Origin of the sequence: Sphingobacterium spiritivorum, assembly GCF_016725325.1 — a bacterium.
Lineage (GTDB): Bacteria > Bacteroidota > Bacteroidia > Sphingobacteriales > Sphingobacteriaceae > Sphingobacterium.
In genome coordinates this window covers 1,844,755-1,902,425 of record NZ_CP068083.1, presented here as the reverse complement: position 1 = coordinate 1,902,425, position 57,671 = coordinate 1,844,755, and the positions used below count along the sequence as shown (strand labels likewise).

At 39.8% G+C, this 57,671-nt stretch carries 47 protein-coding genes (2 of these 47 only partly in view); 24 read left to right on the top strand and 23 right to left on the bottom strand.

The window, feature by feature from the left end; all coding sequences use genetic code 11:
• Together I6J02_RS07785 and I6J02_RS07780 are read left to right on the top strand one after the other, a co-directional pair.
• A protein-coding gene (locus I6J02_RS07785) for a glycosyltransferase family 4 protein (protein ID WP_201681170.1) crosses the window boundary here: on the top strand, positions 1 to 141 show its 3' end. It extends 1,068 nt beyond the left edge of the window; only the last 141 of its 1,209 coding nucleotides appear in the window; its start codon lies off the left edge, out of view; it ends in the stop codon at positions 139 to 141.
• A 14-nt stretch (positions 142 to 155) separates the two neighbouring features.
• Positions 156 to 1,268 (top strand): hypothetical protein, encoded by a 1,113-nt coding sequence (locus I6J02_RS07780; RefSeq protein ID WP_201681169.1) that lies wholly within the window; start codon positions 156 to 158, stop codon positions 1,266 to 1,268.
• A 9-nt stretch (positions 1,269 to 1,277) separates the two neighbouring features.
• Here I6J02_RS07780 and I6J02_RS07775 read toward each other — a convergent pair whose 3' ends face one another.
• Positions 1,278 to 2,738 (bottom strand): glycoside hydrolase family 130 protein, encoded by a 1,461-nt coding sequence (locus tag I6J02_RS07775; RefSeq protein WP_201681680.1) that lies wholly within the window; start codon positions 2,736 to 2,738, stop codon positions 1,278 to 1,280.
• Between the two features lie 160 nt (positions 2,739 to 2,898).
• On the opposite strand from I6J02_RS07775, the gene I6J02_RS07770 reads away from it, so the two are divergent.
• The gene (locus tag I6J02_RS07770) at positions 2,899 to 5,094 is read left to right on the top strand and encodes an ATP-binding protein (RefSeq protein WP_201681168.1); all 2,196 of its coding nucleotides are present in this window, start codon (positions 2,899 to 2,901) and stop codon (positions 5,092 to 5,094) included.
• A 22-nt stretch (positions 5,095 to 5,116) separates the two neighbouring features.
• On the opposite strand, the gene I6J02_RS07765 is transcribed toward I6J02_RS07770, so the two are convergent.
• Complete coding sequence (locus I6J02_RS07765) at positions 5,117 to 6,079, bottom strand: YihY/virulence factor BrkB family protein (protein ID WP_201681167.1); 963 nt, start codon at positions 6,077 to 6,079, stop codon at positions 5,117 to 5,119.
• A 218-nt stretch (positions 6,080 to 6,297) separates the two neighbouring features.
• Here I6J02_RS07765 and I6J02_RS07760 point away from each other — a divergent pair, with 218 nt between their 5' ends.
• Positions 6,298 to 6,879 carry a ferritin-like domain-containing protein gene (locus tag I6J02_RS07760; RefSeq protein ID WP_201681166.1) on the top strand — a complete coding sequence of 194 codons (582 nt, stop codon included), beginning with the start codon at positions 6,298 to 6,300 and terminating at the stop codon, positions 6,877 to 6,879.
• A gap of 67 nt (positions 6,880 to 6,946) precedes the next feature.
• Here the strand turns inward: I6J02_RS07760 and I6J02_RS07755 are convergent, their stop codons facing one another.
• Together I6J02_RS07755 and I6J02_RS07750 are read right to left on the bottom strand one after the other, a co-directional pair.
• Positions 6,947 to 7,456 carry a DUF1905 domain-containing protein gene (locus I6J02_RS07755; protein ID WP_201681165.1) on the bottom strand — a complete coding sequence of 170 codons (510 nt, stop codon included), beginning with the start codon at positions 7,454 to 7,456 and terminating at the stop codon, positions 6,947 to 6,949.
• 71 nt (positions 7,457 to 7,527) lie between these two features.
• Complete coding sequence (locus I6J02_RS07750; protein WP_201681164.1) at positions 7,528 to 9,060, bottom strand: SulP family inorganic anion transporter; 1,533 nt, start codon at positions 9,058 to 9,060, stop codon at positions 7,528 to 7,530.
• A 162-nt stretch (positions 9,061 to 9,222) separates the two neighbouring features.
• On the opposite strand from I6J02_RS07750, the gene I6J02_RS07745 reads away from it, so the two are divergent.
• From I6J02_RS07745 to I6J02_RS07735, 3 genes are all read left to right on the top strand, one after another.
• A complete protein-coding gene (locus I6J02_RS07745; RefSeq protein WP_201681163.1) occupies positions 9,223 to 9,768 on the top strand; it encodes a lipocalin family protein in 546 nt (181 codons plus the stop codon).
• A gap of 102 nt (positions 9,769 to 9,870) precedes the next feature.
• Positions 9,871 to 10,119 carry a Rho termination factor gene (locus tag I6J02_RS07740; protein ID WP_201681162.1) on the top strand — a complete coding sequence of 83 codons (249 nt, stop codon included), beginning with the start codon at positions 9,871 to 9,873 and terminating at the stop codon, positions 10,117 to 10,119.
• An 89-nt stretch (positions 10,120 to 10,208) separates the two neighbouring features.
• Entirely contained in the window at positions 10,209 to 11,258 is a 1,050-nt protein-coding gene (locus I6J02_RS07735) for a DNA topoisomerase IB (protein ID WP_201681161.1), read from the top strand.
• A gap of 118 nt (positions 11,259 to 11,376) precedes the next feature.
• Here the strand turns inward: I6J02_RS07735 and I6J02_RS07730 are convergent, their stop codons facing one another.
• The gene (locus I6J02_RS07730; RefSeq protein WP_236582350.1) at positions 11,377 to 11,880 is read right to left on the bottom strand and encodes an RNA polymerase sigma factor; all 504 of its coding nucleotides are present in this window, start codon (positions 11,878 to 11,880) and stop codon (positions 11,377 to 11,379) included.
• A gap of 399 nt (positions 11,881 to 12,279) precedes the next feature.
• On the opposite strand from I6J02_RS07730, the gene I6J02_RS07725 reads away from it, so the two are divergent.
• A complete protein-coding gene (locus I6J02_RS07725; protein ID WP_201681159.1) occupies positions 12,280 to 13,035 on the top strand; it encodes a Ku protein in 756 nt (251 codons plus the stop codon).
• Here I6J02_RS07725 and ligD read toward each other — a convergent pair.
• The 4 genes from ligD to I6J02_RS07705 form a co-directional block, all read right to left on the bottom strand.
• Positions 13,032 to 15,512, bottom strand: coding sequence for a DNA ligase D (gene ligD / locus I6J02_RS07720; RefSeq protein ID WP_201681158.1), 2,481 nt, complete (start codon positions 15,510 to 15,512; stop codon positions 13,032 to 13,034). The two genes, I6J02_RS07725 and ligD, sit on opposite strands and share 4 nt — an antisense overlap.
• A 43-nt stretch (positions 15,513 to 15,555) precedes the next feature.
• Entirely contained in the window at positions 15,556 to 16,143 is a 588-nt protein-coding gene (locus I6J02_RS07715; protein WP_201681157.1) for a DUF4142 domain-containing protein, read from the bottom strand.
• 116 nt (positions 16,144 to 16,259) lie between these two features.
• Positions 16,260 to 16,643, bottom strand: a complete 384-nt coding sequence (locus tag I6J02_RS07710; protein ID WP_201681156.1) for a nuclear transport factor 2 family protein — start codon at positions 16,641 to 16,643, stop codon at positions 16,260 to 16,262.
• Positions 16,643 to 17,116: a DUF4293 domain-containing protein gene (locus I6J02_RS07705; RefSeq protein WP_201681155.1), complete on the bottom strand. Its 474-nt coding sequence runs from the start codon at positions 17,114 to 17,116 to the stop codon at positions 16,643 to 16,645. The genes I6J02_RS07710 and I6J02_RS07705 overlap by 1 nt, the downstream gene beginning before the upstream one ends.
• Positions 17,117 to 17,368: 252 nt before the next feature.
• On the opposite strand from I6J02_RS07705, the gene truA reads away from it, so the two are divergent.
• Together truA and I6J02_RS07695 are read left to right on the top strand one after the other, a co-directional pair.
• Entirely contained in the window at positions 17,369 to 18,142 is a 774-nt protein-coding gene (gene truA, locus I6J02_RS07700) for a tRNA pseudouridine(38-40) synthase TruA (RefSeq protein WP_201681154.1), read from the top strand.
• Positions 18,143 to 18,150: 8 nt separating this feature from the next.
• Positions 18,151 to 19,914 carry an ABC transporter ATP-binding protein gene (locus I6J02_RS07695; protein ID WP_201681153.1) on the top strand — a complete coding sequence of 588 codons (1,764 nt, stop codon included), beginning with the start codon at positions 18,151 to 18,153 and terminating at the stop codon, positions 19,912 to 19,914.
• 87 nt (positions 19,915 to 20,001) lie between these two features.
• On the opposite strand, the gene I6J02_RS07690 is transcribed toward I6J02_RS07695, so the two are convergent.
• Positions 20,002 to 22,140 (bottom strand): M3 family metallopeptidase, encoded by a 2,139-nt coding sequence (locus I6J02_RS07690; protein WP_236582349.1) that lies wholly within the window; start codon positions 22,138 to 22,140, stop codon positions 20,002 to 20,004.
• Positions 22,141 to 22,302: 162 nt separating this feature from the next.
• Between I6J02_RS07690 and I6J02_RS07685 the strand changes: the two genes are divergently transcribed.
• The 5 genes from I6J02_RS07685 to I6J02_RS07665 all read left to right on the top strand — a co-directional run bounded on the left by I6J02_RS07685 (position 22,303) and on the right by I6J02_RS07665 (position 27,193).
• Positions 22,303 to 23,409 (top strand): DUF4407 domain-containing protein, encoded by a 1,107-nt coding sequence (locus tag I6J02_RS07685; RefSeq protein WP_201681152.1) that lies wholly within the window; start codon positions 22,303 to 22,305, stop codon positions 23,407 to 23,409.
• Between the two features lie 192 nt (positions 23,410 to 23,601).
• The gene (locus I6J02_RS07680) at positions 23,602 to 24,345 is read left to right on the top strand and encodes an aspartate/glutamate racemase family protein (protein ID WP_201681151.1); all 744 of its coding nucleotides are present in this window, start codon (positions 23,602 to 23,604) and stop codon (positions 24,343 to 24,345) included.
• 110 nt (positions 24,346 to 24,455) lie between these two features.
• Positions 24,456 to 24,791 carry a TM2 domain-containing protein gene (locus I6J02_RS07675; protein ID WP_201681150.1) on the top strand — a complete coding sequence of 112 codons (336 nt, stop codon included), beginning with the start codon at positions 24,456 to 24,458 and terminating at the stop codon, positions 24,789 to 24,791.
• 162 nt (positions 24,792 to 24,953) lie between these two features.
• Positions 24,954 to 25,667, top strand: a complete 714-nt coding sequence (locus I6J02_RS07670) for a pirin family protein (protein WP_201681149.1) — start codon at positions 24,954 to 24,956, stop codon at positions 25,665 to 25,667.
• Between the two features lie 104 nt (positions 25,668 to 25,771).
• Positions 25,772 to 27,193: an aldehyde dehydrogenase family protein gene (locus tag I6J02_RS07665; RefSeq protein ID WP_201681148.1), complete on the top strand. Its 1,422-nt coding sequence runs from the start codon at positions 25,772 to 25,774 to the stop codon at positions 27,191 to 27,193.
• Between the two features lie 58 nt (positions 27,194 to 27,251).
• Here the strand turns inward: I6J02_RS07665 and typA are convergent, their stop codons facing one another.
• From typA to I6J02_RS07645, 4 genes are all read right to left on the bottom strand, one after another.
• Complete coding sequence (typA, locus tag I6J02_RS07660) at positions 27,252 to 29,057, bottom strand: translational GTPase TypA (RefSeq protein WP_115170240.1); 1,806 nt, start codon at positions 29,055 to 29,057, stop codon at positions 27,252 to 27,254.
• 79 nt (positions 29,058 to 29,136) lie between these two features.
• A complete protein-coding gene (kbl, locus tag I6J02_RS07655) occupies positions 29,137 to 30,327 on the bottom strand; it encodes a glycine C-acetyltransferase (RefSeq protein WP_201681147.1) in 1,191 nt (396 codons plus the stop codon).
• Between the two features lie 128 nt (positions 30,328 to 30,455).
• The gene (locus I6J02_RS07650) at positions 30,456 to 31,703 is read right to left on the bottom strand and encodes an ABC transporter permease (protein WP_201681146.1); all 1,248 of its coding nucleotides are present in this window, start codon (positions 31,701 to 31,703) and stop codon (positions 30,456 to 30,458) included.
• Positions 31,704 to 31,839: 136 nt separating this feature from the next.
• Positions 31,840 to 32,268, bottom strand: coding sequence for a DUF2147 domain-containing protein (locus I6J02_RS07645; RefSeq protein WP_201681145.1), 429 nt, complete (start codon positions 32,266 to 32,268; stop codon positions 31,840 to 31,842).
• Positions 32,269 to 32,487: 219 nt separating this feature from the next.
• On the opposite strand from I6J02_RS07645, the gene I6J02_RS07640 reads away from it, so the two are divergent.
• On the top strand, positions 32,488 to 32,841 hold the full coding sequence (locus I6J02_RS07640; protein ID WP_201681144.1) for a phage holin family protein: 354 nt from the start codon (positions 32,488 to 32,490) through the stop codon (positions 32,839 to 32,841).
• 191 nt (positions 32,842 to 33,032) lie between these two features.
• Positions 33,033 to 34,937, top strand: a complete 1,905-nt coding sequence (locus I6J02_RS07635) for a heavy metal translocating P-type ATPase (protein ID WP_201681143.1) — start codon at positions 33,033 to 33,035, stop codon at positions 34,935 to 34,937.
• An 88-nt stretch (positions 34,938 to 35,025) separates the two neighbouring features.
• Here I6J02_RS07635 and I6J02_RS07630 read toward each other — a convergent pair whose 3' ends face one another.
• The 3 genes from I6J02_RS07630 to I6J02_RS07620 all read right to left on the bottom strand — a co-directional run bounded on the left by I6J02_RS07630 (position 35,026) and on the right by I6J02_RS07620 (position 41,127).
• Positions 35,026 to 36,429 carry a PepSY-associated TM helix domain-containing protein gene (locus tag I6J02_RS07630; protein WP_201681142.1) on the bottom strand — a complete coding sequence of 468 codons (1,404 nt, stop codon included), beginning with the start codon at positions 36,427 to 36,429 and terminating at the stop codon, positions 35,026 to 35,028.
• A 122-nt stretch (positions 36,430 to 36,551) separates the two neighbouring features.
• Positions 36,552 to 38,063, bottom strand: a complete 1,512-nt coding sequence (locus I6J02_RS07625) for a SusD/RagB family nutrient-binding outer membrane lipoprotein (RefSeq protein WP_201681141.1) — start codon at positions 38,061 to 38,063, stop codon at positions 36,552 to 36,554.
• A 10-nt stretch (positions 38,064 to 38,073) separates the two neighbouring features.
• Entirely contained in the window at positions 38,074 to 41,127 is a 3,054-nt protein-coding gene (locus I6J02_RS07620) for a SusC/RagA family TonB-linked outer membrane protein (RefSeq protein WP_201681140.1), read from the bottom strand.
• 150 nt (positions 41,128 to 41,277) lie between these two features.
• Between I6J02_RS07620 and I6J02_RS07615 the strand changes: the two genes are divergently transcribed.
• The gene (locus I6J02_RS07615; RefSeq protein WP_201681139.1) at positions 41,278 to 42,171 is read left to right on the top strand and encodes a helix-turn-helix domain-containing protein; all 894 of its coding nucleotides are present in this window, start codon (positions 41,278 to 41,280) and stop codon (positions 42,169 to 42,171) included.
• A gap of 56 nt (positions 42,172 to 42,227) precedes the next feature.
• Here the strand turns inward: I6J02_RS07615 and nagB are convergent, their stop codons facing one another.
• From nagB to I6J02_RS07600, 3 genes are all read right to left on the bottom strand, one after another.
• Entirely contained in the window at positions 42,228 to 44,150 is a 1,923-nt protein-coding gene (gene nagB / locus I6J02_RS07610) for a glucosamine-6-phosphate deaminase (RefSeq protein WP_201681138.1), read from the bottom strand.
• A gap of 151 nt (positions 44,151 to 44,301) precedes the next feature.
• Positions 44,302 to 45,453 carry a methionine aminotransferase gene (locus I6J02_RS07605; RefSeq protein WP_201681137.1) on the bottom strand — a complete coding sequence of 384 codons (1,152 nt, stop codon included), beginning with the start codon at positions 45,451 to 45,453 and terminating at the stop codon, positions 44,302 to 44,304.
• Positions 45,454 to 45,527: 74 nt separating this feature from the next.
• Positions 45,528 to 48,017, bottom strand: a complete 2,490-nt coding sequence (locus I6J02_RS07600) for a DUF5686 and carboxypeptidase regulatory-like domain-containing protein (protein ID WP_201681136.1) — start codon at positions 48,015 to 48,017, stop codon at positions 45,528 to 45,530.
• A 197-nt stretch (positions 48,018 to 48,214) separates the two neighbouring features.
• Between I6J02_RS07600 and I6J02_RS07595 the strand changes: the two genes are divergently transcribed.
• Positions 48,215 to 48,907 (top strand): TlpA family protein disulfide reductase, encoded by a 693-nt coding sequence (locus tag I6J02_RS07595; RefSeq protein ID WP_201681135.1) that lies wholly within the window; start codon positions 48,215 to 48,217, stop codon positions 48,905 to 48,907.
• 116 nt (positions 48,908 to 49,023) lie between these two features.
• Here I6J02_RS07595 and radA read toward each other — a convergent pair whose 3' ends face one another.
• Together radA and I6J02_RS07585 are read right to left on the bottom strand one after the other, a co-directional pair.
• On the bottom strand, positions 49,024 to 50,409 hold the full coding sequence (gene radA / locus I6J02_RS07590) for a DNA repair protein RadA (protein WP_201681134.1): 1,386 nt from the start codon (positions 50,407 to 50,409) through the stop codon (positions 49,024 to 49,026).
• 155 nt (positions 50,410 to 50,564) lie between these two features.
• Positions 50,565 to 50,855, bottom strand: a complete 291-nt coding sequence (locus I6J02_RS07585; protein ID WP_002998253.1) for a helix-turn-helix domain-containing protein — start codon at positions 50,853 to 50,855, stop codon at positions 50,565 to 50,567.
• A gap of 171 nt (positions 50,856 to 51,026) precedes the next feature.
• Here I6J02_RS07585 and I6J02_RS07580 point away from each other — a divergent pair, with 171 nt between their 5' ends.
• Positions 51,027 to 51,176 carry a molybdenum ABC transporter substrate-binding protein gene (locus I6J02_RS07580; RefSeq protein WP_201681133.1) on the top strand — a complete coding sequence of 50 codons (150 nt, stop codon included), beginning with the start codon at positions 51,027 to 51,029 and terminating at the stop codon, positions 51,174 to 51,176.
• A gap of 6 nt (positions 51,177 to 51,182) precedes the next feature.
• Here I6J02_RS07580 and I6J02_RS07575 read toward each other — a convergent pair whose 3' ends face one another.
• Positions 51,183 to 51,845, bottom strand: a complete 663-nt coding sequence (locus I6J02_RS07575; protein ID WP_201681132.1) for a rhomboid family intramembrane serine protease — start codon at positions 51,843 to 51,845, stop codon at positions 51,183 to 51,185.
• A gap of 164 nt (positions 51,846 to 52,009) precedes the next feature.
• Between I6J02_RS07575 and I6J02_RS07570 the strand changes: the two genes are divergently transcribed.
• From I6J02_RS07570 to I6J02_RS07555, 4 genes are all read left to right on the top strand, one after another.
• A complete protein-coding gene (locus I6J02_RS07570; RefSeq protein ID WP_201681131.1) occupies positions 52,010 to 52,198 on the top strand; it encodes a hypothetical protein in 189 nt (62 codons plus the stop codon).
• Between the two features lie 56 nt (positions 52,199 to 52,254).
• Complete coding sequence (locus tag I6J02_RS07565; protein WP_201681130.1) at positions 52,255 to 54,411, top strand: peptidase domain-containing ABC transporter; 2,157 nt, start codon at positions 52,255 to 52,257, stop codon at positions 54,409 to 54,411.
• A 161-nt stretch (positions 54,412 to 54,572) separates the two neighbouring features.
• Positions 54,573 to 55,442 carry an AraC family transcriptional regulator gene (locus I6J02_RS07560; RefSeq protein ID WP_201681129.1) on the top strand — a complete coding sequence of 290 codons (870 nt, stop codon included), beginning with the start codon at positions 54,573 to 54,575 and terminating at the stop codon, positions 55,440 to 55,442.
• Positions 55,443 to 55,872: 430 nt separating this feature from the next.
• Positions 55,873 to 57,671: the 5' portion of a SusC/RagA family TonB-linked outer membrane protein gene (locus I6J02_RS07555; RefSeq protein ID WP_201681128.1), read on the top strand. Its footprint extends 1,219 nt past the window's final position; the window shows 1,799 of its 3,018 coding nt (coding positions 1-1,799); it begins with the start codon at positions 55,873 to 55,875; the stop codon falls past the right edge of the window.

Genomic DNA, 57,671 nt, shown 5'->3' with positions numbered 1-57,671 from the left:
AATATTGGGAAGCGACATTTGGCTTTATTGCAAAGCCTTAAAAAGACAGATGCCAAGCCAACTATTTCATTCAACAGCCGGACGCTGAAAAAGAATATAGCGGCTCTGTTTCCCACGGGCAATAGCAGACTCTCTTCGTAAACCCCATAAATGAAATGAACAAGCCGTATTTAAAGGTAATGGATGAAAATCCGGCAGCCGCTGCCCTTGATGTAGATCTGATTACTGAATTAGCAGAAAAAGTACCTTCTTTTGACCTCAGTCATATAAAAAGGTTAACCAACCATGTGGGAATACTGCAACATGCCACATACATAACGCCAAACTATCATCACGGATACTGTATTGACGATAATGCAAGGGCACTTATACTGGCTTTGATGGCTTTTGAAAAAGACCCGTCTGAAGACCACCATCAATTGATATCTACATATCTGGCCTATATAAATTACATGCAGCTAGAAAACGGAAAATTCAGAAATTTCCTTTCTTTTTCACATGTTTTTTTAGATGATGAAGGCACTGAAGATGCCATGGGCCGTACTATATGGTCATTAGGCTATTTGCTGAAAAGCAATGTAAATACCAGTTTTCACAGATTAGGAAGAGAAATATTCGACCGTGCGGTACGCCATCTTGATGGGTTAAGATCGCCCCGGGCTGTAGGCTATAGTCTTTTGGGATTGGTACATCTTTCCGAAAAATCTCCTGAAGATGCCGGAATGAAAGAACTGATCAATCGTCTCGCTCAATATCTTGCCGAGGAATACCGGCAAAATTCAACAGCCGAATGGTCCTGGTATGAAAAGGTAATATCGTATGACAATGCAATACTACCTTTAAGTTTGTTGAGAGCTTCTGTAGTACTGGAGAATGAGTCTCTGAAACTTACGGCAATGGAGAGTTTTCATTTTCTGGACAATATATTATTTAAAGAATCTTATCTCTCCATCATCGGTAATGCGTCCTGGTATAGTGAGGGTGGAAGTCCCTGTATATACGGGCAACAACCCATTGAAGTCACATCTCTTGTATTACTTTATGAAGAGATGTATAGCATTACGCTTGAAAAAATATACAAACAGCGCATGTTGACTTCTTTTTTGTGGTTTTTTGGAAAAAATAAACTGGGTCTTCAGCTCTATGATCCATCCTCCGGAGGTTGCTGCGATGGTCTTGACAGTCATGGTGTCAATCTGAATCAGGGAGCAGAAAGTACAATATGTTTTTGGTTGGCATATCTAAACATCAACCGTCTGCTGTCCTGAAGCATCTTACTATGTCAATGCGTCCAGTAGCTCTTTCAGATCTACGGATGCATATGTAGAAGCATAATCTGACATAGCATAAGGAATGATAAGATGTCCGTTGTGAATAATCTGTCCACAGGAGTATACTACATTCGGCACATACCCTTCTCTCTCATCTGCATTAGGATATAGCAAAGGTTCATTCAACTTTCCGATTATCTTCGTAGGATCTTCGAGGTCCAGTAAAATTGCTCCTAACGTATATTCCCGCATAGGCCCTACACCATGTGTCAGCACAAGCCACCCTTTTTCGGTTTCTATAGGTGATCCGCAATTGCCCAATTGTACCAGTTCCCAGGGATATTCCGGTTCTTTCAGTAAAGTGATATCCTGTTGCCAGGTATTGATATCTTCTGAAAATGCAATGTAATTATTTTCACCATCTACCCGGCATAACATGGCATATTTGCCTTTTATTTTCCTTGGGAAAAGAGCTGCTCCCTTATTAGCAATCTTACCGTTAATGGGCTGTACTTTAAAATGAATAAAATCTTTGGTAGACATCAGTTTGGGCAGAATCGTGAACCCATCATAAGCAGTATAGGTCGCATAATAAGTCTGCTGATTTTTCTCTCCTCTGAAGCGTACAAATCTGGCGTCCTCGATTCCATTTTTCTCCGTATCTGAAATTGGAAAGATAACCCTTTCTGAAATAGAAGTATCCAGCGAATAAGTCATCTCATAATGAGAAGAAGCCAGCCACATAATCTGTGACATCAGTGTCTGACTATCCTGAGTCAACTCATTTTCCTGCTGCATCTCTTTGACAAATCTCCGGAGTTCTTCATATGTAAAGGAATCTGTTAGTTTGGCTCTGATAACAGCAAGCACATCCTCTTCGGGATCATGCATCTGTAACAGTTTATCTATAAAATCTTCTTTCTGATACCGGTGACTTTTAAATTGTTTTGGTTTTTCCAATAGGGTACCCACTTCGTCCAGATAGATATTGAGGTCTTTGTCAATAATAGCTGAGCGGAATACGATAGAGGATACATGTCCTTCACCAGTGGCTCTAAAACTCAGGATAATCCGCTTTTCCCCATCCTTTAATTGGGTCTGATCAGGCGATTCTACTACCGAAGGATTAAAAAATGCGGCAGCTTCAATAGAATATTCCATTGTAAAATAGGCTCCTATGAGGAGCTTTTCCTTATAACTAACATCCTCATCCTTAATATTCATTTCCCTCAGGATGGTTTCTGTTCTTTTATAATTTTTTTCTAAAATAGACACCACACTACGATGTCTCTTCGAGAAATTACGCAGCACCTGATTAAGTGTATCTGCTTTTTCCTGTTTGCTCATTTTCAGCACCCGCTGAACTATTTTGATAGATCGTTCTACACTGAGGTTAAAATAACGGGCAAGTACACGTCTGGAATCGGGCTTAAAAAAGATGCTTTTTCTGACTACATTCAGGGTCATAGGATTTATATTTATTTTAGAACGGTCTTCTATCCCAAATTGTTTGTCCATTTGAAAAAATTATAACCCGGAAACTGTAGGAGTTAAAACCTCTACCTCTTCTACTGTAGTCATGGGAAATGTCGATTTTAAAGTTTAACTTTATAAAAAATCGCTATCTATGATCCCCAATCAGATTCTGTGTGAGAATGAGCCTATTCATTTATGTGGCCGTGTGCAACATTTCGGCCTTTTATTGATATTGGATCAGAAACTCATTATCTCCGGTATCAGTGAAAATTGGGGAAACTACCTGCAAGAAGAGCCTGATCTTTATCTTGAACAGGACGCCGTTAAGTTTCTTTCTTTTCATTTCGCTGATCATGCAGAAGAAATTAAAGAGCGGCTCGATCACTTCTCTCATTCCATAGAAGGTCGTTCTGTTATTGAACTAAAGCTCGGACAATCCAGTTATTACCTGAGCATCTATAGGGTCAATGAGTATATCTATCTTGAGTTTGAAGCCACTTCCAATACACCCCCGTCGTGGCTGAACTTATACTCGTATTCAAAAAAGATAGATCGTTCTAATCAGAAGGTATGGGAACAACTTTGCGAAAGTGTGCATGACGTCATCCGATTTGACAGAGTTATGATCTATCAGTTTCTGGAGGACGGAAGCGGCAAAGTCATCGCTGAACGTGTAGCTGAAGATTGTGAGCCTCATTTGGGGCTACGATATCCGGAATTTGATATTCCTAAGCAGGCTCGCGCACTTTATCTCATACACCCGACGAGATTGACATCAGACATCTCTGCTCCGACTTATGCGATCAGAAGTCAACGACAATTAGATTTCGACCTTACCTACACCACAATACGGGCACTTTCACCAGTTCATTTACAATATCTGGAAAATGCAGGCGCTCAATCGAGCATAAGCTTTTCTATTATTGTACATGACAAGTTGTGGGGACTTGTCACTTGTCAGCACAGGACAGCAAAAGCCGTAGATCTTGCTCAAAGGCATCTGGCTGTATTGCTGACACAATATGCTGTCACCAAATATCTCAGTAATGTTAAGGAAAAAGATATTCAATTACTTAGGGAAATCAATACGTTTGAACTTGAACTTAAGGAGAAGCTCCTCATAAAGAATGATATTCTCTCCGCTTTATCTTCATCTATTCAGTCGCTTGGCGATCTTATCCACGCAGATGGAGTAGCTATACGTTATTCTGACCGTATCATTACACATGGAGCTGCCCCTTCTCCAAAAGAGATTGAAAGCATACATCAATATATCAATGGTTTCACGGACAAGCTGTTATTTAAGGATCATAATTTTCTTCTGAACCATAGCAGCAACTTCCGCTTTTGCCCGTGCTTTGCGGGCGTCGGAAAAGTAGATATTGACAGTAGCCGTACTTTTAGCATTTATTGGTTTCGAAAAGAATATGTGTATGAAGAAAAATGGGCAGGAAAACCGGAGAAAGTATTAAAATATGATTCTCAAAAAGATCAGTACTACCCTTCTCCGCGTACGTCTTTTGAAATATGGAAAGATGCTGTAGAAGGCACAGCTATGAAATGGAACAAAAACGATATCTATTTTATGCGACGTGTCAGGCAATTGATCAGAGAAAGCATGCTTCGCAAATCTGTCGAAATAAAAAGCCTCAATAAAGAACTTATTCTGTTGAACAATACACTCGACACCTATTCCAGCACGGTAACACATGATTTGAAAAATCCGCTTTCGACAATAAAACTATCTGCTCAATTGATGAAGATGCGAAAGGAAACAGATCCTGCATTTCTCAATAAAGTCTCTACCAATATTCTCGATGCGGTATCCTTAATGGAAAATATGATGTCTAAGATTCTGGAATTCTCTCGCGCCCGGGTCTACAACTTCAAACCGGAGCGTATAGAAGTGTCCTCGACTATCGAGCAGATTGCACAGCAATGTCTGGAAATTTACAATATGCCTCTTTCCAGTATTCAGACAGGAACACTTCGTCCGGTATGGGGTGAAAAAACATTGCTCTACCAGTTGTTTATGAATATCATCAACAATGCAGTGAAATATTCCAGCAAAGTAGAAGAGCCACTGATTACTATAAACAGTACGTTGGAAGGAGACTGGATCCGGTACGAAATAAAGGATAACGGAATTGGGATTGCTCCTGATGAACTTAAGACAGTGTATGAAATCTTCAAAAGGTTACCGAATGCATCGTCCTATGAAGGGACGGGAATAGGACTTGCTATTGTAAAACGCATTGTCGAAAGACTCAACGGCAAAATCGATATCCTCAGCGAATTAGGCAAAGGTACTACTGTGGTTGTCAGGCTTCAGGAAATAGAAGATTAGCTCTTTAACGTTCCTTATGATATTATGTTTTGTCATGATCCGGAGGAGGCAGGACTTTGACTTCCTTTTCAACCTCTTTCTCCTCCACATGCACAGCAAAATCAGAAGGCTGTATCGGAATACCTTTTATAGCGGCATATTCTCGTGTATAAATAGCTCCAAAATAGAGTATGGCCGCTGTATAATATACCCACAGCAAAACTAATATAATGGATCCTGCAGCTCCATAAGTAGATTCTGTGCCCGAAGTCTGGAGGTACAACCCGATAACAAATCGTCCGATAACAAATAATATGGCGGTAAAAAAAGCTCCTGAACGTACAGTTCGCCACGCAATCTTAACATCTGGCAGCGCCCTGAATATTATTCCAAACAGAATAAATATAACAGCAAAACTTATTGAGAAATTGATCGCATCCAGCAGAACTACCGTAATATCCGGAAAGTAACGTTGCAAACGATCTGTAAATGCAAGTATTACCCCATTCACCACCAAAGTAACCATCAGCAGAAACCCCAGACTTATCACAAGAGAAGAAGATAATAAACGGTCTTTGATGACCTTTACCCATCCCTTTTTAGGTTTGGCACGTACATGCCATATTCTGTTTATCGAATTCTGAATATCTCCGAATACCGATGTTGCTCCGATCAGTAACGTAATAATACTTACGACAAGAGCGAGATTTGATTTACCGGATAATTTGAGATTCATGATCACTTCCTGTATTTGCCTGGCAGCACTTGGTCCTACAAGACCTTTCATCTCCGTAAACACTTTGCCTTCGATAGCATCCTGACCAAAAAATACACCAGCCAAAGAGATAATTAAAACTAAAATAGGTCCTATTGAAAAAATAGTATAATAGGCCAGTGAAGCACTATACTTGAGACAATCCTCATTTATAAATCCCATAGCAGATGTCTTTATAATGGAAAAGAAGTCTTTAACAAAGTTGCTGCCTTTCGAATTTGTCCTACTCATCTTTTTCTTTTTTAATTAAACCAGAGTTTCATCTCTTATATAACAAGAGACTATAAGCAAAGTTTACCTAATGGGCAGAGTCGGGCATTAATACGCTCGCCTTAGTAGAAGTACGCATTATTAAAAACTTAACCGCAACAGCAGAACTATCTGATTACTAATCCGTTCTTCTATTAACAAATGAATTAAACCTTTGAAAACATAAAAATCATATAATTATGGCAACTACAACAGCTAAAAGCAGCAGTGCATCAAAAACTATACCTGCGAAATCCTCAAATAAAGAAGATTCCAAAATTAAAGCTAAATCCGGAGCGGCTAAAGATCTGGCAGATTTATTTGAAGACGGATTGAAAGATATCTATTGGGCAGAAAAAGAGCTGACCAAAGCATTGCCCAAGATGGATAAAAATGCAACTTCTCCGCAGCTTAAAAAAGCTATTCAGAAGCACCTCAAAGAAACGGAAGAACATATCGCCCGTTTAGAAAAATGCTTCGAATCAATTGGTAAAAAAGCTAAAGCTGAGAAATGCGATGCCATGGCCGGGCTCATTGAAGAAGGCAAAAGTATAATGGAAGAAACAGAAGTCGGCAACGTAAGAGATGCAGGTATCATTGCGGCAGCACAGAAAGTAGAGCACTATGAAATCGCTACTTACGGAACCTTAGCTGCATTTGCAAAAGTATTGGGTAATAAAGAAAGCTTAAAGCTCTTATTAATGACACTCGAAGAGGAAAAAAGCTGTGACGAAACTTTAACGGGCATCGCCGATACAAACTTAAATTCGAAAGCAGAATAATGATATTCTGTATTTAGTTGTGATTAAAGCGGGTTTTAATATTAAAATCCGCTTTTCTATGGTCAATCTATAGCAGGCTGTCAGCATCCTTTTTCATATTAATGGGCTCCCGACCTATAAATCTTTCTTTTCCTAACAAAAAGTTTATCGCTTTTCCGACATTTCGTACAATACTATCTTCCTGTTTTAAATGAGATATATAACGGATAATCTCCAACTGCAGGGATGGAGTTAAAGTCCGAAAAACAGCCTCTGCTTCTGAATTTTGTGTTAAAGCTTTTGCCAGAAGTGGATGTATCTGGATTTCAGGTTTATCAGCATTAAATGCTAACGTAAAGTCAGCCGTATCTCCAACAGTTTTTCCTGTAGCTTTGAGCATAGGGCCATTGATGTACAGGCGCCATTCGCCTGCATACTTAACTAATGTCTGGGTAAAAGCAATCCCATCAATGGTTAACGATACAGGAATTTTCCCTTTATGCTGACCGGCTGCTGTTATCAGTTCCCGCAAAACAAGTTCAGGAACAAACACAAAGGGATTAATACCTATTTTATCAATGACCGCAATAAAGCCCATTGTCTTACCTGTTTTAGAATTTCAATTCTTAAAGATAAATAAACGAATAAGGGGATCAAAAATAAATACGTCTATTCGGGCATCACTTTATATGTAGGATCATCTTCTACATTCACCTCAATGAGACCAGCCGCATCCGCAAGCAGTTTACGGGAATCTGCACTCAGGTGCCGTAATATGACACGTTTCCCATTCTCCGCGTATTTCGATGTCAGTTTATGTACTGCGTCAATAGCAGTCATGTCGACCAACCGGCTTTCCTTAAAATCGATTATAATCTGATCCGGATCTTCAGATACATCAAATTTTTCTGTAAAATGAGCGGCTGATCCAAAGAAAAGCGGACCATTTATTTCATAAATCTTATTACCTTCCGCATCTATACTCTTGCGGGCGCGAATCCTTTTGGCATTGTCCCAGGCAAACACCAGAGCCGATATTACCACGCCCACCAAAACGGCCAAAGCCAGATTGTGGAGCAGCACGGTTATAGCTGCTACCAGTACGCCCACAAAAATATCCGATTTAGGCATTTTATTCACAAGCCGTACCGAAACCCACTGAAAGGTACCTATAGAAACCATTATCATCACGCCTACCAAAGCGGCCATGGGAATACGTTCAATAACAGGACTGCCAATCAGAATAATAAGCAATATAGTCAATGCGCCTATTATGGCTGAAAGCCTGGCTCTGGAACCGGCATTCAGATTTACCAAAGTCTGAGCGACCATGGCACAACCGCCCATCCCTCCAAAGAAACCATTCACTACATTCGCAGTACCCTGTGCCATCGCTTCCCGGTTTGAGTTTCCTTTTGTATTGGTGATTTCATCCACCATTGAAAGCGTCAGCAAGGATTCAATCAGTCCTACTCCTGCCATAACCAGTGCATAGGGAAATACGAGCTGTAAGGTATCCCATGTCATCGGAACAGTTGGTATATGAAAAACAGGAAGGGATCCGCTCACGGATGCGATATCAGATACAGTCTTTGTCTCTATACCTCCGGCAAGCACAATCACGAAGATGACCATAATTGCGACCAATGAAGCAGGGATCGTACGGGTCACTTTGGGAAAGAAATACACGATCAACATCGTCAGTACTGTCAGTCCGACCATAATATAAAGAGCAGATCCGGACAACCAGTGACTAACCCCATTCTCCACCACCTTAAACTGATGTATTTGTGCCATAAATATAATGATAGCCAGACCATTCAGAAAACCATACATTACTGGTTGTGGAATAAGTCTTACAAACTTACCCCAGCGGAATAGCCCTACTAAAAATTGAAGTACACCCGCCAGAATGATCGCAGCAAACAAATATTCCACACCATGTGTTGCCGCCAAAGCAATCAGCACCACCACTGTTGCTCCCGCTCCACCGGAAACCATTCCGGGGCGCCCTCCTAGCACAGCTGTAATCAGTCCCATCAGAAATGCAGCATATAAGCCTGTAAGCGGACTCAATCCAGCCAGAATAGCAAAGGATAAAGATTCCGGAATCATAGTCATAGCGACAGTAAGACCTGCAAGGATCTCAATCCTATAGTTGACCTTTTGCTTAAAATCGAAGAAGGGGAGAAAAGAATTCATATATGAGTGCAAATATAAGGCTTATACTCCGAAACCTCCATCGTGTATTATGGCAGTAAATAAGAAGGATTCCTTAAATTGCACAAGCTACAGGAATTACTGTTTTTCAGGAAAACCAGTTTACATTATCAGTTGTTATCTTATAAAACACTTACCATACATATGAAAAATAAATACTCTTATAATTGCCTGTTAATCATCTGCGCCCTTATTTCCTTTTTGTTCATCCAATGCCAGACCATTCCAGAAAATGTGAAAGCTGTAGAAAATTTTGATCAAAGCCGTTATCTTGGTAAATGGTACGAAATAGCTAGGTTTGATTTTAAATTCGAGAAAAATCTTAAAAATACAACGGCCACTTATTCTCTCCATAAAGATGGGTCTATAAAAGTCGTGAATACAGGTTTTGATACTGTGGAACGTAAACAAAAGGAAGCTATTGGAAAAGCTAAGTTTGTAGACGAACCTACTAATGGAATGCTAAAAGTCTCTTTTTTTGGTCCGTTTTATTCGGGATACAATGTCATAGCTCTTGATTCCGCATATCGATATGCGCTGATAGCCGGCAAAAATCTTGACTACCTGTGGATCCTCTCACGGACCCCCACTCTTCCGGATCAGATTAAAAGAGAATATCTGATTAAAGCCAAGGAAGCAGGCTATGACCTGAACAAATTGATCTGGGTACAGCAAGATTCTGCGAAGTAAAAATACGTGAAAACACAAGAATAATACCTGTTCGTTATTATCTCCTAAACAAACATCGGGGCTTGCCGTTATAGATTTATAGTTTTCTTTAATGTATCAATCATGAGCAAAGATCACGGAAATCAAATCAAGGATGATGAAAAATACGAAGCTCTGCGCCATAAAGGCATGAGTAAAGAAAAAGCAGCACGTATTGCCAATACGCCTGATGCCAGCCGGAAGGGTGGAAAAAGTAGTGATCTTGATGACCGCAAAAAATCTGAGCTTTTGGCTGAAGCCAAAAAAATTGGAATAAAAGGAAGACATAGCATGAATAAAAGCAAACTTATTGATGCTATAAGAAATCATTGAAATCGATCAATTACAATAACACAACAGTAACCTTGACCCTGCATTTTTAAAAGATGTGGGGTCTTATTTTTCAAAGCTGTAATTTATTTATGAAGACCTCAGCCCCCTTGCCACATGCGGCACTAGATATCAAGCTTAGATATGTATCCGATAAGCAGCCCGGATATACCCGAAAAGAGAAAAACGGAAAATTCGTTTACTTTTCAGATAAAGGTAAAATAGCTGACAAGAAGGTATTAGACCGTATCCGGGCATTAGTACTGCCTCCTGCATGGCAAAAGGTTTGGATCTGCACTCAGGCAAACGGACACATACAGGCCACGGGTATAGATGCTCACGGCCGTAAGCAATATCGCTATCACAATGACTGGTCTGCCTTCAGAAATCTGAAAAAATTTGATCGCCTGGAAGGGTTTGCAAGAAAACTGAAACTTTTGAGAGTTCAGTTAAAGAAAGATCTGAGACGCAAGAAACTCACAAAAGAGAAAGTATGTGCCATAGCTGTAAACATCATGAGTCACACTTACATCAGAGCAGGCAATAAAGCTTACGAGCAGGAATATGGATCATTTGGGTTGACAACACTGAAAAACAAACATATTAAAATCGAAAGCAACAAAGTTTTTTTCAAATTCAAAGGAAAGAAAGGTGTCGTCCAACAAGTGTATCTCAAAGAACCTAAACTGGTAAAAATGTTGAAAAACATTAAAGATATACCCGGTCAGGAACTCTTTCAATATTATAACAAGAATGGTGAAATTGTACGGTTAGACTCGGGCGATATCAACTCCTATCTGAAGGAATCCATGAAGGACGATTATACGTGCAAAGATTTCAGAACATGGGCGGGATGTACGCTCGCATTAATGGTCATGGCCGGGATACCAGTTGCTGAAACTGAAACAGAACGAAAAAAGAATTTGGTTCATATTATAGACGAGGTCGCTTCAAAATTAGGAAATACACGAACTGTCACGCGGAACTATTATATTCATCCTGAATTACAAAATCAATATCTGGATCAGCGTCTGACACCTGTACTCAATCGTATAGTAAAGAAAAACACAGACAAGTTCACGCTCACAGAAATTGCAGAAAAATCCTTTTTAAAGTTTCTTTTATCTCTTCCTTCAGCATAGATTTTACGAAGACATATCATTTGTGATCTGGAGGATAGATCAGGAAAAAAATCCCTCAAGCTAAAGACTGTAAACAGCCAGTGCCTGAGGGAAAAGAAAAATGGTATAATTATATATATTATTGATAAACGGCTAAAACATTCTTCAATTTTTTTCTTGCCATATGAATCCGCGTTTTGACCGTCCCCACAGGCAAATTCAGATGCTCTGCAATCTCGTAGTATTTATATCCTTCAAAATACATAGTGAAAGGTACATAACAGCCTTTATCCAGTTCGGAAAGAGCTTGTTGGATATCGTCCATTACAAATTTATTTTCTCCCCAGTTATGAACAGCTGAAAAATACATCTGTGAAGAACTCACCTCTTCCTCGGTTGTAATGAATGACTGTGTTTTAGAAACTCTGCGATAACCATTTATGAAGGTATTCTTCATAATAGTGTATAACCAACCTTTAAGATTAGTTCCCTCTTTAAAATTTTGAAAGTAGGTCACAGCTTTGAGAAACGTCTCCTGAAGAAGATCGTTGATTTCTTCATTATCTTTTGTAAAGCGTTTTGCAAAGCTCCGGAGTTCATTTGTTTGCTCCATAACCTGAGTATTAAATTCGTTTCTAGTCATAATAGTAGATTTTTTATTTCCGCTTTGAAGCATATTACCGTTAACTCTATTTTGTTGAATCATCGCAAGACATTATTCAAAGGCCATGCTAAAACAAGTGGTTTTTTTCTTTCAAAAAGCGTATAAATACCTATAAACTTTTGGTTAAACAAACGCCCTTCCCCATGGAGTTTAAAAAGCCCAATTATCAGCAAGGCAGATACGTATTTATACGCGTATTTAACCCCGATGAAATTGAAAATTTTGGCAACTAAAACATAGAGAAGAATTTGGTACAGGCGTATACAGCTCTAAATGTCTATTTAATAATACAAAACAGTCTTTTAGACTTCTCTTCAAAACATTAAAAATCAACCGCATACACTGAAACCTTCTATCCATTACATTGTTTATATGAGTATGAGAGCAATTTGGACAGGAGCAATAGGCTTTGGACTAGTAAATATTCCGGTTAAGATATACAGTGCCACGCAAAGCAGTTCACTGGATCTGGATATGTTAGATCGGAAAGACAAGTCAAACATTAAGTACAAAAGGGTGAATGAGAAGACTGGAAAAGAAGTCGCCTGGGAAAATATTGTCAAAGGATATATGCTGAAAGACAAATATATAGTTCTTGAAGAGGCTGACTTTGAGGATGCAAGTCCTGAAAAAAATAAAATGATCAATCTCCAGTCCTTTGTTAAACTGGAAGAAATAGATAGTATCTATTTTGATACTCCCTATTATTTAGAGCCGCAGAAGGGGGGAGATAAAACCTATCAATTGCTCTTGAAAGGATTAGAAAAAAGCAAAACTGCTGGTTTAGGATCCTTTGTTATGCGTAATATTGAGAATCTGGTCATTATAAAACCCTACCAAAATATGCTGTTGCTCAATAAACTTCGATTTGAAGAAGAAATCCGCTCCCCTGAAGAATTAAAAATTCCGGGAACTTCCAGAATCAAAAAAGAAGAAATGGATATGGCCTTACAACTTATCAAACAACATAGCCATAGCTTTGATATCTCCGGATATAAAAATGAATATACGCGAGATTTGCTTAAAATCATCAAACAGAAAGACAAAGGCAAAAGGGCAACTATCCGAAAGATGACTGTAGAAAATACAAAAGCAGCAGATCTGTTGGCTCAGCTGAAAGCAAGTTTAGCTTAAAATTTCTCTAATGCCTTTTTGATATCAGCAGGATGCTCAAAAATATCCTTCCATGGATCTTCTTTTTTTTCAAGACGACCAGCAATAGAAGTTATATTAAATTGTTTTATATCCAGACCTTCCTTTACTTCTTTCCAATGTAAAGGCGTACTGATAGTAGCTCCTGGCTTGGGGCGCACAGAGTAAGGCGATGCAATAGTCTGTCCCCTCCGGTTTTGCAGATAATCCAGATATATGAGACCCTTTCTTTTCTGTGGATCCCTGATCAGACTCGTTGTGTCCGGATGTTCTTCATGGATCATCTCTGCGATAAACTGTATAAAATCACGAACTACATCATAGGTATATTTTCTGTTTACATACATGTATATATGCAATCCTGTAGATCCGGAAGTCTTAATATAATCTGTCACACCTGCCTGTTTAAAGAGACGATGAGCCGTTCTGGCGACATCAATCAAGACCTCAAAATCAGCGCCGTTGGGATCCAGATCCAACACGGCAAAGTCCGGGTATTCTTTCTTTTGATAGGTAGACAGCCAGGGATTAATTTCGATAGATCCTAAATTCGCAATGTAAAGCAGCGTTGCCTTATTATTACAGATCAGATAATCGATATCCTTATCTGTACTTTCAGAATACATGGAAACAGTGCGCAACCAGTCCGGAATCTGCTTTACGTCCACATCCTTTTGAAAAAAACTCTTTTCTTCTATCCCATTTGGAAAACGGTGCATGGAGATCGGTTTATCTTTGAGATAGGGTAACAGAAGATCTCCGTATTTCTCATAATATGCTAACAATTTTCCCTTAGTAAATCCATCTGATGGCCAATATACCTTGTCCAGATTAGTAAGCTTTACCTGATGGCGATCAACTGTAATCACCTTATCTTTCACCAGCTCTTCTTCAGGGCGCTCTACCTGTACATCCTTCACATTCTTATCCATACGCAACACTTTAAAAACAGGATGACGAAGATGCTTGTCAGCTGTCCATTCGGAATAATAGACTTCGCATACCAAAGCAGGCTTCACCCAGGTCACTTCCTTTTCTTTTGCTACAATGACTTTCGGGTCAAAAGGTTTTCCTGATTTCCTGTTATCCTTTAGTTTATCAAAAATATCTTTTAAAAGATCCTCTGTAAATCCTGTTCCACAGTTTCCAAGGTAAATCCATTGCTCCTTTTCATAATATCCTAACACTAAAGCACCAAAAAAGGAACGGCTTCCCTGAGGCTTTGTATATCCGCAGATTACTGCTTCCTGAGTTTTCCGGAACTTTACTTTAAGCCACTGGCTACTTCGTTTACCGGCATGGTACAAACTCTCTGTATCTTTTGCTACGACTCCTTCCCAACCCTGCTTTTCAGCCTGTTTCCGGATTTTTGAAACCGTTCCTGTCAAAGCTTCAACAGGCGTTAGTACAGATTTTTTCACTCCTTTTAATAGCAATTGAAGCAGATCCTTTCGCTCCTTCAATGGATATTGACTCAGATCATTTTCATCCAGACTTAGCAGATCAAAAATATAATACCGAATTACGAGAGAAGGAGGCAAAGGCTCTCCACTCTGCAAAAGCTGGAACTGAGCTTTCCCATTTTTATCTTCTATGACAACTTCTCCGTCCAGCCAGACATCACGTTCAAGAGCCGACACCGCTTTGACGATACTCGGGAATAGCTTATTCATCTGTTTTCCATTACGGGAATATAAAACAACGTTTTCAGAGGTCTTAACTGCGATTATCCGGAAGCCATCGTATTTTTTTTCATACAACCAGCCCTCTTCATCTGGTAAATCTGTAGTGAGTCGGGTTAACATGGGAAGAGGTTCCAGCAGTTCCACCTTTGCATTTTTAGCAGGTGAAGCAGACAATTTTGATTTCTCTTTTGATGTCTTTGCAGGCTTCTTTTTATACTGTTCTCCTTGATCCTTAATCTTCTTACTGACATATTCTTCAGCATTGTACGGTTTATCTACGGCGAACTTATCTTTGTGTTTGATCAACAGCCACGATTTACCATCTCCATCTTTTATACGTACTAGGGCAAACTCTCCTTTTAGTATTTTTCCATGAAGAATAAATTTAACTGAACCTTGCTCTATATCATCCAACAGACTTTTCTCGTTGCCATTCTCCAAAGGCTGAAAATAGCCTTCGTCAAATATAGAAACAGTCCCGGTGCCGTAGTTTCCTTTAGGAATCTCTCCTTCAAAGCTGGCATAATCGACAGGATGATCTTCCACCTGCACCGCAAGTCTCTTATCCTGCGGAAAAAGAGAAGGACCTTTCGGCACTGCCCAGCTTTTGAGCACTCCCCCCAACTCCAGACGAAAGTCATAATGAAGACGACTTGCATGATGACGCTGCACCACAAATCGTAGTTTAGCCGGTTTATCCAAACTTGTGGCTCCTTTTGGTTCCGACGTTTCCTTGAAATTGCGCTTCTTATGGTATTGCCCTAATTTATCCATAATCCTATACTTTCTATATAAACATCAGGATATTAACAAAGGTTTACAGCTTACTTATCAGTCTGTCTCTGAAGTAGACGCGCTCTATAATTCTCGCTTTGGATAGCTGAGCATATAAGTTAGGAAGAACGGAAGACGCCACATTCCTTATTTCGGAATTATTGGCATCCGATACAGCCTGTTCAAAAAGAGGAATACTACGTTCATAATCTTCAATGACCATTTTTATAAATCTATAATCAAAATCCGTATTCTTTTCTTCTTTCAGATCGGAGACTTGCTGTGCATCGATAGCATTCATGACTGCCGGAATAGCGACATTTAAATTGTCTCCTAAAGCTATAATCTGTGCCACATCTTTCGTATGGCATTCTTTTAAAGCCAATGCAAGATTGCGGATAGAATCTGAACTGGCCATCTGCAAGGCTTGTTCTGAAGCATTTTTTAGTTTAAGACCGCTTTCCACGGTTTTTATAAAAAAGCGTTCGGCATCAAAATAAATATTGTAATCCAATATCGAAGCTGATACTACGGAATCTGTGAGTGGCGCATTTTTAATAGATGTAGGTTTCTGGCAACTGCTTAAGTTCCATGTGACTGCAGCCAGAAGAATATATAGGTAAGCTTTCATGATCCTGTGTTGTATAATTACTATAATTACACACAGGAGCCACAAGTGTTGAGGGGAAAAACACCTTAAAAAAAAGAATAATACCTGTTGAATAAGATTAAATGCGCAATTGGGAATTAGCTTATATCTGTAAGGCTGATAATCTTATCTGTTCCGAACCGGAATACTGAACGGCCCTTCATGCTGATTACTTGTCCGCGTTCATAACCATTAGGCAGATCTACAGCTAATTTAGCTGAATAATCGATTTCAATTTCGGTCTCTTCGGGAGAATGACGAACAGCCAAAATTTCCTGTTTGCGTTCCGAAAACAACTCTGCCGCCTGTACGGCCTGATCCCAGAATGCACGGCGACCTAATAAAGATAAGTTGATCTCACCATCAGTAATATTGACAAAACGTATTTCATCATCCAGATCCGTAAGCATACCTGCTATATCAAGCTGATTATAGGCTTCAACATAATTGCGGATCAGTTTTTCTCGCTGGGTATAGTCCATTAACGTAATCTTTCTGCTGATTTTATCAGGCGTTCATCTTTACGTATACCACCGAAAGCGAGAGATAGAAACACAATAGCTACAGGGAATAAGAAAAACCCGACGCCAATATTACTTGCTGAAAGATATTGGGATGTTTTAGACAAAATATCTCCGGAAAAAGAATAAAGCCAGAAAAAGAATAGAACAAGCAAAACAATCTGTAATAAAATCAGTTTGATCTGCATCTTACGATCTTTAAATTTAAAGATGATATATACCGGGATCAACCCTAAAACGACTGTAGCTATACTCTGCAGAATAAAAGACTCTTCTTTTACAGATTCACCATTAACAGCCGTATAAGATCCTGACACTAATAATTTTCTACCTATTCCCGCTACATCAATATATTGCAGATAGGGAAACAGAAACAATGCGAAAATAGTCACTCCCGCTAATAATAACCAAACCGTTTGAATACGCTGTATCATAAGATTATTTTATTGTAACAAAACAAACTTAGATAAATTTGCTTTTATATGCAATATTATTGACTGTATATAAAACTAATTTATCGGTTTCTCCTTTGCCGTTAAGCCGTAATTTTTAAGAGAAAATATACTGTCAACTCCACAAGTGAATGTATGACAGTTACTATGTTTTATTAACAATGCTAATGTCAAATTGTTGCGTCAAAAAATGAAGTTGAATTATAAAATCATCCAAATCACTACATTTGCAAAGTGGAACTAAAAACGAAACGTTTCTTTCTGGAGATAGCCTATCAGGGCACCGCATATCATGGTTGGCAAATCCAGCATAACGCTGTTTCTGTACAGGAAAAGTTAAATGATGTACTTAAAACCTTACTTCGTAAGGACATTGAAACAATAGGTGCAGGCCGGACAGATACAGGAGTACACGCGAGGCAGTTATTTGTTCACTTTGATGCCCTGGCAGAAGGTCTGCTATTACAGCCCGATAAATTTGTGCATTCTCTCAATGCTCTTTTACCTCATGATATAGCAGTATACAGCCTTTTACCAGTAGATGACGAAGCTCATGCCCGTTTTGATGCAACTTCCAGATCTTATGAATACCATCTGCATTTCAAAAAAGATCCGTTCCTGTTACATGCCTCCTGGTTGACAAGAGATATTCCGGATGTAGCAAAGATGAATGAGGCCTGTCAGTATCTTCTGGGGAGACAGGATTTCGAGTGTTTCAGTAAATCCAACACACAGGTTTTTACCAATTTTTGTGATATATCAAGAGCTGAATGGTTATGGAAGACCGATGACCATCTTGTTTTTCATATTTCTGCAGACCGGTTCCTAAGAAATATGGTCAGGGCAATTGTCGGAACCTTATTAGAAATCGGACTGAAAGGAAAAGAACCGGTCTATATAAAGGAAGTCATAGCAAGCAAGAGCCGTTCAAAGGCAGGAACATCTGTCCCAGCGCACGGATTATATTTAACGGAAGTGGTTTATCCTTATATTAGTAAACGTAAATAGAATAAGCAGTGAGTGATCAAAAGATAACAGGAAAAACATACGACAGTAAGCTATTAAAGCGCATGATCAAATACATGCGCCCCTATCAGACAGTATTCTGGATTTCGGTCGTATTGACTATTTTGCTTGCTGCTGTAGCGCCCGCACTTCCCTTGCTGATCGAGCATACATTAGACAAATATATCCTCACAGATGATGCCTCAGGTCTTAATAATATGCTGATCGCCATGTTGGGACTTCTCGTTCTGCAAACTATCATAAGGTATTTTCATACCTTAATGACGAATACACTTGGACAATCTGTCATCAGAGATATACGTATTGAAGTATTTAATCACATCACTAATCTCAGACTCAAATACTTTGATAATACACCTATCGGAAGACTTATCACGCGTACAATATCCGATCTGGAAACGATATCCAATATCTTTTCCGAAGGACTTATACAAATTATAGGTGACTTGCTGCAACTACTGGTGATACTCATAGTCATGTTCTATACCGACTGGAAGCTGACGCTTATTGTTCTCATCCCGATGCCTCTGATGGTAGCAGCGACCTACATTTTTAAAGAAGCAATGAAATCTGCTTTTCAGGATGTACGGAAGTGGGTGGCTAATCTCAATACATTTTTGCAGGAGCATATCTCCGGAATGGGTATTATTCAATACTTTGCCCGGGAAAAACAAGAATTACATAAGTTTAAAGACATCAACTCCCACCACCGGAATGCGCATATACGTGCCAACTGGTACTTTTCTATATTTTTCCCGGTATTAGAACTAATCATGGCCATAGCACTCGGTCTTCTGGTCTGGTTCGGATCCAAACAGATTATCGCAGATGTAATATCGCCCGGAGTAGTGGTGGCATTTATCATGTACATAAATATGATATTCAGACCGATACGAGAGCTTATAGATAAATTCAACACCTTACAAATGGGGATGGTGAGTGCTGAAAGGATCTTCGATGTACTGGATACAGATGAAGCGACTCCCAATTCGGGTACGCTTAAACCGGAAAATGTCAAAGGAGAAATAGAATTTAAAAATGTATGGTTTGCCTACAATGATGAAAACTGGGTACTAAAAGATGTAAGCTTCAAAGTGCAGCCGGGAGAAACACTTGCTCTTGTAGGTGCTACAGGTGCCGGTAAATCTTCTACCATCAATATTCTAAGCCGTTTTTATGAAATCAATAAAGGGCAGATCCTTCTGGACGGAATAGATATCCGGGAATATGAACTCAATTATCTGCGTAAGACTATAGCTACTGTTCTCCAGGATGTTTTTCTATTCTCCGACTCCATCAGAAAAAATATCAATCTGAATGAAGACCGCATTTCGGAAGACAAAATAATCGATGCCGCAAAACAAGTCGGAGCTTATGATTTTATTCAACGTCTACCCGGAGGATTCGACTACGAGGTGATGGAGCGCGGAGCAACATTGTCCGCCGGTCAGGCGCAACTTATTTCTTTTATCCGGGCATTGGTACACGATCCTAAGATCCTGATACTGGATGAAGCTACGTCTTCTGTAGATACCGAAACAGAAGAACTTATCCAGTCTGCCATTGATAACCTGATGAAAGGAAGGACCGCCATTGTCATCGCACACCGGCTGTCCACAATTCAGAAAGCAGACAAAATTATTGTTCTTGATAAGGGAGAGATTAAAGAAGTCGGCAACCATCACGAACTACTCGCTATAGACGGTTATTATAAGAAACTGTACGACCTTCAATTTCATTCGGCCGGAATCTGATAACTTCAGATGTATTTACTGAAAATTTTATCCTAAACACAAGCGGGGTTTTCATATAGAAAACCCCGCTTGTGTTTTGTTATGTGATTAGTTCAATCCTCTTTTCTTCATAAGATAAACCGGATTTGGATCCGCACCTCTGAATGTACGATACATTTGTGCCGGATTTCCTGTTCCTCCTCTTTCAAGAATATTTCTTCTGAAAGAAGCTGCAGTGCCCTGATCATACAAGCCTTTTTCTTTGAATGCTGCGAAAGCATCTGAATCCAGCACCTCAGACCAGATATAAGCGTAATAGCCTGCAGAATAGCCTCCTGAGAAAATATGTTCAAAATAGGTACTTCTATATCTCGGTATAATAGAGTTTATAAGTCCGATCTTGTTCATTGCTCCTTTCTCAAAAGCATTGATATCATCTTTGACAGGAGCTGTAATGGTGTGGTAATTCATATCCAGTAAGGACGCCGCCAAATATTCAACAGTAGCAAAGCCCTGATCAAATGTGCCTGCCTTTTGCATCTTGGAAATCAGCGAATCCGGAATTGCCTCTCCGGTTTTGTAATGTTTGGCATATACTTTCAATACCTCAGGATCTGCCGCCCAGTTTTCCATGATCTGCGAAGGAAGTTCCACGAAATCTCTTGGTACCGATGTACCGGCCAGACTTTTATATTTAACATTAGACAACAATCCATGCAAAGCATGTCCGAATTCATGGAATAAGGTTGTGGCTTCATCAAACGTAAGCAATGCTGGTTCATCACCTATCGGTTTAGTAAAATTACATACTATAGAAATAACAGGAGCGACACGCTTGCCCTCTTTTCTATATTGTGAACGGTATGATGTCATCCATGCGCCTCCTTTTTTAGAAGCTCTCGGAAAGAAGTCGGCATACAACAGACCCAGATGTGAACCATCTTTATCCTTTACTTCATAGACTTCCACTTCAGGGTGATAGACCGGTATATTATTCAAAGCGACAAATGTCAGACCATATAATTTATTTGCAACAGAGAAAGCTCCTTCACGTACAGATTGCAGACTCAGATAAGGCTTGATGTCTTCTTCATTCAACGCAAAACGTTTTTTACGGATAATTTCAGCATAATATCTCCAGTCGTATGGTGCTACATTAAAGGTATCTTTTGCAGCAATAATTTCTTTCTGAATATCAGCAGCTTCTACTTTCGCTTTTGCCAAAGCCGGTGTCCACAACTTGTTCAATAAGTCATATACATTAGCCGGATTCTCCGCCATAGATTCTGACAATACATAAGCTGCATGATTTGCAAAGCCTAATAATTTGGCCTTTTCCAGACGCAGATTAGCGATTTTACGAACAATCTCTTTGTTGTCTGCATCATTTCCGTTATTTCCTCTCAGGCTATAAGCTTCCCAGATTTTCTTACGCAGATCTCTGTTCTTTGCATATTGCAGAAATGGCATAATAGACGGGTTTTTCAATGTGAATACCCATTTATCTTTCAATCCTTTTGCCTTAGCTACTTCCGCAGCTGCCGCTTTCAGATCAGTAGTAAGCCCTTCCAGATCCGCCTCTTTATCTACAACCAATTCGAATGCATTGGTTTCTTTTAATACGTTCTGTCCAAACTGAGTTGTCAATACAGACATCTCTGCATTTATTTTTTTCAGCTTTTCTTTGTCCTTATCCTTCAGACCCGCTCCCGAACGTATAAATCTTTTGTATGTTTCTTCCAGTAACTTGTTGTCTTCAGCATCAAGTCCCAGTGCCTGTTTCTTTTCCCATATGGTTTTGATTTTACCAAACAGGGTAGAATTTAAGGTAATCTCATCATTATGTGCAGACAATACAGGTGCCATATTCTTAGCTAAAGCCTGAATAGTATCGTTAGTATTCGCTAAATTAAGATTAGAAAATATAGTGGAAACCTGACTTAACAAACCTCCGGCATTTTCCAAAGCCAGAATAGTATTTGCAAAAGTTGGTTCATCCGTATTATTAACAATAGAGTCAATCTCCAGTTTATGTCGTTTTAATGCTTCGTCAAATGCAGGCTTAAAATGCTCATCTTTGATCTTGTCAAATGGAGGGACATTGAAAGGTGTATCATAGGCTAAAAGTAACGGGTTGGTCGTTTCTGTCTTCTGTTCATTATTACAACCGACCACAGTTGCCGCAATGATCATGAACATGGGCAAAAAGCTTTTTTTATTCATTTCTGTTTCTTGATTTGTTTTCAATGTTTTTTACAAAGTTAACAATTCCACCCGGAATGACTGCCTTTAGCATACACAAAGACTCTTTACTTTCAGAAATTTATCAGATTTTTGTAAAACAAATACATAGATGTAACTATTATCAAAATATTACGTCTATTAGCATAATAATTAGCAACTTAAAAGATGAATAGTGTATCTCGCTTCTTCTGGTACTGTGCAGGTGTACATCAGGACACGCTGGCCAAATATCCTGAAGAACATAATAAATATGTCAGCATTGGTGCTACGATATTTTTCACAGGGCTTTTTGCCGCTCTTTCCGGTGGATATGCATTATATTTTGTCTTTAGCGGTAATGACCTTTCCGTCGTATATGCCATAATCTTTGGACTTATATGGGGCCTGGCCATCTTTAATCTCGACCGTTACATCGTGCTGAGTATTGATAAAACTAAAGGAAGCGGCAAGCAATTTCTTCAGGCTTTCCCACGTATCTTACTGGCCATACTTGTCGGTGTTGTTATTTCCAGACCCCTCGAGTTAAAGATATTTGATAAAGAAATCCGCGAACATCTGCGAGGTTCATACCTGAGTCAGCAACGGGCAAAAATAGATACCCTCAATCAGACATTTGAGAATAAATACGCAACTGAATATGGGCAGCTCAACGGGTTAAAAAAACAGGCAGACTCATTAGACAGCAGCATAAAGTCAGATAAGCAAAAACTTAATTTTGAAATCTTTGGCAATAAAACAACAGAGACTTCCGGAGTCATGGGATACGGGCCTTATGCCAAAATGAAAGAAGCCCAGCTCAAAAAGCAGGAAATTTATCTCGATACACTCCGGACACGCATTCAACAAAAAGAAGTCGTACTCCTGGAACGAAAGTCATTTGAGGGAATCCTGGATCAAAAATTACTTTCGAATAAAAGTCTGGACAGTGCAGTCAATATAGCCGGATTTGCAGATCGTAATGCAGCGCTTGGCAATCTTAAATTTAAAGCGGACGGCTCTGTCGATCAGGCTACAGAAAATGCCGTACTCTTTATTGCGCTTTTATTTATATTTTTTGAATGCCTGCCCGTATTTGTAAAACTCATGAGCGGACGTGATTCCTACGATCAGGCTTTATTAAGTCAGCGCGAAATCCACAACTATGAATCGCACACCAGTATCGCTGTGGAGAAAAGTGCTATTGATAATCTGGAAGGTTTCAGAACAGATGTATCCATCAAAAAACGTATGGATAAACTAAATAACGATTACCACGAAGAAAAAGAAGTATAAAAACTCCCAGATCTGCTTATTGACATACAGTAAAGGAAAGTATGTTAATAATGCTGTCTTTTCAGAATAAAATTCATATTCCTTTAACACATTTTTGCTTGCAGCACACACATATTGGCTTCATTTTTGGATAATTGATGTTACCGCACTTCGATCGGGAGTACGGATTAAATTAAGATTAGGAGGTAAAATATGATTGGAATCGTTGGAGGAGCCAGGCCACTTGCGGGACTGGAACTTATAAAAAAAATTATGGAAGAAACAATTGCACCAACAGACCAGGATCAGTTGCCTGTGCTCTTGTCTTCACAACCTCATCGTATCGCAGACCGTACTGCGTATTTACTTGATAATACACAGACAAATCCGGCATATGCCATAGCGGAGATTATACGTGAACTGGAACAATCCGGAGCTACTGTAGTTGGGATTCCTTGTCATACCGCACATGCTGTTCCCATATTTGATATCATCCGATATGAATTACAGAACAAAGAGCATAAAGTACGACTGCTGCATATGGTAGAAGAAACATCGGACTATATTGCAGCACATTTCACTGCACCTATAGTTGGCATTCTGACCACCACCGGCATCCGCAACACAGGACTTTATAATCACGTATTTGCAGCAAAAGGCTTGAAAGTTATTCAACCTCCTGAAGAATGGCAGGAGAAAATTCAGGCAGCAATACATGATGAGCAATACGGAATCAAAACCAACTCCTCTCCTGTTACAAACCGTGCAAAGGAAGAGTTGATAGGGGCTATTCATGAACTTAAAAAAGAGGGAGCTACAGTCATTGTATTAGGGTGTACAGAATTATCCCAGGTCTTTCGTGAAAAAGAAATTTCAGGTATGCCTCTTGTGGATCCGAATCGGATTCTTGCACGTGCACTGATCCGGACAGTTGCTCCGCAAAAGCTTAAAGACTAAGTAATAAAATAAAAGTGGCATTATGTTGAAGATAACGCCACTTTTATTTTTTTTGCGCATTCTTACTAAAATTCTATATTTACGATTGAAAACATTATTAAGCTAAAAATATGGATGCACAAAGAGTGGACAGTTATTTAATAACTCAGGTCAAATTTTTCTCACCTCAACATCTTAATCTGTTGAGAGAGCAAATGTTACAAATGGATGAAAGTCGGTTTGTACAAATACAGATGCTGTCCTTCAACGATCCTATGATTACCCTGTTGATCTCGATATTTGCAGGTTCATTTGGTATAGATCGTTTCATTATCGGAGATACAGGTCTTGGAATAGGAAAGTTATTGACTTGCGGTGGTCTGGGTATCTGGACAATCGTTGACTGGTTCCTGATTATGGATGCTACAAAAGAAAAAAACTTCAGAAAAATAGCAGCTTTGCTATAGATCAATAACAACATAATCCGTACTGTATTTATAAAATATACCGTACGGATTTGTATACGACCTCTACCCAACAGGATCATCTGTCACTTTGACACCTCCCTGTCCGCTATTTTAGTTGGCACAAATATTGATGTTTAAACATATAAATACAGGAGGTTAATCATGCAAAAAACAATCCATCGTGCAGAAAACCGTGGTCAGGCTGACTTCGGATGGTTAAAAAGCTATCATTCTTTTAGCTTCGGACAATATTACAATCCGGACAATATCCATTTCGGTGCATTACGTGTGCTGAATGATGATCATGTAGCAGCAGGTCAGGGATTTGGCCGTCATCCGCATGACAATATGGAGATTGTAAGTATCCCGTTATCAGGCACACTGGCCCACAGCGACAGTATGGGTCATGGAAAAGATATACAGACCGGAGATATACAGATCATGAGTGCCGGCACAGGTATTCAGCATTCTGAATTCAATCGTAGCAAAACAGATGATGTAAAATTCTTACAGATCTGGATTATTCCCAAAGAGGCGGACATAGAGCCAAGATACGATCAGAAATCATATGCCCATCTCGATAAAGATAATAAATGGATCACGATTGTGTCGCCTGATGAAGCTGATGCAAATGCTGTATGGATAAATCAGGATTCCTGGTTCAATCTTGCTGATCTGAAAAAAGGAAATACTTTGGCCTATCCCTTACACAAGCAGACAAATGGTATTTATCTCTTTGTGCTGGAAGGAAATGTTTCTGTGGCAGGAGAACAACTTGGCCGCAGAGATGCCATAGGAATACAAGACTCAGACAACATCAGCATAGAGGCAGATGCAGATGCACAACTTCTTCTGATAGAAGTGCCGATGTTTTAAAAAACTGATCCCAAACACAGATAATTGAGGGTCTGACTTATCGTCAGACCCTTTTTATTAAAACTTTGTTTAGCTTTTGAGGTTGTATATAAAATAATCCTACTATGGCAGAAGCGACCCGTACACCTCTAGCACAAATATCTTCTCTCTATTCCAGACAATCGGACTACAAAGAAAAGGCCAGGCAACTATCGGTAGAGCAACGCATTGCACTTCTTCGGGATTTGGGTAAAAAAATAGAAAACAGTCACGCTGCCATTAAGGAAGCACTATATCACGATTTCAGAAAGAATACCTTTGAAACAGATTACACTGAAATCTACGTTGTCGAATCTACTATAAGACATGTCTGCAGGAATCTAAAAAGATGGGCAAAAAACCGAAAGGTAAAAAATAATCTGATGTATATCACGACACGCTCCTATCTCCAGTACGAACCTAAGGGCAATTCTCTTATTATTACTCCCTGGAACTATCCGTTTCAGATTCCGTTGATGCAAACAATCAGCAGTATCGCTGCCGGAAATACCGTTATGCTGAAATTATCGGAATACGTTCCGCATACCAATGCAATAATAGAACAGATAATCAGCTCTGTATTTGAGCAGGAACACGTGGCTGTCACTAACGGACAAGCTGAAGAAACTACACATTTATTAAATCTGAAATTTGACCATATTCACTTTACTGGTTCACCACAGATAGGGAAGTTAGTTATGCAGGCAGCTTCAAAACATCTGTCTGATATCACTCTGGAATTAGGTGGAAAATCACCTGTCTTTATAAATCAAGATGTAAACCTCCGATTAGTAGTACGAAATCTGATATGGGGTAAATTCGTAAATGCAGGCCAAACCTGTATTGCACCGGACTATGCTCTCATAGACAATAAGGTGAAGGATACTTTTGAAAAAATAGTACAGGAAGAATTGTCAATGGCTTTCGGATCCTCAACCGATCAGTCGCCGGACCTGGCCCGTATCATTAATGACAGGCAATTTGACCGGTTGGAGCGCGCTCTCAAACAAGCACTGGAAGCAGGAGCCCGTGTACTGGCTGGTGGAGAAACGAATAAGACGTCCCGTTTTATTTCCCCCACCATATTGACAGATATCCCGGCAGACAGCAGTTTAATGACAGAAGAAATCTTTGGACCGATATTACCCGTTATTTACTACGACACTTTAAGTGAAGCTTTATCCCTTGTATCTCAAAAAGAGAAACCTCTGGCGCTCTATATCTTCAGCAGGGACCATCATTATACCGATACTATTCTCAGGAATACGACAGCAGGTTCTACGGCCGTAAATGATATGCTGATTCAGTATATGCATCCTCATCTTCCCTTTGGCGGAGTCAATCATTCGGGCATAGGCCAGTCTTTCGGACAATATGGTTTTAAATCCTTTTCTCATGAACGGACAGTAGTCTCCGGGAGCAGAAGCCTTCCGATATCGCAGGTTTTCTGGTATCCGTATACCGCCAAAACCGAAAAGCTGTTCAAGTTTATAAAACGCTTCCTGTAAACAAAAAAAGAGTTGTCAGAAATCTGACAACTCTTTTTCTATGTATAATGCGATACGATTACTGGAATTTTTTCGCATTGATTTTACGTTCATTCTCTGTCAGGTAGATCTTACGCAGACGTGTACTTTCCGGTGTTACCTCGATGTACTCGTCAGCCTGAATATATTCCATAGATTCTTCCAGTGAAAATTTGATTGCAGGAGCAATACGTGTATTATCATCCGTACCCGAAGCACGCATATTTGTCAACTGCTTACCTTTCACGATATTGATAGTCAAATCATTATCACGGATATGTTCACCCAAGATCTGTCCTTCATAAATATCAACTCCCGGATCTACGAAAAATTTACCACGATCCTGTAATTTATCGATAGAGTATGCAGTAGTTGTACCTTTGTCAAGTGAAATCAATACACCATGAAGACGTCCAGGGATCGTTCCTCTCCAAGGCTCGTATCCTTTCAGACGGTGAGCCATTACAGCTTCACCAGCTGTTGCTGTCAATACGTTGTTACGAAGACCGATGATACCGCGTGAAGGAATCTCAAATTCCAGATGCTGCATTTCTCCTTTTGTCTCCATCACTAACAATTCACCTTTACGTTGCGTTACCAACTCGATTACCTTACCGGATACCTCAGCAGGAACATCTACCACCATCACTTCAATAGGCTCACACTTCACACCGTCAATCTCTTTAACGATAACCTGTGGCTGACCTACCTGAAGCTCGTATCCTTCGCGACGCATTGTTTCGATCAATACAGATAAGTGAAGAATACCACGACCATATACTAACCATGCATCAGGAGATTCTGTAGGAACAACGCGTAATGCAAGATTTTTCTCTAATTCTTTCTGCAGACGGTCATGGATGTGACGTGAAGTAACATATTTACCCTCTTTACCGAAGAAAGGAGAGTTATTGATCGTGAACAACATATTCATGGTAGGCTCATCGATATGCATAACCTCCAGTTGTTCCGGGTTTTCAAAATCTGCAATAGTATCACCGATATCAAATCCTTCGATACCTACTACAGCACATATATCACCTGATTTTACTTCTGTAACTCTCGCTTTACCTAATCCTTCAAATACATACAATTCTTTCACACGTGATTTCACGATTTTACCGTCACGTTTTACCAAAGATACCGGTTGTCCTTCTTTGATGAGACCACGCGCTACACGTCCTACTGCGATACGTCCTACGAAAGTAGAATAATCAAGAGATGTAATCTGCATTTGTAACGTACCTTCTACTACCGGAGCAGATGGGATATGTTTCAGGATAGCATCCAGAAGGTCTGTAAAATCTTCTTTAGGTTCTTTCCAGTCTGTAGACATCCATCCTTGTTTAGATGAACCGTAAAGTACAGGGAAATCTAATTGCTCTTCATTTGCATCAAGACTGAAGAAAAGGTCAAAAACATTTTCATATACTTCATCAGGACGACAGTTTTCTTTATCCACTTTGTTTACAACAACAATTGGTTTCAGTCCTAATCCCAAAGCCTTCTGCGTCACGAAACGTGTTTGAGGCATCGGTCCTTCGAATGCATCCACCAAAAGGATAACCCCGTCAGCCATTTTAAGTACACGCTCTACCTCACCACCGAAATCGGCGTGACCAGGAGTGTCAATAACATTGATTTTTACACCCTGATAGGTAACAGAAACGTTTTTAGAGACAATGGTGATACCGCGTTCGCGCTCCAGATCATTGTTATCCAAAATTAAGTCGCCTTTGTTTTCCGAATCTCTGAAAAGATTGGTAAAGTGTAAAATTTTGTCAACCAATGTAGTTTTACCGTGGTCAACGTGTGCGATGATCGCTATGTTTCTGATATTCTGCATCTAGCAAATGTTTGTATATAAAATTTGAGGGTGCAAAGCTAACGATTTTACACCACAATTTTTATATCATCACTAATTTTTATTTTATAACCCCCAATTCCTGACCGACTTTAGTAAACGCAGCAATAGCTTTGTCCAGGTGATGACGTTCATGACCAGCCGATATCTGTACTCTAATCCGGGCTTTTCCCTGAGGAACAACAGGGTAATAAAAGCCGATTACATAGATACCTTCTTCCAGCATTTTTGTTGCAAATTCCTGTGCCAATTTAGCATCATATAGCATTACAGGCACGATTGGATGAAATCCCGGCTTAATATCAAAGCCCGCAGCAGTCATCTGTTCACGGAAGTATTTGGTGTTATTTTCTAATTTGTCACGAAGCTCTGTTGTCTGACTCAACATATCGAGTACAGCGACCGAAGCACCTGCAATAGCCGGTGCCAATGTATTTGAAAATAAATACGGGCGGGAACGCTGACGTAACATATCTATAATTTCTTTTTTACCGGAAGTAAATCCTCCACTAGCTCCGCCAAGTGCTTTTCCAAGCGTCCCGGTAATGATATCCACACGGTCAATCACATTATAGAGTTCGTGTGTACCCCTACCGTTTTTACCGATAAAACCTGTACAATGCGACTCATCGATCATCACCAATGCTTCATATTTATCGGCAAGATCACAGATCTGATCTAAAGGAGCTACCGATCCGTCCATAGAGAATGCACCATCGGTCACAATAATTTTGTGACGCGCTCCTGAAGCAGCTTGCAGCTGAGCTTCAAGATCTGCCATATCAGCATTTTTATAACGGAAACGCTGTGCTTTACACAATCTGACTCCATCAATGATAGATGCATGATTCAGCTCATCTGAGATAATAGCATCTTCCGCACCAAATAAGGGCTCAAAAACTCCACCATTAGCATCAAATGCTGCTGCATATAAGATTGTATCTTCTGTTCCCAGAAAAGTTGAAAGTTTAGCTTCTAATTCCTTATGAATATCCTGCGTACCACAGATAAAACGTACAGAAGACATTCCGTATCCATGTGAATCGATAGCCTGCTTAGCTGCTTCAATCACTTTAGGATGAGAAGAAAGCCCAAGATAATTGTTTGCACAGAAATTGATAACTTCGGCACCTGTGCTTACTTTAATATCGGCTCCTTGAGGCGTCACGATAATACGTTCTTCTTTATACAAACCAGCTTCTTTAATGGCTGCGATCTCTTTCTGCAATGCAGGTTGAAGTGTCTTATACATAATAATCTATTTTAGCACGTAAAAATACAGTTTTATCTCTGAAGAAAGGGACGCAGAAGACCGGTTTAAAGAAAATTTAATCCAAATTGCACAAAAAGAAGACTGTGGAAACGATTGTTTAATTTTCACTATTCATAGCGCAGGGCTTCAACCGGATCGAGGCGGGAAGCTTTAGATGCAGGATAATAGCCTGAAACTACTCCAACAAAGATACAGACAGCCATCCCGAGAAACATCCATTTCCATGGAATAATAAAGCTGGCACCAAGCGCAACAGCCAAAAGATTTCCAATCGAAATCCCCAGAATAATCCCGGCTAATCCTCCCAGAATACAAATAACAATGGCTTCCATAAGAAACTGTTTTCGTATTACTCCGGGTGTTGCCCCTATGGCTTTTCGCACCCCGATCTCACGTGTGCGTTCCGTCACCGAAACAAGCATAATATTCATAAGGCCAATAGATGCACCTAATAATGTAATAGCAGCAATTGCAATTGCACCATAGGTCACATAATTCAGATTCTGCATAAGCATCTGTGCTACTGCATCTGATTTTATAATTTCAAAATTAGAGGTTTGTCTCGCATTCAGGCCACGTATCTTACGAAAAGTAAGGATTGCCTCTCCTTCTGCCGCATCCATTTTGAGCGGATCCGGAGACATAACAGTGATGACATAGGAAGGATTCGCATTCTCCATCATCATTCTTGCTTTAGAGATCGGTACAAAACAAGCTTTATCCGCTCCGAATCCGGCACTTGAGCCTTTACTTTCCAGCACACCGATCACTAAGAAGCGGTCATCTCCCACTGTAATATACTGACCCAGCGGATTTGTATTGTTTTTAAAAAGTTTCGTCGTTATCTCTTTTCCGATAATCACGACAGAACTTCCCAACTCCACATCTTGTTTTGTAAAATTCCTTCCGTCTGCAATTTTATATCCTGAAGTCTGCAGGTAATTATCATCTCCGCCTATTACTCCGATATTTGGATTAGTTTTCTCACTCTTAAATTTAATAGTAGAAGCCCAGGTTACATTTGCATTGATAGACACAATAGCATCTGTACTGAACCGGTCTTTAAATTCAATAGCCTGTTTATACGTAATCGCCGGATATACTTTGGGTTGACTCCCCTGATCGCCGATCCGCACATTAAGTCCCCTATTACGAATATTAAAGGAATTAGAGCCCATGGAAGAGAAAGAGTTTGTCAATGAACTCTGGATCGCATCGATAGAGGTAAGAACGCCTATCAAAGCCGTAATACCAATCGCTATGATCAGAGCTGTCAGGAATGTCCTGAGCTTATTGCTTACAATAGATTGCAGCGCAAGCTTGACATTTTCGCGGTAAGACATATTAACGGACATATACGATTGTATTATTTATATCAAATTAATCGATTAAAAATCAAAAAACAAAGGCCTTGATAAAATATCAAGGCCTTTTCAACCAAAAACCACCTTATGAAATCTAATTTACTAAATTCTTTATGTTACTAGCGGTTTATTTTACCCTTGTAAAAGTATCCGTACGACCAATAAGACTTACACCTACATATCCCCGGATATCCAGTTTATCTCCTTTAAGCGTCATCTTGCAGCTATACGTTTTTCCGGATTTAGGATCATATACTTTTCCGTTTTCATAGAGATTCTCTTTTACCTTTTCAAAGTTGGTCAGATTCTCCATTCCAAGCACAGCTCTGCTTTTGAGTTTATCATCCGGATTTTTTACATCTTTTTTTGGATGACCGGATTCATCGTTTGGCGTTTTAAGCCAATAAATCTTTCCGTAAAACTTATCGCCCTTTTTATAAATCTCGACTCTTGCCTCTCCGCTTGGGTTCTGCCATTTACCGATTACAGGATCCGTTTGAGCAAATAGAGCTACTGTTACGAATAGCACCATTAATGATAGCATTAATTTCTTCATGATCGTTACTGTTTATAATTGCAAGAGTGAATATACGAAAAAATAATTATGCAAGCATAGCATTTTTTTATTTTTTTATCACCTTACCGTATCATGACAGAGCAATATGAGATAACTAAAAGTTTAGAAAGTAGTTGAAAATCTTCTTTTTTAGAGTTTAAATTGGTTTTTGGCACTTATTTTGAACGTTTTTATCCGGAACTTTTAAACCATTTTGCTATGAAATTTATTATTAGTTTATTACTTACCGGCGTTGTAGTAGCAGTATCAGCCTGGATCATTCCGGGAGTTTATGTTGCAGGTTTCGGCTGGGCAATTGTAACCGGATTGGTTATCGGATTTGTTAATGCTACTGTAGGAAGTATTCTTCGCTTATTTACCTTCCCTTTGAATTGGTTGACTTTAGGTTTGGTGTCTTTTATTATTACTGTACTGATGGTATTGTTAAGTGATAAAATTATGGGCGCTAAATTCGATGTAACCGGATTCTGGACAGCGGCATTATTTGCAATTGTTGTCGCTATTGTAGAAATGATATTATCCGCAATCTTGGGTTCTTCAAAAGATAATTGATCTGTCCAAGTTTACAATACATACGGGATCCGGTTTAATATCGGATCCCGTTTTTGTTTTCACATATTTGTATTGTTTATTACAGCGTGTTTACTTTAGTTTTTAAGATTTTATGATGTAATATCTTCGTTTTCTTGTTTTTAATCTGCTAATTTAGAAAAAATCAAAATAGCGACTTTTAATTTCAAGATATGTGCGAACATCATCACGACCATAATCATACAGAGATCAAAGAAAGCCCCTGGTGGATCACACAGAGGAACTTGCTTATTGCCCTTTTCATCTTACTGACCCTTCTGCTACTGGAATATGCTTTCCAAATTACTATCCCTTCCTATTTACAACTTCTTTTCAGCGCTGTAGCTTACTTACTGGCAGGCTGGCCGGTCATTGATCTTGCGGTCAGAAAAGTTTCAAGAGGTGACTTTTTTAATGAGTTTGTACTAATGACGATCGCAACTATCGGAGCTTTTCTGATCGGAGAATATGAAGAAGGAGTTGCGGTAATGGTATTCTATCAGATCGGGGAATGGTTTCAGGATAGTGCCGTAAACAAAGCGAAAAGAAATATCAAAGCTTTACTGGATGTCAGGCCGGAGGAAGTTACGGTGATCAGAGACGGAAAGGAACATGCAGTACATCCAAATGAAGTACATATAGATGAGATTATCCGTATTAAAGCCGGGGAAAAGGTAGCCCTAGATGGTATATTATCCTCGGATTCTGCATCATTTAATACCGCAGCTCTTACCGGCGAAAGCAAACCGGACACAAAGTACAAAAATGAAGAGGTCTTAGCCGGAATGATCAATCTGGAAAAAGTGAGTTTAGTACAGGTTAAGTCCGCTTTTAAGGACAGTAAACTCAGCCGTATTCTGGAAATGGTGCAGGACGCTACCGCCAGAAAGTCACAGACTCAGCTCTTTATCAGTAAATTTTCAAAGGTATATGTTCCTATTGTATTCGGACTTGCGGTCGCAGTCTGTCTGCTTCCGGCATTATTTGTTGATGAATATATATTCAGAGAGTGGTTTTATCGTTCACTGGTCTTTCTGGTGATCAGTTGTCCATGTGCATTGGTGGTCTCCATTCCGTTAGGCTATTTCGGAGGAATCGGACTGGCATCCCGGAATGGAATACTCTTTAAAGGAGGCAATTTTCTGGACGCAATTACTACAGTAGACAGCATTGTGATGGACAAAACGGGTACATTAACAAAAGGCGTATTTGAAGTCCGGGAAATCAAAACCGCTGAGAATATTACACCTTCCGAATTACTCCGTTATGCCAAAGCAATTGAATCTCAGTCCACACACCCTATTGCTAGAGCCGTAATGCGACATGATAATAATGCAGAACCTGTTCAGCCTGCCGAACATGTGGAGGAGATTGCCGGACATGGACTGAAAGGAATGGCTTATGGCCGGGAGATTCTCGCCGGAAATACGAAGTTGCTCGATAAATTCGGCATCTCCTATCCTGCTGAAATCAAAAATATCGTGGATTCTATCGTTATAATGGCTATTAATCAACACTATGGAGGGTATATTACGGTTGCTGATCAGGTAAAGGAGGATGCGGCGGAGGTTATCCGTAAGATGAAAGACAGCGGCCTGCATACGGTAATGTTATCGGGAGACAAGGAGTCTGTTGTCCATGATGTCGCTCAAAGCTTAGGCATAGATGAGGCATATGGCAATCTGCTGCCCGAAGATAAAGTAAAGCATGTACAGGCATTACTCGATCAGAACCGAAAAGTTGCATTTGCGGGAGACGGTGTAAATGATGCTCCTGTAGTGGCATTAGCGACAGTAGGAATTGCTATGGGCGGATTAGGAGCCGATGCTACAGTAGAAACGGCAGATGTGGTCATCCAGAATGATGAACCCCGCAAAATCCTGGCGGCAATCCGGATAGGTAAATTGACAAGGAATATTGTTTGGCAGAATATCATATTGGCCCTAAGTGTAAAAATCATTGTTCTGATTCTGGGTGCCGGAGGAGTGGCCACACTCTGGGAGGCTGTGATTGCCGATGTGGGTGTTGCTCTGGCAGCGATCCTCAATGCTGTTCGCGTACAGCGAATGAAAGTGTAGCTAAAGGTCAAATTGAGGAATATAGACAAGGGCTGCTGCAAAGTATGCAACAGCCCTTGTCTATATTCAGATAGCTCACAAATTCTACTTAAGCTATTCCGGGTTTTATTTTTTTCTTTTTTGTTTTCTTCATCTTATTTAACCAGATCATAACTCCTGTGACCGGAAGTGAAGTCGCAATCAGACAGGAAATAAAATACAGCAGCTTGGTAAACGGACCATATACATCTCCAACATGCAGACTCTTTACAGAAGAGGATATGCGTTCATTCAAAGGCTTTTCCGAAAAAACTTCCTTTTTCAGAACTTTTCCGGAATACTGATCCAGCAGCAGTCTGTCTGCAGTGGACGGCGCAAAAAATCCTTTTTTATACTTGGATATAGATACTGTAGCAACAGAATCGGAAGCCAGAGAGACCATATAATCTCCCGGATAAACAAGTTCCTTATCCGCTATTGCCAGGAGCTGATTCACACGCAGAGGAGCATGTTCCGGCCCTGGATAAATTGATTCTTCTTTCTTCTCCTCTTTTGGAGGTGCTGCACCTTCTTTCGGAGCTTCCTTATAGGTCCCCCAGGTCTTCTGCCAGCCTGTCCGATACCAGTCAAATGACCAGAAAGGTCCCGTTACCCCCATCAGAAATAAAATAATACAGCTGTAAAATCCCAATGTATTGTGCAGATCATGATTTATACGCTTCCATTTTGCAGACCATTTGATCTTTAAACCGTTCTTCCAGCCTCTGAGACGTTGTGGAAACCAGATAACGATTCCACTGATCACCCCTAATGTAAAAAGCAAAGTCGCTGTCCCTGTGATCCAGCTTCCCAGCTTTCTGTTTTCCACTCCTTCAATAAGAGGTTTCTCTATTTCATTCAGCATAAGCCAACGGTGCAGGCTAAACATCTTTTGCATAAAAGCCGCTGTCTTTGTTTCCTTTTCCTGCGGATCACCCAATAATTCACCGGTATAAGGATTGATCATCATCTGATTGGCTCTTTGACGCCCGCCAGCCGGAGGACCAGCCTTTTTCTCTTTTTGCTGCCCTTCTTTTTTATTTTTTCCTTCCCCGTTTTCAGCAAGACTTTCTTTACGCTCATTTTTGGATTCAGGTTTTTCAGACTTCTTATCAGACTTACCTTCTCCCTCAGATTTCCCTTCTTCTTTTTTAGGTTTGCTGTACAGGATGGCATAGGCTCTCTCCGGATCTTCGCTAATTCGGATTCCTGAAATTTTGCCTTTAATTTGTTTTTTCGCTGCAACGAGAAGATCATCCGCTGTCATTGCCTCCCGGGAAGTCTTTTCCACTTTAAAAAGATGCGGGGCCGCAGCTTCACGGATTTCGGTATTGTATACATAGATTGTACCCGTCAGACATACAATCAAGACAACGATACCACTGATCAAACCAAACCAAAGGTGAAGGTCGTTGAAAAACTTACGGATTTTCGGCCACTTTGAATCCGCCGTTGTTTGTTTTGATTTATTCATTTTCTCTCTCTTTAATGATTCATCAAATAAAAATCAGGCAATGCTGCTTTACAGCATTACCTGATGTAATTGTTATATACTCTTATTTATTGACTACCCGAAAATATCCTGATAGCATAAAATTAATTTGCATCCCACCATACTTTAGAAGTCAGGACTCCATTCTCTCCCTGAGCCACTACATTTTGATTATTTGTATTAACCTCTGTTTCCGGATACATAAATCGTAAAGGATGTGCTCCAGCTGTAGGCGAAGATACAGAATTCGGGAAGTTTGGAAAGCCAAGGCGTCTGAAGTCATTCCATGCCTGAATATTATTAATACTATTCAATGCCAGCCACTTTTGAGTTATTATCCTTTCAATCTTATTTGTAGCCGTTGCATAACTGACACTGTTCTGATTGATATAGGTCTGTATATTATAATTGTTGACATTAAACAAATAGTTGAATGAAGCCTGAACACCGCTTTGGTACAGTTGACTTGCCACTCCGCTAATCCATCCTCTTTCTACAGCCTCGGCCTGCAGAAAATTAGCCTCCGCCAATGAGATAATCATACTGACCTGATTAAATGATTTTATAATCCCTGCCGGTTGGTTAGAATTCTCTGTCGGACCTTTGAAGGCTGAAGTCGTTGCGGCTGCAAATTCATTAGCAATCGTGTTGTTTCCGAAAATTACTCCTTTATAATCTCCTGCAACACTTGTATAATTCTGTGCAAGACGGGGATCATTAAATTCCTTATACTTGCTGATCAGGTATTGAGTAGGGCGTATATTTGCATAATTTGCAACTGCTACACCTGCATTATTGCGATAAAACGTTTCATAGAAAGGATTCATTTTAGTCGCAGTATTGAGGTAACCGGGATTGACACTAGCATTTTCTAACAGAAAGCCTGATCCCTCCTGTACAATTTTCGCAATCTCCTGTGTAATGTAAGCGGACTGTGCAGAAACTTCTGATTGTCTTAAAAGTGCTCTCAATTTTAATGTATTTCCAAACTTTGCCCATTTAATTTTATCTCCTTTAAAGAGGACATCATCATTTGTGGGCAACAGGGATGCAACTTTGATTTCCTGAATACCTTCAGTGATCAGGTTGATAGATTTGGTATACACATCTTTACCCAGCTCATAGGATGGGTGCAGAACAGCTGAACCTTTCAATGCTTCATCGAATGGCACATTGTTATAGAAATCTACAAGGATAAAGAAGTGATAAGCCATCATAATTTTGGCTATCCCTGAATAGAATTTAGCATCTTCTGTATTTGCCTGATCCAATATTTCCTTGTAATACAAAAGATTGTTGTAGTTTGATTCCCAAACCGGAACTCCGTCACGGGTATCCCGGATAGCCGGGCCATTATACGTTTTCAGCGATGTAAATGAACTAACCCCCTCATTGGATGTTCCCCAATAGCCGCCCCACAATCCTCCGATCTGGTTTAACTGAATAGCCTCATTCGCTGCTGTTGTAACCAATGCAGCAGGCAATTTGGCATTTAAACTTAAATTTTCCTTTATCGGAGAGTTCGGATTCACATTTACATCCAGAAAATCACTACATGCTGTTAATGTAATAGAAACGAATGCCAGCAAACCTATTTTTATAATATTGTATTTCATCTTCGTGTTATTAAAAAGTCATGTTAACATTAAAGCCCATTGATCTTGCTGAAGGAATCTGTCTGAAACTGTTGTATCCGTCTGTTTGATTATACAGCGCTTCAGGATCTCCTATTGTGTTGGAAGAATGTCTGATAATAAACAGGTTATTTCCTACAAATCCAATACTTGCTTTTTTAATCAGCCTCTGCCCTGCCAACCATTTTTCAGGTAAATCATACCCGATATAAAGCTCTCTTAGTTTTAAATAATCACCTTTTGCTGCAGTGGTTGTCTGGATATTTCCATACGCAGTCCACCAGGCTTTATCTCCTTTAGAGTATACATCGGTATTCTCAACGATAGAGCCGTCCGCCAACCGTACCATAGAATTTGGCATAATAAACGGCTGTCTGTCATACTTAGCCGTTTCCGGGTGTGTCCCGGCAGCATACATACGAGGCACAACCTCAGAATACATCCAGCTACCTAATCTCGAATCGATCTGAAATCCTACTGTCAAGGATTTATAGCTGAATTTGGTATTAAATCCAAACAGATAAGGAGGAACCATTGTACCTAATACTTTCTCGTCTGTAGATGGAATAACATTTCCGTCTTTATCCAGTACAATCTTTCCGTTCTCCCTTAGAAAATCGGTCATACGAAGAGTAGGGTATTGCAAACCTTTGATGGCATACGCCTGTCTGAAAATATTAAACTCATCTCCTGCATATAGATTTTTCGCTTTGGTATCTGTATAACTGAAATTAACCCCAAACTCCAATCTTACATCTTTATTTTTAATAGCAGTACCGTTAATCATGACCTCAAGTGTCTTATTGATTACCTGCCCCGCATTCACAATAGTAGAATTAAATCCTGTGGCACTGGATATTCCGGCATTGAAAATCTGTCCGTCAGAATCTGAATATGCGTAAGCGATATCGGTCCGCAATCTGTCATTAAAGAATGCCAGTTGGGTTCCCACCTCAAATGATTTTACAAATTCAGGTTTGATTAACAAATTCGGTTCTGATAGTGATGGCGTAAATCCGACCAGACTACCAAAAGGGAAACCTCCGGTCTGACTGTACGTCAGGTTTAATCTGTAAGGATCTAAGGTAACATTACCGGTCTTGTTATACGAAGTGTAAATCCGTCCATAACTTAGAATACTGCTGTTCTTAAGACTTTCTATTGCATCTGTAAACACAAATGATGAACTGATCCCCGGAGAGAAGTAACTGTTATTATTCGGATCCAGGACGGATACCTGATCATTTCTACCTGTTAAAGTCAAAAACAAATAATTTTTGTATCCCGCTGTAAACTCACCGTAAGTTGCCAGTGAACGATATTTCGTTATAGTAGATCCTCCGGTCAGCTCTCCTGTTCTTGAACCTTGGTTGAATATATCTTCAAACAATAAATTTGCAGCACTTACGTTGATGAGTTTCGAGTCATCCATACGAACATTCTGTCCAACCAATAATTTGGTGGTGAAATCACCGAAGTTCTTGTGAAAATTCAAAATCAAATCATTATTGAAGCGTGTGAATCCACGGTGTGTATCATTTACCGAACCATTGATATTTCGTGTAGCAATATTTGATACTAACTTACGGTTAGTGACCCTTCCCGGTTCAGACTGGAAATAAAGACCTGTTCTGTACGTCGCATCAAACCAGTCTGTAAACTCATAATTGAATTCCAGTTTTGAATTTAAAGTATGCTGATCATACATATTTCTATTATTATCCGCCATAAAAATAGGATTTCTGGTACCTGCTACCGGATTATACCAATTGAGCGGATGATTTGGAGAGCTTGGATCCTCCCAGTTTCTTGCTTCTTTATAATCTATATTAGCGGGCTGTGTATAGACTGATAACCAGGGACCGTCACTTGTTGTATTGTTCTTGAAGAATACATAATTCATATTAAATGAAGTATTCAGCTTATTAAAACGGCGTGACCCGTTAAATCTGGCACCTGTACGACTGGATCTGTCACCCGGAATTACTCCTTTTAAACGCACATCCTGTAAAGACACAAAGTAAGAACCCTTCTCATCTCCTCCGGAAAAGGATAAATCATTCTGGGTAGTGATTCCTGTATCAAAAAAACCCAACCTGTTATCTTTAGACGGAGCAGCGTAAACTTTTGTTGGCTGTACTCCATTGATTGGCAAACCGAAATCTCTCGTTTCCCCATTAAATTTATCTCCCCATGACTCGTTAGCAACGGGACTGTAGACACCATTCTGCCCTTGTCCGAAGACCGTCTGCGCAGGAGGTAATAAAAATACATTTGAAAATGTAGTACTGTTACTGAAATTGATCTGACCTCTTTCTGATCTGCCCGATTTAGTCGTGATCATAATAGCACCATTAACACCTTCAGATCCGTATAAGGCCGCAGCATTTGCTCCTTTAAGCACAGTGATATCCTGTATGTCATTTGGATTAATACGGGTAATATCCGGCAAAGGAACTCCGTCTACAACATATAAAGGGTCATTTTTAGATCTGTTCAAAGAGCGTGTTCCTCTCAAACGGATCTGAATACCCGGATCTGTTTTTCCTGTTGTCAGGTCCGTAGCATTAATCCTCAATCCGGCAACCTTACTTGATAAAGCCAGTAAGGGATTGACCACTTTACCTAAATTAAGCTCTTCATTATTGACCGATTGTGCAGAGGTACCCAGTTCTCTGGACTGTCTTTTTATACCCAAAGCTCCCGTTACAAGAACTTCGCTGAGCACATGAGGATCTTCTTCCAGGCGAAATATAAGATCGGACTGACTCGTGTTAACGACGACCTCAGCAGCAATATAACCAATATGGGAGATCACTAATGTCTGTCCGCGATGTGCACGGATACGGAAGGAACCTTGAGAACCTGTAATTACGCTTCCTGAACGCGGATTTTCTTTCACCGAAACCGACACGCCACTGATCGGCTCATCACTTTTCTGATCCAGAATACGCCCTTCCAGGGTAATATGGGTCTGCGCCGATGACTCCGAAACGCACATCGACATCCACACAAGTAATAAGATTGAAAAGTATTTTTTTAACATATCTTAATATTTTAAATTGAATAAGTATAAAATTTTCTATATTTGATTTAGATTCAGTCTAAATAAATAATGCACGAAGATAGAGTTAATCTAAATCACCGAATAACGCAATAGGAAATAAGACTTATAACATCGGAAATTTCTGTAAAGATGAAATTGCTTAATACGAAAATACGTACACTTCATTATGATCATCAGGATTATGGTATCCGGTTGATCAATCCGTATACTGCATACGAGTTTATTCCTGATCACGAAGGCTATCTTGTATTGATAGCCATAAAAGAAGGATGTTCATTATCAGCCGGAAATCATAAACTCATCCTGAAAGAGAAAGAAAGCACCATCATACGACTTGATAAAACGAATATAAAAGTAAGCTCCAGACATCCGGAGGCCCAATGCCTTACTTTACTCTACAAGCCTTCCTACCTGAAGCATATGGATATGTCTGACCAAAGTATTCTTCAGATAGATGCCGGAATCCGCAAAGTTGAAAAAATGGAAAGTGAAGTTGCTTCCAGAACTTATATTAAAGCTGTTGATCTTATGCGCGTGAAAGCAACTCATACTCTTTTACCTGCTTTCTATAAATCTAAATCCCTTTATATTTTATCCTTATTGATGGATGGTATACAGCGAACAGTATCTTCAGTACCGGCTGAATTGAGGGAGGCTGATATTGAAAAGATCAAAAAAGTAAAATATATTATTGAAACTAACCTGAATAAGAATTTTACTATTCAACATTTGGCGAGAGAGGTGGGCACGAATGTTCAATACCTGAAGCAGCATTTCAAACAGTACTACGGAAAGACCATTTTTAGTTTTATTTCCGAATGTAAGATGCAAAAGGCTCAGCACCTGTTGAAAGAGCGGGAACTTACGATCAGCTTTATCAGCCACCAACTGGGTTATAAACATGCCAGTCATTTTACAAATGCCTTCAAAAAATTCTTCGGTTACGTCCCGAATACAATCCGCTATTTGTTTATTCTTTTTTATAATGAAATAGTTGCGATAACAGAACTTGGCCTTTTATAATGAAAACGGCTCCCTTTGTTTAAAGAGAGCCGTTACTTATTATACTTATAGATTGATTAATCGAATTTCCATCTTACAAAAGCTTCAATCGCTTCGTAATCTGCCAGACCTAACTGGTCATAAAGTGAAGCGGTTTCACTTGTACGGTCTTCTGCACGCACCCAGAATTCACGCGGATCGTCGCCCGGGAAAACAGGAAGATCTTTCTGCGACTGGTGTTTGAATATAGCCAAGCGCTTGCGGTACACCTCTTGCGGAGACAACGGAACAGCCATTTCGATCTCATGGATCGGAAATTCGTGCCATGCTCCACGGTACAACCACAACCAACAATCTTTTGTCCACTCATCTGTCTGACGTAATCTTTTTACGGCTTCCAGAATAATGTCAAAACAAATCCGGTGTGTTCCATGCGGATCGGCAAAGTCACCTGCAGCAAAAATCTGATGAGGTTTTACTTTACGCAACAGTTCCATCGTCTGAACGATATCATCTTCAAAAGATACATTTTTAGAAAATTTCTGTCTGTCGTAAAACGGAAGATCCTGAAAGTGAATATTTGATGCCGGAAGACCAACAAATCGTGCTCCTGCGATTGCCTCTCCTTTACGGATTAATGCTTTTATCTTACGAACAATGTCTGTATCGATCTGATTTGGTTTTTTACTGGCGAAGATATCACGGCTTTCATCATATAAAGCTTTGATTTTACTTGCATCAATACCCATTTCATTTGCAAAATCTTCTGCAAATTCCAGGTATCTCACCACATCATCATCCCATACTGCTGTATTACCACTGGTCTGATAAGCTACATGTACATCATGTCCCTGATCCGCAAGACGGATAAATGTTCCTCCCATAGAGATCACATCATCATCGGGGTGTGGAGAAAATACGATAGATGTTTTCTTTGCCGGATTAGCACGTTCCGGACGTTGAGAATCATCTACATTTGGTTTACCCCCCGGCCAGCCGGTAATCGTGTGCTGCAATTCATTAAAAATACGGATATTGATGGTATAAGCAGGCCCTTCTTCGGTTACAAGCTTAGCCATTCCGTGACTGTTATAATCTTCTTCCTGAAGTTTTAAGATTGGTTTTTTCACTTCTAAAGCCAGCCAAACAACTGCCTTCTTTGTCAGTTCAGGCGTCCACTCTACATCTTCTGCTAACCAGGGTCTGTCAAAACGAGTCAATAAAGATGCTGCATCTGTATCCAGAATAAACTCTACACTATCCGATAATTGCAGGTAAGTAGCCGGAATTTCTGAAGAAATTTCACCTTCAACAGCTTTTTTAATGATTTCGGCTTTATTTCCACTCCATGCCATCAGAATAATCTCTCTGGCTTTGAAGATCGTACCGACACCCATTGTGATTGCTTTGCGAGGTACATTATCTTTACCACCAAAATCTCTGGATGCATCACGACGTGTAAGATCATCTAATGTAACCAGACGTGTTCCTGAATTCGGAGCTGAACCCGGCTCATTGAAACCAATGTGACCCGTACGTCCAATACCCAGAATCTGAATATCAAGACCTCCGCAATCTGTAATTTTTTGCTCGTAAGCTGCACAGAATGCCTGTACATCTTTTGCATCCAGTGTACCGTCAGGTATGTTGATATTTGCTTTATCGATGTCTACATGATCAAATAATTTATTATTCATAAATGTCACATAGCTCTGCGCAGCATCTGGTTGCATCGGGTAGTATTCGTCCAAGTTAAACGTCACTACATTTTTGAAACTCAATCCCTCCTCCTTATGCAGCCGGATCAATTCCGCATACACTTTTACAGGAGTAGCACCTGTTGCCAATCCAAGAACAGCCTGTTCGCCATTCTCTTGCTTAGCCCGGATAATATCAGCGATACGTTTGGCAACAACCTTTGATGCCGTATCCTGGTCAGGGTACACACTTACTGGAACTTTTTCGAAGCGTGTCTCTTCCAACAAATTTAATCTAGCCATTTTAGATATAGAGTATTAGATAAGGTGAATAGCAAATTTAATAATTTCTACGGTTTAACCACAGCATGTTTGCGCTTTTTTGCAAGATTTTGTCGGTTATGTCGTTTTTTGCCCTTAAACAATCGTTTGAGCAACATATTTAAATTAAAAATTAGCGAATATTCCTCAGTAAATCAAGGGCTTTAGATAATGTCTCCGCTTTCTTGGCAAAACAGATACGAAGGAGTTGCTGATTGACTGGTGTAGAATAGAAAGCAGAGACAGGAATCATAGCGATTCCGTTATCTTTTGTCAACCGGACAGCAAAATCTTCTTCCGGAAGTGTGGATATTCTGCTGTAACAAACATTTAAAAAATAAGTACCCTGTGAAGGAATAACCTCAAAACCCGTGTCTTTCAGGCCTTCAGCTAAAAAATCTCTTTTTTCCTGAAAGAAGGAAGGTAAAGACAAATACGTTTGCGGATCCTCCAGATATTTTGCAATAGCATACTGCATCGGTGTATTGACACTGAACACATTAAACTGATGAACTTTACGAAATTCCTTAGTTAATTCCGCGGGACCAATGCAATATCCGACTTTCCATCCCGTGGTATGCAACAATTTGCCAAAAGAAGCAATTATAAAACTTCTGTTTCTCAATTCCTCATATTCCAGAAGGGAATGAATAGCACCTCCATCATATACTATATGCTCATAAACCTCATCGCTGATAATAAGAATACCAGTTCCCCGGACAATATGACAAAGTGCTGTAAAGTCTGCTGTTTGAAGTACTCTGCCTGTTGGATTATTAGGATTATTGATAATGATCATTTTGGTCTTATCCGTAATCTGTTCTTTCACATAATCCCAGTCTATCTCAAAATCCGGGGCAAGCAACCGGACAGCACATGCTTTACCGCCGAAGAGTTCTATTGCAGGCCTGTAACAGTCATATGCCGGTTCGAAAATGATCACTTCATCACCCGGACTTATTGTGGAGGCTATAGCCGTGAATATGGCCTGAGTACCTCCTGCTGTTACCGTTATTTCTTCTGCAGAATCAACAGTAACACGATAGAGCTGTTCAACTTTCGACGCAATTCGCTCTCTTAACGGCGGAACTCCTGCCATCATAGCATATTGATGGTGGCCATCCCGCATGGACTGCTCTACAAGAGCCAGCAGTTGAGGATCCGGGGCATAATCCGGAAATCCCTGCGAAAGATTCAATGCACCATATTGCTGCGCCAAAGCTGACATTCGGGTAAAAATGGTCGTTCCTACATTCGGAAGTTTAGATGATATATGGATGGACATATGAAAAGACTGATAAATATCCACTAATATAGTAGATTATTCCAGAATTATCTGATCAAAAGAAAGATGGCTTTCTATTTCAGCACATTCAACAATTTGATACTGATCATAAATCCATTTTCAGCAGATGCTCCTTGCAGATTTCGTACATAATCTACCCTAAATATCCTGTATTTTCCAAATCCAACATTGTCAAATCCCGCCGTAAACTCGTGATATGGCTTGAATTTCGGAACAGCCAGATGATGATACCCTAAAACGAGATTCCACTGCAGTAAGTTTAATAAAGGAACTTTGTTCATGACATAACCCTTAAAATTATGTTCTGCATGCATTTCAAAATAGGCATCATTGGTACTGCGCGTGTAATAAGGTAACATCAGAAAATTATTAAGGTATCGGGAAGCCCGTTCTACATTTGTCTCATTACCATTGAAATGTCTGAAATCTGCAAATCCGATACCCGAAGCATTAAAGAACTTACCGGCATTCAGTGCGATGCCAAAAAGGCCTTTATTGTTAAAATCAAAATCCTGGGTCAGTCTTCCCTTTATAAGCTGATACTCATACTTCTGTTCTGAAGCCCCGAAAGTCTGCTCCCAACCAAGTAAAAGGGTCGGAAAAGTCGGGTCCGGAATCGAGAGACGTTCATCCGGACGCTCAATAATCTTAACCCCTGGTCTTATACGTGCCGTAATATTGTATTTAAATAAATGATGGGGATTAAATACAGGAACTGTATTATCCTCCGGCAATAATGGGTTGTTAGAAGTATATTCATGTTCTCTCCCGGCAAAAGAGTAATCCGTATTGTTAAACAAGGCTCTCCGGTCGGCATATTCAAGAGATAGCGAAGCTGCGATCTGATCTATCAGGTTTCGGGAATAGGAAATTTTAGCAAAATCCTTTTGATATATTTTCATATAATTTTTCCGTGAAAACAAGGAATAGGCCATATTCAAAAACGGATCTATAGGCTCTGACGGATTAAACTGTTCTACAGAACGGCCACCTTCAAATGTAAGTATGTCGTAAGTCTGTGTATTAAACCGATGTAAAAGTTTTCCTTTCACGCGCAACTGCTCATCAGCAAGTCCATAATTGAAAGATACTTCTCCCCGGCTGTATTTACCTTTGTCAGACTCGCCTTTTGCCGCCGAAAATCCAGCATTAAAATTCCAGCCCTGTACGGTATTGAAACTCGTAGACAGCAGATTTGATAAACCTCTGTACCGGAATACAAAATGATCCGCTGTGTTCCGATACGTATAGCCGATCAACACATCCAAAGGTTTAAATTGATTATTCTTTCTATCCACAGAATCGATATACCGCGGCGAATTTCTTACCTGCTGAATACTATCTTTCTTACTATAATCAGCAGATTCCTCTGCCGTTAGCGGTACAGGTCTGTTCCTTTCCCAGTAATCAGTTCCTTTTTTATTTGCCAACGGATCTATCCTGGCAATGACATTCGTAAAAGTCTTCTTCTCAAATGCATTCACATAATTGTAATTCGAAAAATTGTGTATATACCGGCCATCAAACGCAATACCTAATACACTGATCTGAAACTCTATAGTTTGCAACATCTTGGACCATTTCTGATCCTGTGCATTATAAGCATATTGCTGTATCAAATGCAGTGTATCAATAATTGGTTGATTCATCTGTGAACCTTTAATAATAAAATCGACCCCGTATATCTCCCAGCTCCCGTCTACAATATAAATATAGCCTTTCACTACCGGCTCGGATTCGCGCACAGGTGTCACTCTTATCTTGTGAACACGCATGCTGGGTTCTACATCAATGACATTTTCTCTTTTAAATTTATAATAGGAGAATGCAGCATTAGCCAAAGGAGATACAATACTTGATCCCAGTGTTACATGGTTAGCATAGAAATCAAAATTCGTTCCCTGAGCGGTATTGAAGCTAAATCCTTTATCATCTCCGCTCACTTTTGATGCGACAATGTGTTCATTTATCTTGTCCGGTTTCTGAAAACGGATCTCAGATACCGTTTCAGAAAGATATATAACCCCTGTACGGGCTGTGTCTAATGCCAGCTCGTCATCGTCAATCTTTTGTCCAAGTATCTTTTTTGGTAACTTCTTTACTCTCAGCAGTCCTTTTGAATAAAAGTCTGCTGTATATTTATCATTTTTTTCTGCATTAACCTGTCGTGATGCAATCGCCTGCCGGATAATTCGTACAGCAGGATCTTCCCCTTTCATCGTCACCACGACTTCCTCGATCTGCCGTTCTTCAGGTTCCAGACGTATATTGATAATATGAGGCTGTTCTTTTATTTGTGCTGTCACGATCTGTGTCTTATAACCCAGGTTTTGAAAGATAAGAGTACGGCTTTTCTCTTCTTTGGAAATTTTCAACTCGTACTGTCCCATCATATTGGTAGATGTTCCGGAGGTACTGTTCTGCAGAAAAACAGATACCGAAGGAAGGGGCTTTCCGGACTGATCCGTGACTACACCTTTAATCTGAGCTGATAATGAGCAGCATAAGAGCATTACACATAAAAAGGAGAGAATATTCTTCATCAGTACTGTATTGGTCGACAAAATCTGTTGACTATTAGGTTAAAAAGCAAATATAATTGTGCAAATTTCAATATTCTGTTAAAGTTTGTTAAGAATAGAAATAAACATCTGCACAATCCTAAAAACAGTTATATGACAATAATATTACTCGACTAGTTTAATAGATTACTTTATATTTGTAGAAAATAAATATACATATGAAAAAGATATGCCTATACCTTCTTTTTGCTATTCCGGTATTTGCTTTCGGGCAGCAAGGATCACAAAAGAAGGAGCTTACCAAGCAAGAATATATAGAGCTGGTCAAAGCCCATCCGGATTCAGTATCCAGTCTGATCTCCCTCCGGAGAGTAGGTGGCTATGACCCGGATTATAAAGAGATGCAGGAACTTTATAACGGTCTGAATAAAAGCGTTAAAAAGTCTAAAGAAGGAAAAGAATTTCAGGACTATTTGCGGGTATTATCTACCGTTGCAGTAGGAAAACAAGCTCCTGAATTTACTCAAAATGACACAACCGGAAATCCTGTTAAACTAAAAGATTTCAGAGGGAAATATGTCCTGTTAGATTTTTGGGCTTCCTGGTGTCCGGACTGCCGTGTAGAAAGCCCTGATCTGGTTGCTACTTATGAAAAATTTAAAGGCGATAAGTTCGAAATACTGGGTATCTCATTTGACAAAGATAAGGCTGCCTGGACCAAAGCTATACATGCAGATAAAAGACACTGGAGACATGTATCAGATCTGAAGCGCTGGCAGAATGATGTAGGAACATTATATGGTGTAAAAGCCATTCCACAGAATGTCCTTATCGATCCTAACGGCAAAATAATAGCCCGGAATCTGCATAAAGAAGCGCTCGACAAAAAACTGGCAGAGGTCCTTAAGTAGTAAATGGACGAAATCAGAATAAAATAACCCCTGAATTAAATCAGGGGCTATTCTGTTTTACCGGCAGATTATACAGGTGAGCAAGAAAAGACCACAACTGTTATGAGCTCCTTCAACTAACCAAATAATGCTCTGAATATATCCTCCAATGTTGCCATAGGACGGATTGCGATATTATACTTTTTAGGGTCAAGACCTTTTATATTGAACTTGGATATAAAAACACCTTCAAAACCCAGTTTTTCTGCTTCAGCAATACGTTGTTCTATTCGGTTTACGGCCCGTATCTCTCCGGACAACCCTACTTCTCCTGCGAAAGCAAAAGTTGTTTTTATCGGCATATCCTGTTGCGAAGAAATAATAGCAACAATCACAGCCAGGTCAATAGCGGGGTCTTCTACACGTAAACCACCTGCAATATTCAGGAAGACATCCTGTGCACTCAGGCGAAAGCCAAACCGCTTTTCAAGCACAGCAAGCAACATATTTAATCGCTTGGTATCGTAACCTGTAGAGGATCGTTGTGCATTACCAAACGCTGAATTGCTGACCAATGCCTGTACTTCTATCATCATAGGACGCATCCCTTCAAGCATCGCAGCAATTGAAACGCCACTCACGGGTGCATCCCGCTGAGAAATCATAATCTCAGACGGATTGGAAACTTCTCTCAGACCAGCTCCCTGCATTTCATAGATACCCAGTTCGGAAGCAGAGCCAAATCTGTTTTTTACTGCCCGAAGAATTCGGTATACGTGATGACGATCTCCTTCAAACTGCAGAACGGTATCTACCATATGCTCTAATACCTTTGGCCCGGCAATAGAGCCGTCTTTAGTGATATGACCGACAATAAATACCGGCGTACTGGTCTCCTTTGCAAACCGAAGAAGCTCAGCTGTACACTCTCTGACCTGAGATACAGATCCCGGAGCAGATTCAATCTGAGAAGAATGTAGCGTTTGAATAGAATCTATTACGATAACATTGGGTTGTACAGCTTCTATCTGTTTAAATATATTTTGTGTGGATGTCTCCGTAAGAATATAACAATCAGCTCTGGAAGATTGCGAAAGGCGTTCTGCCCGCATTTTGATCTGCTGTTCACTCTCTTCACCCGAAATGTAAAGCGTTTTGACCTGAGGAATAGAGAGTGCAAGCTGCAGCATCAGTGTAGATTTACCTATACCGGGCTCCCCTCCTATCAGGACTAATGATCCGGGTACAATCCCGCCTCCAAGAACCCTGTTGAATTCCTGATCAGGAGTCAGAATGCGTGACTCATCCTGATAAATAATTTCGTGTATGATTGCGGCCTTATTCGCTCTCTTAGTTACGGAAGCACTGGTTGTACTTCGCCATTCAGGAACCTTGGAGTTACCTTTCTCGACGACTTCCTCTACAAATGAATTCCATTGTTTACATGAGGGACATTGACCTAACCATTTCGGGGATTCATATCCGCAGTTTTGACAGAAATATGCTGATTTACTTTTAGCCATTGTACGAAATTACTAAAAATAATCAGTGCATATGCAGTGATCATAAACAGTATGGATGAAATTAAGACAGGAATAGCGAAATATTCCATAGCACAGAATGACTTCTGTGTATGAATATATCTTATTATTTGAAAATGAAATTTAACTAAAGAAAATCAACCTTTTACCAGTCCTTTGATTTTGTAAAAAGACCACTTGATTGCATACCATATCAATCCAAATGTGTTCTCTTTTGTAACATCACTTGCCAGAGATGGTGGCAACAGCTCATATACACTAATACCGAAAAGGTGGGCTATTTTATAGACCTGATCAACTTTTACTTTTGTTTCCCCTCTTTCAATTTTAGAATAAGCTGCCTGGGACATATCTAATTTAAATGCCACAGCTTCCTGAGATACTTTTAAGTTTTCTCTCTTGATACGAATGTATTCTCCAATTTCCATATCCGTTACCAATTAATTCTGCTATAAATATAATAATATAAAAAATTATAACCTACGGTTATAAGAAAAACTTCAATTACAACGCTAAGTTATAACATACAACTCTGGGTTGTGGTAGCTCCTCTGATCTAGATCTAGCTTTGGTTTAAATATTAAATAACCCAAAATGCTATGAACAATTTAGAAAAAAAAACAACAGAAACTCCAGTTGAATTAAAAGAATTAACACTAGAGGAGCAAATCAATATCAATGGTGGATCCAGAAATGATCCTAAACAGGAAGATCTGTGGGATATCATTTCCAAATGGCTTTTCCAATAGGAATATCTATTGAAAAATTGATTTAAATGAATTTATAAATTCAATAAAAGCCGGTGGTCTGACACAAAATGCCAAAACTGATCCTAACAAAAAAGCAAAAATATGCAGCCCCTTATTAACTTTACTTTTAGGAACGAAGCTCAGCAATAGAATCACAATAAGTACCGCTAACCAAAATTGTGCGCTTACTTTTATTGCTTCTATCCAGAAACTACTCATTTTTTGAAGAGGATAGTATAAAAAGCTGAATCCATATAAGCCAAACGTTAATCCGGAAGCACCAACAGCTGTATATGTAAAGTCATCTTTTTTGATATAGGTTTGAAAAAGATTTGGGATGATAACTAAGCATATAATTATCAAAACAGAAAGTAAATATGCTGCTGTCGTCCCATATTCTTGCTTTATCAATCCAAACAGATCGTATAAAAGCGCATAAATCAGTACCACATTGACCAGAAGATGTATCCAGCTTCTGTGAATCAATGCCGAGGTAAATAAGGTATGCCACCTTTTGCCCCGGCATATTTCATACGGGTGCAGGAGCAGTTTATAAAAAAACGGTTTATAGTAAAATCCGATAATGCTGCAGATAATAATAACAGGTACCAAAGTATATGACCATGGTGACTCTGCAGGAGTAGGTAATATATCAAATATTGCCGGCATATGTAGAATGTGTAAACGAATGTATTGTTTTTTTCATAATATAATCACGGTCAATTGAACAAAAATTTTCTTTTCGTATATTGACCTACAAACCTGACACTTATGATTTTTCCCAAAAAGAACATTAAATACCTGCTGTGATTATATTTTTACTTTTCATATTTATGGCGATACCGTTTCTCTACATTCCGGCATCAGTATCTGCAGAAGAAATCCCTCTCCCTGCAAATAAAGATTCCACTGTACACTCTCCGGTAGATAAAGAGTTAATTGCTGATATACGGCTTCAGCAGTACAACGAAAAAATGAAGAGGTATGATACAGTCCTTCTTATTTCTTCTGCAATTATCTGACACAGTCCGCACATAAAGCTTAGACCCATTATCCCATATCTGCTATAGAATCATCCATGAAAAAAAACCGTCTTGTAAAACAACATGATATCAAAGACTGCGGAGCAGCATGTCTGGCATCTGCAGGGGCTCATTTTGGATTGGAACTTCCTTTAGCCAGGATCAGGCAGATCTGTTACACCGATAGTCAGGGGACCAATGTTCTGGGCATGATACAGGGACTACAGACCATGGGTTTCAACGCCAAAGGGGTTAAAGCAACTGTGCAGTCTCTTTCCGGGATACCCCTTCCTGCTATTGCCCATCTTATTCTAAAAAACAAACTGCATCATTATGTCGTCATTTATGAAGTGAGTAAAGACAAGGTCTGTATCATGAACCCTGCTCATGGAAAAATGGAACAATTCAGCATCCAGGAATTTACAGAACTATGGACAGGAGTTCTTATCCTGATGGAACCTAATGAATTTTTCCGGCAAAAGAAGGAGAAAATCAGTAATTATACCCGATTCTGGAATCTGATCAAGCCACATAAGACCATGATCATACCGGCACTGCTGGGCGCACTGTTATACACGATACTTGGTCTTTCCATGTCCATTTATATACAGAAAATAACGGATGAGGTGCTTGTTGACGGAAACCTCCGTTTACTCAATCTGCTCTCCGTAATCATGATTGTAATTCTGGTATTTCAACTTTTTATAGGCTCGATGAAAAGCATTATGGTACTAAAGACCGGACAACGCATAGATCGGTATCTGATTCTGGGATATTATAAACATTTACTGCAGTTGCCTCAGCGTTTTTTTGACACCATGAAAGTCGGTGAAATTATTTCACGGGTGAATGACGCGGTCAAAATAAGAACCTTTATCAACGATGTATCCATTCAGATCATTGTGAACGTATTTATTATCGTCTTTTCGTTTACGCTGATGTTTACTTATTACTGGAAGCTGGCCCTTATTGTCATGTTGGTTATTCCTCTGTATATCTTTATCTACTGGGTTTCCAATAAACTAAATAAGATGGTGGAGCGAAGAATGATGGAAGAAGCAGCCGATCTGGAATCCCATCTGGTTGAATCCTTACATGCTATCAGCACCATCAAACAGTTTGGAGTAGAGAGTTATGCCAATAAGAAGATCGACAACAGTTTCAGGAAGTTGCTCGGCACCATCAACACTTCAGTAATGAATACCCTGTTTTCTACAAATGCTTCAGATTTTTTGTCGAAATTATTTACCATTATACTCTTATGGGCAGGAGCTAGGTATGTAATAGACCGCTCCATTACGGCCGGAGAATTATTATCGTTCTATGCATTGATTGGCTACTTTACCGGTCCTGTATCGCAACTTATCGGCACAAACAAAGCTATACAGAACGCTCTCATTGCAGCAGACAGATTATTCGAAATAATGGATCTGGAGCAGGAAGAATTAACAGGAAAAACAGATTTGTCCCGGGATTCGACAGGTGATATTAAACTGGAAGATGTATCTTTTAGCTATGGATCACGTGCCCGTGTTTTCAAGGATTTTTCCTGCACATTCAAAAAGGGACAGACTACGGCTGTTGTGGGAGAGAGCGGTTCCGGCAAAACAACGCTGGCAGCACTGATCCAGCATATCTATCCGACCAATAGCGGAAAAATATCCATTGGCTCCACCAATATCAGAAACATCAGTAAGCACTCCCTTCGAAACCTTATTTCTGTCGTTCCACAGCAGGTAGACCTCTTTTCGGGAAATGTTATTGAAAATATTGCCCTTGGAGAAGACTCTCCCGACTTTAGTCGTATTCTTGATATTACGACAGCATTAGGTATCCGGCCTTTTATTGAAAAATTACCCGAGGGTTTTGAAACACATCTGGGTGAAAACGGGACCGTATTATCCGGCGGCCAAAAACAACGAATCGCTATAGCAAGAGCCCTCTATAAAGATCCGGAAATCCTTATTTTGGATGAAGCCACATCCTCGCTAGACACCGAGTCAGAACTCCTGATTCAACAAACGCTGGCACAGTTCAAAGCGCAGGGTAAGACGATGATTGTTATCGCCCACCGCCTCAGTACGGTTGCCCATGCAGACAGCATAATGGTGCTCAAAGAGGGCAAATTAATGGAAGAAGGAAGCCACCATCAACTCCTCACAAAAGATAGCATATACCGATCGATGTGGCAAAAACAAAGCTTATCCATCTAAAATTAAAGAACATGTACATGCAAGGTGTTCAAAGTTATTTCAAACGTTGATAAGTTGAGCGTATGCCCGCATCTTTCCTAAATCCTGATCAGTAAAAAAACAATTAAAACAAAAACCAAAATCGTTAGATTTGGAATTGATCAACCAAATAATACTGAGGTATGCTTTCCGATATTTATAGAGAAAAATCGCCATTGTCTGAGCAAGATTGTTTTGTCGTATTTGACCGCAGAAAATCCTCGTTCACATTTCCAGTACATATTCATCCCGAATATGAGATCAATTATGTGGAAGGGGCATCCGGAGCGTTGCGTATTATTGGAGATTCTGTAGAGAATATCGGAGAGAAAGATCTGGTATTAATTGCCAATCCGGAACTCAAACATGCCTGGAAAGACGGAGATTGTACATCCACCAATATTCATGAGATTACCATCCAGTTTCATCCCTCATTAATCGAACAATGTCTGGATAAGAAACAATTTCAGAGCATCCAGCAGTTGTTCTCACGTGCCTCGAAAGGAGTTCATTTTGGTGCCGCCACTATAGAAAAAGTACTCCCGTTACTGCGGATCATAACAATGGAAAAGGATGGATTTTATGCCGTTATGAAGTTGTTTATTCTTCTCTATGAATTGTCAAAAGGAGACGACCTTCGGGAACTCTCCAGTGAAACTACCATAGAAATGACAAAGAATGAGATTTTACTACACAAACTTCAAAACTATGTATCTACTAATATTGCAGAAGTAATCCGGCTTCCTGAGGCTGCAGATGCATTAAACATGAGCAGATCCACTTTTGCCCGTTTTATCAAATGCAATACAGCAATGAATTTTACAGATTACCTGCTGGATTTCAGAATAAATATGGCTATGCGAAAACTTAAGGATGCGACCCCTATATCCGAGGTGGTCAGCCTTTGTGGTTTTAACAGTATTTCGTATTTCTACAGGGTCTTTAAAAAAGCAAAAGGCATTACGCCTGCCGAGTTTAGAGACAACAGTAAAAATCAACAGTTGATTATTTAAATGGTTTCAGAAGTTCACTATATTTTTCCATTCCTTTCTCTGATCTTCCCTTAAGAGTGAATAGTTCAATAAAATTGAGCTAATTGTACAACTGCAAACAGACAAAATAACACTTAAAAACCTATTTAACAGATAATTAAGATAAATTCAGATTTTTTGAGTACAATAAAAATCAGCAGGTATAGAAACTAATTTTCCTGACAGAGAAGATCTTCCTTCTCCTCTTTTAGCATATCCGCCCCAAATAAAGATTAAAAAGTTCAATCCGATTGAAGCAAGAGTTCAATTTACGGAATATGTTTTCCTGTAGTTTAGCTCCGGACAAATTCCAAAAACAATCCGGATACACTAATGCATATACATCAGACATCAGTGAATCCAACGCTCGTTCAGGAAGATACAACCATCAACCCAGAAAATTATAAACCGTATGAGAAGAATTATTTTAATACTCCTGCTTGGAGTCTGTAGTCTATATGCTTGGGCGCAACAGGCTATCACTGTCAAAGGAACAGTCAGAGACAAGGAAAACAAACCGGTAATCGGAGCTACAGTCGCCGTAAAGGGTAGTTCTGAAGGAACCAAAACAGATATTGACGGGAATTTTACGATCAGTATCGCTCAGGGTAAAATACTCCAGTTTTCATATGTAGGAATGCAAAAATCTGAGCATACAATTTCAGATGCATCTTTTCTACAGATTACATTAGATGACGACAATCAGCTGGATGAAGTCGTTGTGGTCGGATACGGAACCGTCAAAAGACGTGACCTGACAGGTGCTGTCGCTTCCGTTACAGGCAAAGATCTGCAGGCTGATGTTGCAAAAAGTGCCAGTGGAGCTTTGCAGGGCAGAATTGCCGGAGTAACGGTATCGAATACAGGAGGCCAGCCCGGTTCAGGCATGAGTATCAATGTCCGGGGACTTAGTTCCTTAGGGGCAAATACCCCGTTGTATGTCATTGATGGTGTATACGGAGATATCAATATGGTAGACCCGGCAGATATTGCTTCTCTGGAGGTCCTCAAAGATGCATCCGCAGCAGCCATCTATGGTTCAAGAGCCGCAAATGGCGTGGTACTCATTACCACCAAAAGCGGTAAAAAGGAGATGGCCCCTACCATCAATGTAAATTTCTATTCAGGAGTACAGCAGATTACCAAAAAACTGGGCGTGCTGGATGCGCAACAGTGGAAAAGTATAATGAAACAATCAGGCTATCTCCCGCAGGAAGCGGTAGACTATCAGGGTGCGGGAACCAATTGGCAGAATGAAGTATACAGAACTGCTCCTGTAACCAAAGCTAATGTTGGTATTACGGGCGGGTCCCAACAGGCCACGTATAGCTTATCTGCCGGATATATGAATCAGGAAGGGATTCTGATCAATTCAGGTTATGATGCGTTCAATATCCGGTCTAAAAACACCTTTTCTTTTTTCAATGACAATTTCAGATTAGGCAATACCTTATTATTGAAAACATCTAATAAAGATATCAACAGATTAACGATTACAGATGCTCTCCGTCAGAATCCTCTGATGCCTGTATATGATGCAGACCAGCTGGGCGGATATGCAGGTATTTCTCCGTGGATGAAAAACATGGACAATCCCGTAGGCGCTTCCCGTCTGTTTGATAACGAAGTACATAGCACAGAAATACTATTCAATGCCTATGCAGAAGTCGATCTGTGGCTGAAAGGACTGAAATATAAACTCAACTTCGGTTATAACAAAGACAATGGACGCAACTATGCCTATAATGCTCCTTATGATTTCGGATCCGGAGCAGTACAATCTAAACTAAATGAATCGGCATTTTTTGAAAACCAATGGTTGCTGGAGCATACTCTACACTACGACAATACTTTTGAAAAGCATACTATATCCGCACTATTGGGATATTCTTCTCAGAAAAATTCGAATCGCGGATTTGGTGCCGGCCGTAGTGATATCCCATTCGGAACAAATTCTATAGGTGCAGGCTCCACAACGCAACAGACAACATCTGGTCAGCTACAGGAATATGCGTTGCTTTCCCAGTTTGCACGTGCAATGTATAGTTATGATTCCCGCTATATGTTGACAGCTTCTGTACGAAGAGACGGCTCCTCCAGATTTGCAGATGGCCACAGGTACGGCGTATTCCCGTCGGTATCCGTCGGTTGGAATATCATGAACGAAAGCTTCTTTGCTCAGGCTAAAAACAAAATCAGTGAATTAAAACT

Bases quoted from the DNA above. Each gene is read 5' to 3' on its own strand.
- I6J02_RS07780 (WP_201681169.1), top strand. From the start codon at position 156: ATGAACAAGCCGTATTTAAAGGTAATGGATGAAAATCCGGCAGCCGCT.
- I6J02_RS07775 (WP_201681680.1), bottom strand. From the start codon at position 2,738: ATGACCCTGAATGTAGTCAGAAAAAGCATCTTTTTTAAGCCCGATTCC.
- I6J02_RS07770 (WP_201681168.1), top strand. From the start codon at position 2,899: ATGATCCCCAATCAGATTCTGTGTGAGAATGAGCCTATTCATTTATGT.
- I6J02_RS07765 (WP_201681167.1), bottom strand. From the start codon at position 6,079: ATGAGTAGGACAAATTCGAAAGGCAGCAACTTTGTTAAAGACTTCTTT.
- I6J02_RS07760 (WP_201681166.1), top strand. From the start codon at position 6,298: ATGGCAACTACAACAGCTAAAAGCAGCAGTGCATCAAAAACTATACCT.
- I6J02_RS07755 (WP_201681165.1), bottom strand. From the start codon at position 7,456: ATGGGCTTTATTGCGGTCATTGATAAAATAGGTATTAATCCCTTTGTG.
- I6J02_RS07750 (WP_201681164.1), bottom strand. From the start codon at position 9,060: ATGAATTCTTTTCTCCCCTTCTTCGATTTTAAGCAAAAGGTCAACTAT.
- I6J02_RS07745 (WP_201681163.1), top strand. From the start codon at position 9,223: ATGAAAAATAAATACTCTTATAATTGCCTGTTAATCATCTGCGCCCTT.
- I6J02_RS07740 (WP_201681162.1), top strand. From the start codon at position 9,871: ATGAGCAAAGATCACGGAAATCAAATCAAGGATGATGAAAAATACGAA.
- I6J02_RS07735 (WP_201681161.1), top strand. From the start codon at position 10,209: ATGAAGACCTCAGCCCCCTTGCCACATGCGGCACTAGATATCAAGCTT.
- I6J02_RS07730 (WP_236582350.1), bottom strand. From the start codon at position 11,880: ATGACTAGAAACGAATTTAATACTCAGGTTATGGAGCAAACAAATGAA.
- I6J02_RS07725 (WP_201681159.1), top strand. From the start codon at position 12,280: ATGAGAGCAATTTGGACAGGAGCAATAGGCTTTGGACTAGTAAATATT.
- ligD (WP_201681158.1), bottom strand. From the start codon at position 15,512: ATGGATAAATTAGGGCAATACCATAAGAAGCGCAATTTCAAGGAAACG.
- I6J02_RS07715 (WP_201681157.1), bottom strand. From the start codon at position 16,143: ATGAAAGCTTACCTATATATTCTTCTGGCTGCAGTCACATGGAACTTA.
- I6J02_RS07710 (WP_201681156.1), bottom strand. From the start codon at position 16,643: ATGGACTATACCCAGCGAGAAAAACTGATCCGCAATTATGTTGAAGCC.
- I6J02_RS07705 (WP_201681155.1), bottom strand. From the start codon at position 17,116: ATGATACAGCGTATTCAAACGGTTTGGTTATTATTAGCGGGAGTGACT.
- I6J02_RS07685 (WP_201681152.1), top strand. From the start codon at position 22,303: ATGAATAGTGTATCTCGCTTCTTCTGGTACTGTGCAGGTGTACATCAG.
- I6J02_RS07680 (WP_201681151.1), top strand. From the start codon at position 23,602: ATGATTGGAATCGTTGGAGGAGCCAGGCCACTTGCGGGACTGGAACTT.
- I6J02_RS07675 (WP_201681150.1), top strand. From the start codon at position 24,456: ATGGATGCACAAAGAGTGGACAGTTATTTAATAACTCAGGTCAAATTT.
- I6J02_RS07670 (WP_201681149.1), top strand. From the start codon at position 24,954: ATGCAAAAAACAATCCATCGTGCAGAAAACCGTGGTCAGGCTGACTTC.
- I6J02_RS07665 (WP_201681148.1), top strand. From the start codon at position 25,772: ATGGCAGAAGCGACCCGTACACCTCTAGCACAAATATCTTCTCTCTAT.
- typA (WP_115170240.1), bottom strand. From the start codon at position 29,057: ATGCAGAATATCAGAAACATAGCGATCATCGCACACGTTGACCACGGT.
- kbl (WP_201681147.1), bottom strand. From the start codon at position 30,327: ATGTATAAGACACTTCAACCTGCATTGCAGAAAGAGATCGCAGCCATT.
- I6J02_RS07650 (WP_201681146.1), bottom strand. From the start codon at position 31,703: ATGTCCGTTAATATGTCTTACCGCGAAAATGTCAAGCTTGCGCTGCAA.
- I6J02_RS07645 (WP_201681145.1), bottom strand. From the start codon at position 32,268: ATGAAGAAATTAATGCTATCATTAATGGTGCTATTCGTAACAGTAGCT.
- I6J02_RS07640 (WP_201681144.1), top strand. From the start codon at position 32,488: ATGAAATTTATTATTAGTTTATTACTTACCGGCGTTGTAGTAGCAGTA.
- I6J02_RS07635 (WP_201681143.1), top strand. From the start codon at position 33,033: ATGTGCGAACATCATCACGACCATAATCATACAGAGATCAAAGAAAGC.
- I6J02_RS07630 (WP_201681142.1), bottom strand. From the start codon at position 36,429: ATGAATAAATCAAAACAAACAACGGCGGATTCAAAGTGGCCGAAAATC.
- I6J02_RS07625 (WP_201681141.1), bottom strand. From the start codon at position 38,063: ATGAAATACAATATTATAAAAATAGGTTTGCTGGCATTCGTTTCTATT.
- I6J02_RS07620 (WP_201681140.1), bottom strand. From the start codon at position 41,127: ATGTTAAAAAAATACTTTTCAATCTTATTACTTGTGTGGATGTCGATG.
- I6J02_RS07615 (WP_201681139.1), top strand. From the start codon at position 41,278: ATGAAATTGCTTAATACGAAAATACGTACACTTCATTATGATCATCAG.
- nagB (WP_201681138.1), bottom strand. From the start codon at position 44,150: ATGGCTAGATTAAATTTGTTGGAAGAGACACGCTTCGAAAAAGTTCCA.
- I6J02_RS07605 (WP_201681137.1), bottom strand. From the start codon at position 45,453: ATGTCCATCCATATATCATCTAAACTTCCGAATGTAGGAACGACCATT.
- I6J02_RS07600 (WP_201681136.1), bottom strand. From the start codon at position 48,017: ATGAAGAATATTCTCTCCTTTTTATGTGTAATGCTCTTATGCTGCTCA.
- I6J02_RS07595 (WP_201681135.1), top strand. From the start codon at position 48,215: ATGAAAAAGATATGCCTATACCTTCTTTTTGCTATTCCGGTATTTGCT.
- radA (WP_201681134.1), bottom strand. From the start codon at position 50,409: ATGGCTAAAAGTAAATCAGCATATTTCTGTCAAAACTGCGGATATGAA.
- I6J02_RS07585 (WP_002998253.1), bottom strand. From the start codon at position 50,855: ATGGAAATTGGAGAATACATTCGTATCAAGAGAGAAAACTTAAAAGTA.
- I6J02_RS07580 (WP_201681133.1), top strand. From the start codon at position 51,027: ATGAACAATTTAGAAAAAAAAACAACAGAAACTCCAGTTGAATTAAAA.
- I6J02_RS07575 (WP_201681132.1), bottom strand. From the start codon at position 51,845: ATGCCGGCAATATTTGATATATTACCTACTCCTGCAGAGTCACCATGG.
- I6J02_RS07570 (WP_201681131.1), top strand. From the start codon at position 52,010: ATGGCGATACCGTTTCTCTACATTCCGGCATCAGTATCTGCAGAAGAA.
- I6J02_RS07565 (WP_201681130.1), top strand. From the start codon at position 52,255: ATGAAAAAAAACCGTCTTGTAAAACAACATGATATCAAAGACTGCGGA.
- I6J02_RS07560 (WP_201681129.1), top strand. From the start codon at position 54,573: ATGCTTTCCGATATTTATAGAGAAAAATCGCCATTGTCTGAGCAAGAT.